This is a genomic window from Rhizobium leguminosarum, from assembly GCF_019798305.1.
GTDB lineage: Bacteria > Pseudomonadota > Alphaproteobacteria > Rhizobiales > Rhizobiaceae > Rhizobium > Rhizobium leguminosarum_U.
Genome location: NZ_JAAXDD010000025.1, coordinates 1 through 54869, shown reverse-complemented (window position 1 = coordinate 54869; position 54869 = coordinate 1). Strand labels below are relative to the sequence as shown.

Annotated in this window: 50 protein-coding genes and 5 pseudogenes (1 of these 55 running past the window's edge); 23 read left to right on the top strand and 32 right to left on the bottom strand. The window is 61.8% G+C overall.

Annotated elements, in window-relative coordinates:
• Window positions 1-1483, bottom strand: partial view of a winged helix-turn-helix domain-containing protein gene (locus tag HFO99_RS31220; RefSeq protein ID WP_222365537.1) — the 5' portion only. The gene continues 50 nt to the left of window position 1, outside the view; the window shows 1483 of its 1533 coding nt (coding positions 1-1483); its start codon is at window positions 1481-1483; its stop codon lies beyond the left edge, outside the window.
• 118 nt (window positions 1484-1601) lie between these two features.
• Between HFO99_RS31220 and HFO99_RS31215 the strand changes: the two genes are divergently transcribed.
• The gene (locus HFO99_RS31215) at window positions 1602-2048 is read left to right on the top strand and encodes a cupin domain-containing protein (RefSeq protein ID WP_222365535.1); all 447 of its coding nucleotides are present in this window, start codon (window positions 1602-1604) and stop codon (window positions 2046-2048) included.
• Between the two features lie 19 nt (window positions 2049-2067).
• Window positions 2068-2550, top strand: coding sequence for a RidA family protein (locus tag HFO99_RS31210; RefSeq protein WP_222365534.1), 483 nt, complete (start codon window positions 2068-2070; stop codon window positions 2548-2550).
• 3 nt (window positions 2551-2553) lie between these two features.
• On the opposite strand, the gene HFO99_RS31205 is transcribed toward HFO99_RS31210, so the two are convergent.
• Window positions 2554-3030 (bottom strand): RbsD/FucU family protein, encoded by a 477-nt coding sequence (locus tag HFO99_RS31205; protein ID WP_027681929.1) that lies wholly within the window; start codon window positions 3028-3030, stop codon window positions 2554-2556.
• A complete protein-coding gene (locus tag HFO99_RS31200) occupies window positions 3014-4261 on the bottom strand; it encodes an ROK family transcriptional regulator (RefSeq protein ID WP_064245162.1) in 1248 nt (415 codons plus the stop codon). The genes HFO99_RS31205 and HFO99_RS31200 overlap by 17 nt, the downstream gene beginning before the upstream one ends.
• Before the next feature lie 228 nt (window positions 4262-4489).
• On the opposite strand from HFO99_RS31200, the gene HFO99_RS31195 reads away from it, so the two are divergent.
• The 7 genes and pseudogenes from HFO99_RS31195 to HFO99_RS31165 all read left to right on the top strand — a co-directional run bounded on the left by HFO99_RS31195 (window position 4490) and on the right by HFO99_RS31165 (window position 11347).
• Window positions 4490-5509 carry a sugar ABC transporter substrate-binding protein gene (locus tag HFO99_RS31195; RefSeq protein WP_020048287.1) on the top strand — a complete coding sequence of 340 codons (1020 nt, stop codon included), beginning with the start codon at window positions 4490-4492 and terminating at the stop codon, window positions 5507-5509.
• Between the two features lie 155 nt (window positions 5510-5664).
• On the top strand, window positions 5665-6729 hold the full coding sequence (locus tag HFO99_RS31190; protein ID WP_222365533.1) for an ABC transporter permease: 1065 nt from the start codon (window positions 5665-5667) through the stop codon (window positions 6727-6729).
• A 2-nt stretch (window positions 6730-6731) separates the two neighbouring features.
• On the top strand, window positions 6732-7514 hold the full coding sequence (locus HFO99_RS31185) for an ATP-binding cassette domain-containing protein (protein ID WP_170279220.1): 783 nt from the start codon (window positions 6732-6734) through the stop codon (window positions 7512-7514).
• Complete coding sequence (locus HFO99_RS31180) at window positions 7511-8143, top strand: nucleoside triphosphate hydrolase (protein ID WP_222365532.1); 633 nt, start codon at window positions 7511-7513, stop codon at window positions 8141-8143. The genes HFO99_RS31185 and HFO99_RS31180 overlap by 4 nt, the downstream gene beginning before the upstream one ends.
• 72 nt (window positions 8144-8215) lie before the next feature.
• Complete coding sequence (gene pyrC, locus HFO99_RS31175) at window positions 8216-9262, top strand: dihydroorotase (RefSeq protein ID WP_222332370.1); 1047 nt, start codon at window positions 8216-8218, stop codon at window positions 9260-9262.
• Between the two features lie 180 nt (window positions 9263-9442).
• A pseudogene (locus HFO99_RS31170) lies at window positions 9443-10622 on the top strand (GGDEF domain-containing protein).
• A 189-nt stretch (window positions 10623-10811) separates the two neighbouring features.
• Window positions 10812-11347, top strand: a pseudogene (locus tag HFO99_RS31165) (glyoxalase superfamily protein).
• 834 nt (window positions 11348-12181) lie between these two features.
• On the opposite strand, the gene HFO99_RS31160 reads toward HFO99_RS31165, so the two are convergent.
• A complete protein-coding gene (locus HFO99_RS31160) occupies window positions 12182-12679 on the bottom strand; it encodes a DUF1772 domain-containing protein (RefSeq protein ID WP_222365531.1) in 498 nt (165 codons plus the stop codon).
• Window positions 12667-13490, bottom strand: a pseudogene (locus tag HFO99_RS31155) (NmrA family NAD(P)-binding protein). The gene HFO99_RS31160 and the pseudogene HFO99_RS31155 overlap by 13 nt, the downstream one beginning before the upstream one ends.
• Before the next feature lie 100 nt (window positions 13491-13590).
• On the opposite strand from HFO99_RS31155, the gene HFO99_RS31150 reads away from it, so the two are divergent.
• The 3 genes from HFO99_RS31150 (at window position 13591) to HFO99_RS31140 (ending at window position 15997) form a co-directional block, all read left to right on the top strand.
• Window positions 13591-14247, top strand: coding sequence for a TetR/AcrR family transcriptional regulator (locus HFO99_RS31150; protein WP_222365530.1), 657 nt, complete (start codon window positions 13591-13593; stop codon window positions 14245-14247).
• Window positions 14248-14318: 71 nt separating this feature from the next.
• Entirely contained in the window at window positions 14319-15008 is a 690-nt protein-coding gene (locus HFO99_RS31145) for an orotate phosphoribosyltransferase (protein ID WP_003545085.1), read from the top strand.
• A gap of 62 nt (window positions 15009-15070) precedes the next feature.
• On the top strand, window positions 15071-15997 hold the full coding sequence (locus HFO99_RS31140) for a carbohydrate kinase family protein (protein ID WP_222365529.1): 927 nt from the start codon (window positions 15071-15073) through the stop codon (window positions 15995-15997).
• Window positions 15998-16170: 173 nt separating this feature from the next.
• Here HFO99_RS31140 and HFO99_RS31135 read toward each other — a convergent pair whose 3' ends face one another.
• Window positions 16171-16551 carry a metalloregulator ArsR/SmtB family transcription factor gene (locus HFO99_RS31135; RefSeq protein WP_222365528.1) on the bottom strand — a complete coding sequence of 127 codons (381 nt, stop codon included), beginning with the start codon at window positions 16549-16551 and terminating at the stop codon, window positions 16171-16173.
• A 167-nt stretch (window positions 16552-16718) separates the two neighbouring features.
• Here HFO99_RS31135 and HFO99_RS33715 point away from each other — a divergent pair.
• Window positions 16719-17648 (top strand): annotated as a pseudogene (locus HFO99_RS33715) (acyl-CoA desaturase); the annotation flags it as partial.
• A 46-nt stretch (window positions 17649-17694) separates the two neighbouring features.
• On the opposite strand, the gene otsA reads toward HFO99_RS33715, so the two are convergent.
• From otsA to HFO99_RS31110, 3 genes are all read right to left on the bottom strand, one after another.
• Window positions 17695-19101: an alpha,alpha-trehalose-phosphate synthase (UDP-forming) gene (gene otsA, locus HFO99_RS31120; protein ID WP_222365524.1), complete on the bottom strand. Its 1407-nt coding sequence runs from the start codon at window positions 19099-19101 to the stop codon at window positions 17695-17697.
• A 489-nt stretch (window positions 19102-19590) separates the two neighbouring features.
• Window positions 19591-21216, bottom strand: a complete 1626-nt coding sequence (gene pgi, locus HFO99_RS31115) for a glucose-6-phosphate isomerase (RefSeq protein WP_222365522.1) — start codon at window positions 21214-21216, stop codon at window positions 19591-19593.
• 148 nt (window positions 21217-21364) lie between these two features.
• Entirely contained in the window at window positions 21365-23065 is a 1701-nt protein-coding gene (locus HFO99_RS31110; RefSeq protein ID WP_222332360.1) for a long-chain fatty acid--CoA ligase, read from the bottom strand.
• A 262-nt stretch (window positions 23066-23327) separates the two neighbouring features.
• On the opposite strand from HFO99_RS31110, the gene HFO99_RS31105 reads away from it, so the two are divergent.
• A complete protein-coding gene (locus HFO99_RS31105; RefSeq protein ID WP_017958814.1) occupies window positions 23328-23720 on the top strand; it encodes a PRC-barrel domain-containing protein in 393 nt (130 codons plus the stop codon).
• 49 nt (window positions 23721-23769) lie between these two features.
• On the opposite strand, the gene HFO99_RS31100 is transcribed toward HFO99_RS31105, so the two are convergent.
• From HFO99_RS31100 to HFO99_RS31070, 7 genes are all read right to left on the bottom strand, one after another.
• Complete coding sequence (locus HFO99_RS31100) at window positions 23770-26223, bottom strand: glycoside hydrolase family 2 protein (protein ID WP_222365520.1); 2454 nt, start codon at window positions 26221-26223, stop codon at window positions 23770-23772.
• 81 nt (window positions 26224-26304) lie between these two features.
• Complete coding sequence (locus tag HFO99_RS31095; protein WP_222365518.1) at window positions 26305-26700, bottom strand: VOC family protein; 396 nt, start codon at window positions 26698-26700, stop codon at window positions 26305-26307.
• Window positions 26701-26799: 99 nt separating this feature from the next.
• Window positions 26800-27549 carry an ABC transporter permease gene (locus HFO99_RS31090; protein WP_222332357.1) on the bottom strand — a complete coding sequence of 250 codons (750 nt, stop codon included), beginning with the start codon at window positions 27547-27549 and terminating at the stop codon, window positions 26800-26802.
• On the bottom strand, window positions 27546-28490 hold the full coding sequence (locus HFO99_RS31085; protein ID WP_222332356.1) for an ABC transporter ATP-binding protein: 945 nt from the start codon (window positions 28488-28490) through the stop codon (window positions 27546-27548). The genes HFO99_RS31090 and HFO99_RS31085 overlap by 4 nt, the downstream gene beginning before the upstream one ends.
• Window positions 28487-29653 carry an ABC transporter permease gene (locus tag HFO99_RS31080; protein WP_222365516.1) on the bottom strand — a complete coding sequence of 389 codons (1167 nt, stop codon included), beginning with the start codon at window positions 29651-29653 and terminating at the stop codon, window positions 28487-28489. Before HFO99_RS31080 ends, HFO99_RS31085 begins: the two co-directional genes overlap by 4 nt.
• An 84-nt stretch (window positions 29654-29737) precedes the next feature.
• Window positions 29738-30646: an ABC transporter substrate-binding protein gene (locus HFO99_RS31075; protein ID WP_222365514.1), complete on the bottom strand. Its 909-nt coding sequence runs from the start codon at window positions 30644-30646 to the stop codon at window positions 29738-29740.
• 286 nt (window positions 30647-30932) lie between these two features.
• Window positions 30933-31190: an acetyltransferase gene (locus HFO99_RS31070; protein ID WP_261323418.1), complete on the bottom strand. Its 258-nt coding sequence runs from the start codon at window positions 31188-31190 to the stop codon at window positions 30933-30935.
• On the opposite strand from HFO99_RS31070, the pseudogene HFO99_RS31065 reads away from it, so the two are divergent.
• A pseudogene (locus HFO99_RS31065) lies at window positions 31168-32386 on the top strand (LysR family transcriptional regulator). The gene HFO99_RS31070 and the pseudogene HFO99_RS31065 overlap by 23 nt on opposite strands.
• 28 nt (window positions 32387-32414) lie before the next feature.
• Entirely contained in the window at window positions 32415-33140 is a 726-nt protein-coding gene (locus HFO99_RS31060) for a copper homeostasis protein CutC (protein WP_222365512.1), read from the top strand.
• 204 nt (window positions 33141-33344) lie between these two features.
• On the opposite strand, the gene HFO99_RS31055 is transcribed toward HFO99_RS31060, so the two are convergent.
• The 7 genes from HFO99_RS31055 to HFO99_RS31025 form a co-directional block, all read right to left on the bottom strand.
• On the bottom strand, window positions 33345-34364 hold the full coding sequence (locus tag HFO99_RS31055; RefSeq protein ID WP_222365511.1) for a zinc-binding alcohol dehydrogenase family protein: 1020 nt from the start codon (window positions 34362-34364) through the stop codon (window positions 33345-33347).
• A gap of 63 nt (window positions 34365-34427) precedes the next feature.
• Window positions 34428-35402, bottom strand: coding sequence for an ABC transporter permease (locus tag HFO99_RS31050; RefSeq protein ID WP_064245184.1), 975 nt, complete (start codon window positions 35400-35402; stop codon window positions 34428-34430).
• Between the two features lie 26 nt (window positions 35403-35428).
• The gene (locus tag HFO99_RS31045) at window positions 35429-36982 is read right to left on the bottom strand and encodes a sugar ABC transporter ATP-binding protein (protein WP_222332351.1); all 1554 of its coding nucleotides are present in this window, start codon (window positions 36980-36982) and stop codon (window positions 35429-35431) included.
• Between the two features lie 108 nt (window positions 36983-37090).
• On the bottom strand, window positions 37091-38080 hold the full coding sequence (locus HFO99_RS31040; RefSeq protein WP_222248172.1) for an ABC transporter substrate-binding protein: 990 nt from the start codon (window positions 38078-38080) through the stop codon (window positions 37091-37093).
• 208 nt (window positions 38081-38288) lie between these two features.
• Window positions 38289-38735 carry an RbsD/FucU family protein gene (locus HFO99_RS31035; RefSeq protein ID WP_064245187.1) on the bottom strand — a complete coding sequence of 149 codons (447 nt, stop codon included), beginning with the start codon at window positions 38733-38735 and terminating at the stop codon, window positions 38289-38291.
• Window positions 38736-38744: 9 nt separating this feature from the next.
• Complete coding sequence (locus HFO99_RS31030; protein WP_222332349.1) at window positions 38745-39764, bottom strand: aldo/keto reductase; 1020 nt, start codon at window positions 39762-39764, stop codon at window positions 38745-38747.
• Window positions 39765-39907: 143 nt separating this feature from the next.
• On the bottom strand, window positions 39908-41410 hold the full coding sequence (locus tag HFO99_RS31025; protein WP_222299127.1) for a UxaA family hydrolase: 1503 nt from the start codon (window positions 41408-41410) through the stop codon (window positions 39908-39910).
• 227 nt (window positions 41411-41637) lie between these two features.
• Here HFO99_RS31025 and HFO99_RS31020 point away from each other — a divergent pair, with 227 nt between their 5' ends.
• Window positions 41638-42537, top strand: a complete 900-nt coding sequence (locus HFO99_RS31020; RefSeq protein ID WP_222332347.1) for a GntR family transcriptional regulator — start codon at window positions 41638-41640, stop codon at window positions 42535-42537.
• 65 nt (window positions 42538-42602) lie between these two features.
• Here the strand turns inward: HFO99_RS31020 and HFO99_RS31015 are convergent, their stop codons facing one another.
• The 3 genes from HFO99_RS31015 to HFO99_RS31010 all read right to left on the bottom strand — a co-directional run bounded on the left by HFO99_RS31015 (window position 42603) and on the right by HFO99_RS31010 (window position 43518).
• On the bottom strand, window positions 42603-43079 hold the full coding sequence (locus HFO99_RS31015) for a nucleoside deaminase (RefSeq protein ID WP_222299129.1): 477 nt from the start codon (window positions 43077-43079) through the stop codon (window positions 42603-42605).
• A 150-nt stretch (window positions 43080-43229) separates the two neighbouring features.
• Window positions 43230-43415, bottom strand: a complete 186-nt coding sequence (locus tag HFO99_RS33710; protein ID WP_261316281.1) for a hypothetical protein — start codon at window positions 43413-43415, stop codon at window positions 43230-43232.
• Window positions 43330-43518 carry a hypothetical protein gene (locus HFO99_RS31010; protein WP_222299130.1) on the bottom strand — a complete coding sequence of 63 codons (189 nt, stop codon included), beginning with the start codon at window positions 43516-43518 and terminating at the stop codon, window positions 43330-43332. The genes HFO99_RS33710 and HFO99_RS31010 overlap by 86 nt, the downstream gene beginning before the upstream one ends.
• 111 nt (window positions 43519-43629) lie before the next feature.
• Between HFO99_RS31010 and HFO99_RS31005 the strand changes: the two genes are divergently transcribed.
• Window positions 43630-45633, top strand: a complete 2004-nt coding sequence (locus HFO99_RS31005) for an ABC transporter ATP-binding protein/permease (RefSeq protein WP_222332344.1) — start codon at window positions 43630-43632, stop codon at window positions 45631-45633.
• Window positions 45634-45656: 23 nt separating this feature from the next.
• Here HFO99_RS31005 and HFO99_RS31000 read toward each other — a convergent pair whose 3' ends face one another.
• The gene (locus HFO99_RS31000) at window positions 45657-46115 is read right to left on the bottom strand and encodes a MarR family winged helix-turn-helix transcriptional regulator (protein WP_222332343.1); all 459 of its coding nucleotides are present in this window, start codon (window positions 46113-46115) and stop codon (window positions 45657-45659) included.
• 125 nt (window positions 46116-46240) lie between these two features.
• On the opposite strand from HFO99_RS31000, the gene HFO99_RS30995 reads away from it, so the two are divergent.
• Complete coding sequence (locus HFO99_RS30995) at window positions 46241-46633, top strand: nuclear transport factor 2 family protein (RefSeq protein ID WP_222332342.1); 393 nt, start codon at window positions 46241-46243, stop codon at window positions 46631-46633.
• A gap of 221 nt (window positions 46634-46854) precedes the next feature.
• Here the strand turns inward: HFO99_RS30995 and HFO99_RS30990 are convergent, their stop codons facing one another.
• Both HFO99_RS30990 and HFO99_RS30985 read right to left on the bottom strand, forming a co-directional pair.
• Window positions 46855-47343, bottom strand: coding sequence for an SRPBCC family protein (locus tag HFO99_RS30990; protein ID WP_222299133.1), 489 nt, complete (start codon window positions 47341-47343; stop codon window positions 46855-46857).
• A complete protein-coding gene (locus HFO99_RS30985) occupies window positions 47318-47674 on the bottom strand; it encodes an ArsR/SmtB family transcription factor (protein ID WP_222299134.1) in 357 nt (118 codons plus the stop codon). Before HFO99_RS30985 ends, HFO99_RS30990 begins: the two co-directional genes overlap by 26 nt.
• Before the next feature lie 148 nt (window positions 47675-47822).
• Here HFO99_RS30985 and HFO99_RS30980 point away from each other — a divergent pair, with 148 nt between their 5' ends.
• The 3 genes from HFO99_RS30980 to HFO99_RS30970 all read left to right on the top strand — a co-directional run bounded on the left by HFO99_RS30980 (window position 47823) and on the right by HFO99_RS30970 (window position 49368).
• Window positions 47823-48464, top strand: a complete 642-nt coding sequence (locus HFO99_RS30980) for a dihydrofolate reductase family protein (RefSeq protein ID WP_222365510.1) — start codon at window positions 47823-47825, stop codon at window positions 48462-48464.
• A gap of 69 nt (window positions 48465-48533) precedes the next feature.
• Entirely contained in the window at window positions 48534-48896 is a 363-nt protein-coding gene (locus HFO99_RS30975) for an ArsR/SmtB family transcription factor (protein ID WP_222332339.1), read from the top strand.
• Complete coding sequence (locus HFO99_RS30970) at window positions 48877-49368, top strand: SRPBCC family protein (protein WP_222365509.1); 492 nt, start codon at window positions 48877-48879, stop codon at window positions 49366-49368. Before HFO99_RS30975 ends, HFO99_RS30970 begins: the two co-directional genes overlap by 20 nt.
• A 24-nt stretch (window positions 49369-49392) precedes the next feature.
• On the opposite strand, the gene HFO99_RS30965 is transcribed toward HFO99_RS30970, so the two are convergent.
• The 3 genes from HFO99_RS30965 to HFO99_RS30955 form a co-directional block, all read right to left on the bottom strand.
• Window positions 49393-50127, bottom strand: a complete 735-nt coding sequence (locus tag HFO99_RS30965; protein WP_222365508.1) for a phosphotransferase — start codon at window positions 50125-50127, stop codon at window positions 49393-49395.
• Window positions 50128-50570: 443 nt separating this feature from the next.
• Window positions 50571-50936 (bottom strand): hypothetical protein, encoded by a 366-nt coding sequence (locus HFO99_RS30960; RefSeq protein WP_222332337.1) that lies wholly within the window; start codon window positions 50934-50936, stop codon window positions 50571-50573.
• Between the two features lie 177 nt (window positions 50937-51113).
• The gene (locus HFO99_RS30955) at window positions 51114-53072 is read right to left on the bottom strand and encodes an adenylate/guanylate cyclase domain-containing protein (protein ID WP_261323417.1); all 1959 of its coding nucleotides are present in this window, start codon (window positions 53070-53072) and stop codon (window positions 51114-51116) included.
• Window positions 53073-53775: 703 nt separating this feature from the next.
• Between HFO99_RS30955 and HFO99_RS30950 the strand changes: the two genes are divergently transcribed.
• The gene (locus HFO99_RS30950; protein ID WP_222365506.1) at window positions 53776-54621 is read left to right on the top strand and encodes a class I SAM-dependent methyltransferase; all 846 of its coding nucleotides are present in this window, start codon (window positions 53776-53778) and stop codon (window positions 54619-54621) included.
• The last annotated feature ends 248 nt before the right edge of the window (window positions 54622-54869 follow it).

Sequence of the window (54869 nt, the reverse complement as noted above, 5' to 3'; positions counted from 1 at the left end):
TGTTGCCATCCCTGAACGGACCAAGCCCATCGCAGGCGGATTCGGAAAGGTCGCTGGCAGCCGCAGCAAAGCGGCGGGCCTGTTCACGATGTCCCGCGGCCATATGGCAGCACGCCTGAATGCGCAGAAGCGCCGGCCAGTCAGGCCGCGCCTTTAGCGCCGTGCGTCCCGTTTCGAGTGCGCCCTCGACGTCGCCCGAAAAGAACAGTGCAAGCATCAGGAGGCTGAACCAAACCCCATTCTGAGGGTCATGGGGGTTGAGTTCGAGGCCGCGAGCCAGGGGTTGCCGCGCGCCGGCCGCATCCCCCGAAAAGAGACGGGCCATGCCGAAGACGAGATACCCCAAGGCGAAACTCGAACCGAGTTCGATGGACCGTTCCGCTGCGAGGATCGCCTGGTCAGCCCTGCCTGTGTAGGCCGACACAATCGCCAGCGCATAGTGCGAGTACGGGTTCCGCGCATCGAGATAGATCGCTCGAAGGGCCGCGTCCAATCCTTCCTTCCCGTCCGCGGCGGGGTTATCAGTCCAGCCGTAGCCAATGAGGCCAGCATTGACCCGCGCCCGCCAGATCTGCGCCTCTGGAAGCATGGGATCGAGCTCCGCAGCCTCGCGGAAGAATCGCCGTGCGACAAGGTGGGTGGGCTGCGTGACCTTGTGGAAATTGAATGTGCCTTGCCTTACGAGGTTCCAGGCAGTGATGTTGCCGGTGTGCGGAGCCATCGGAAGCCCATGGCGTAACAGCAACTCGGGCTCGACCGCCGCTGCGATCCGCTCGGCGATGGCGTCTTGCACTGCAAATACCTCGGCCACCTGAAGGTCGTAATGTTCGGACCAGACGGTGGCGCCTTTCACTGCGTCGGCGAGGTGCACCGATATCCGGATCTGATCGCGGGTATACCGGATAGCTCCATCCACCAGAAAATTGACGCCGAGTTCGCGCGCGATAGATTGCGGATCCCTCGAGCCATCCTTCCTTGTGAAACTCGCCCCGCGTGAGGCGATGCGGAACCATCTGAACCGAACGAGCGCCATGATCAGGTCGTCGGTGATACCGTCGGCCAGATACTGTCTTTCAGCATCACCGCCGAGATTTTCGAATGGCAGTACCGCAATCGCCGGCATCGAACTGGTCTGCGCGTGCCATTCGCTTTCGGCTGCGTCGGTCCGGCTCTCCACCGGACCGGAAAATCTGTACCCGACCCGCGGGACCGTGACGATCCATTCGCTGCCGTCTGATGCAGGGCCGAGCAGCTTGCGAAGGGCAGCAATCTGAACGGAAAGATTGCTTTCCTCGACGGCCAATCCCGGCCAAACGGCATCCATCAGGGCCGATTTGGAGACGACACCCCCCTGTGCCGAAAGCAGAACGGCAAGCAGCGAAGCACCTCGGGCGCCGATGGCGACAGGCCTATTGTCGCGAAACAGGCATCCGTTCTCGGCAATGAACTCGAAGTGACCGAAGGTAAGGTGCTGGGTGTTCATGGCCGGGAATGATACCCCGATTTCGCATCTTTTCGGATTTTTTCGGCCCCGCTTCAGGACTTGCGCCGGCTGAGCGCGTAGATTCTGCTCCAGTGCAGCGGTTGAAGTGGTGAGAGCGATGACGAACGAAGCAAAGCAACCGAAAAATCCGCCGAAAAATCCGCATGTATTAACCGCGAAAGTCGTACGCGGGAGCGGCAGCCATGTCGCCGAGCAGGGGTCTGTCTATCGCTCGGGCGTCTCGGCACAAAGCGTCGGATCAACCATGCTGTGGCTCGGGGCGATTTCGCTACCCCCAGGCAGGCGAACCAAGGCCCATCGCCATGAGGGACACGAGACGGCTCTTCTCATGACCGCAGGCCAAGAGATCGAGATCTGGTCGGGGCCGGAGCTCGATCAGTGCGAAATGGTCCACGCCGGTGACTATCTGTTCATTCCGGCCGGCGTTCCCCACGTGGCCGTCAATCGCACCACCGAAAACGCCGAGTTCCTCGGTGCCCGCAATGACCCCGCCGCCAACGAGAGCGTGGTTCTGATGCCGGAGCTCGACAACATCGTACCCTAATCACGCCGGGAGGTGCACCATGGCCATCATCGAACAACGCCTGGCCGAAATGGGTCTGGAATTGCCCGAGCCTTTGAAAGTTCGCGAGGGGCTTCATATGCCCTTCGCCTGGGTTCGGGTGCGCGGCACTCGCGCTTACATTTCGGGTCACGTCGCGTGCAACCGCGATGGGACACTGGCAGGCCCGCTTGGCAAGGTCGGAGCGGAAGTTTCGCCAGAGCAGGGTTACGCGTCAGCCCGGCTCGTTGCCCTGGCCCATCTCGCCAGTCTCAAACGTGCTGTCGGAGATCTTGATCGGGTCACGGCTTGGCTGCGCGTCTTCGCCATGGTGAATGTTGCGCCGGGTTTCAATGAGACGCCGCTGGTCACAAACGGCTATTCCGATCTGATACTGGAGCTGTACGGGCCCAACGTTGGCGCCCACGCCCGCTCGTCCATCGGCATGGCCATCCCTTTAAATGCGCCCGTAAACTGTGAAGCGGAAGTCGAAATTGACGGGTGACCGCTAGTAGACGAACGGATCCACCCCCGCCGCCGCATGGGTCCCCGGCTCTTTCGGATAGATCACGCCCTTGCGCAGGATGATGTTGGCATAGAGCCTGGGCTCGCCGGTCTGGATCACCGCATGGGCGGTCTTCACCCTTCCGTAGAAATCCTGGCCGATCAGCGGCACCACCTGCCGGTGCGGCTCGTGGCGGGCGCAGCAGTCGATCATCTCCTCGTGCACGGGGTCGAGCTTGTCGCGCTCGGCCTTGACGGTCGAGCGGAAGATCGCATCAGTCACGAAATCGTCGATCGGCAGCACGCTGAGCACGGCGTTAAGAACCGGGATGAGGTGGTGGCCGTCGAGCCGGATCAGCCGGCGGGCATGTTCGACGCCGGGATAATTGCCGTCGACGATGGCGATCTCGTCACCGTGGCCCATGGCGCGAAGCGTAAAAAGCAGCTCCGGGCTCAACAGCGGATCAAGTCCTTTCAGCATGGTCTACCTCCTTGAAGAGTACGTTCTGGTCGGTGAGGTAACGCGCAAAGATCGGCAGGCTGGCGCCGCCGATGGCGCGCGCCTGCGCGCCGACCGCGCCCTCGATGATTTCGGGCATGACGACGCCCTGCAGGTCGAGTTTGGCAGCTTCATCAATGGTGGCCTGCACCACGCGGCTGCGCACCCAATCGGGAAAGCCGCCATCGATGACGGCCGCACTGAAATCAACGATCGAGGCGGCGGCGACGATCGCCTGCGCCAGCGCCTTGGCGCTATCCTGGATCCAGGCTTCCATCGGCTCGCCGAAATCCACCCAGTCGTCGGCGGAATACCAGAGCGGCTCGGGATCGATGCCGCGCTCGCGCAGCATGTTTTCGAGCACGAAGATCGAGGCGATTTCGAGCAACTGCTTCGTCTCGCCGTTCTTGCCGCGCACCGGCAGCGGCCCGATCGCGCCCGCCGTTCCGGTGCGGCCGGAAAAGATCGCCGAATTGAGCACGATGCCGCCGCCGATGAAGGAGCCGATGAAGAAATAGACGAAATCCGGGTAGGACGGCCCGACGCCGAAGACGAGTTCGGCGCCGCAGGCGCTGGTCGCATCGTTCTGCAGGAAGACCGGATGCGAGACGCGGGCGGCGATGTCGGCCTGCAGGTCGACGTCGCGCCAGACCTCCATGGCGCCGGCCGGCGCGCCCACCTCTTCGGCCCAGTTCCAGAGCTCGAAAGGGGCGGCGATGCCGAGGCCGGCGATGCGGCCGCGCTGCTTGTCGTCGAGCCGGTCCTCAAGCTCCCCGATGCCCGAGGTGACGAAGGCGAGAATTTCATCCGGCAGCGGATAGGCATAGGTCCGGTGCAGCTGCATGCGGATGCGGCCGACGAAATCCATCAGCACCAGATCGGCGCTGCGCCGGCCTATCTTCAGGCCGAAGGAATAGACGGCATCGGGATTGATATGCATCGGGATCGACGGCTGGCCGACACGGCCGCGCACCGGCTCCCCGCGCGACAGCAGCCCTTCCTTCTCCAGCACCCGCATGATCACGGAGACGGTCTGCGCCGACAGCCCGCTGCGGCGTGCGATATCGGCCTTCGACAGTGCGCCGTAGAGACGCACCAGCGACAGCACGAGCCGTTCGTTATAGGCTCGCACCCTGACCTGGTTCGCACCTCCGGCCGGATTCAGAATTGGTGGCGGGACCGGCGTGTGTTCCGGTCCATCCAAGGACGACATGGCCGCTCCTCCCGATTGTTGGCCTATGCCCTAATTCGATGGAGCATGCCACATCGAATTAATAATTCAATTGGATTTATTTATTGACAAGCTGATTTCTTTTCGCTCTTAATTGCCGTCGTCAAGGGCACGGGACCGCTGGGAGGCATTAGCGATCCACGGCGAAGTGTCATATCTTAAGCTTCCGGCCCCGCAGGGGCGGCGCCGGCAAACTCTGGGAGGAGTTCCATGAAGAAGTCTGTTCTCGCTTTCGGCGCGCTCGCGCTTGGTGTCACCTTTTCCGCTCCTGTCATGGCGGCTGACGTTGCCGCCTGCCTGATCACCAAGACCGACACCAACCCCTTCTTCGTCAAGATGAAGGAAGGTGCGACAGCCAAGGCCAAGGAACTCGGCGTCTCGCTGAAGTCCTATGCCGGCAAGGTCGACGGTGACAGCGAAAGCCAGGTGGCCGCGATCGAAAGCTGCATTGCCGACGGCGCAAAGGGCATCCTGATTGCTGCTTCCGACACCAAGGGCATCGTGTCTTCAGTCAAGAAGGCCCGTGATGCCGGCCTGCTGGTCATCGCTCTCGACACGCCGCTCGAGCCGGCCGATGCCGCCGACGCCACCTTCGCCACCGACAACCTGCTTGCCGGCAAGCTGATCGGCCAGTGGGCCAAGGAAACGATGGGCGACAAGGCCAAGGATGCCAAGGTCGGCTTCCTCGACCTGACCCCGTCGCAGCCGACGGTCGACGTTCTGCGCGACCAGGGCTTCATGATGGGCTTCGGCATCGATCCGAAGGACCCGAACAAGATCGGCGACGAGGACGATGCTCGTGTCGTCGGTCATGACGTGACCAACGGCAATGAAGAAGGCGGCCGCAAGGCCATGGAAAACCTTCTGCAGAAGGATCCGAGCATCAACGTCATCCACACGATCAACGAGCCGGCCGCTGTCGGCGCCTATCAGGCGCTGAAGGCCGTCGGCATGGAAAAGAACGTGCTGATCGTCTCGGTCGACGGCGGTTGCCCGGGCGTGAAGTCGGTCAAGGAAGGCGTCATCGGCGCCACCTCGCAGCAATATCCGCTGATGATGGCAGCCCTTGGCGTCGAAGCGATCAAGAAGTTCGCCGACAATGGTGAAAAGCCGAAGCCGACCGAAGGCAAGTCCTTCTACGACACCGGCGTCTCGCTCGTCACCGACAAGCCGGTTTCCGGCGTCAAGTCGATCGACACCAAGGAAGGCACGGACAAGTGCTGGGGTTGAGCCCTGATTGTTGAAAGCAGACCGGCCGGGGCTTGATCCCCGGCCGTTTTCGACGGACGATGTGCCGTCGCCTCACGAACCGGCTAATCAAAGACCGGATGGATATCGGTGACGGCCCCCGCGCGAGTTCGGCGCGCGGATGCGGAGGAGGAACCATGACCGGAACACAGGAATTCGAACGTGTCCTCGACGGCAGCGACAAGAGCGTTGCCTCCTTCGAGCACGAGAATGTCTCGCTGATCAAGCGCGCGCAGCATTTTCTCCACTCGACGCCGGCCGCCGTGCCGCTGATCGTGCTGGTGCTGGCGATCATCATTTTCGGGATCACCATCGGCGGACGGTTCTTCTCGTCCTATACGCTGACGCTGATCCTGCAGCAGATCGCCATTGTCGGTATTCTCGGCGCCGCCCAGACGTTGGTCATCCTGACCGCCGGCATCGATCTTTCGATCGGCGTCATCATGGTGATCTCGGCGGTGATCATGGGCAATGTCGCCATCACCTACGGCATACCGACGCCGATCGCGGTCGCGGCCGGCATGCTTGTCGGCGGCCTTTGCGGATTGCTGAACGGCTTCCTCGTCGCCTACATGAAACTGCCGCCCTTCATCGTCACGCTCGGCACCTGGAACATCGTCATGGCGACGAATTTCATCTATTCCGCCAATGAGACGATCCGCGACACCGACGTCGACGAAAAGGCGCCGCTGCTGCATCTTTTCGCCGTGAGCTTCAAGCTCGGCAGCGCCGTGCTGACCGTCGGCGTCATCGCCATGGTGCTGCTCGTCCTGGTGCTCTGGTATGTCCTCAATCACACCGCCTGGGGCCGGCATGTCTATGCCGTCGGCGACGATCCGGAGGCAGCCAAGCTCTCCGGCATTCAGACCAAGAAGGTGCTGCTGACTGTTTACGCCATCTCGGGTGTCATTGCCGGCTTGGCCGCCTGGGTCTCGATCGGCCGCAACGGCTCGATCTCGCCGTCCTCGGCCGTCACCGATTTTAACCTCCAGGCGATCACTGCGACTGTGATCGGCGGCATCTCGCTGTTCGGCGGCCGCGGCTCCATTCTCGGCACGCTCTTCGGTGCCATGATCGTCGGCGTCGTCTCGATGGGTCTCAACATGCTCGGCGCCGACCCGCAATGGAAAGTCCTTTTGACAGGCGTGCTGATCATTGCCGCCGTCGCCATCGATCAGTGGATCAGAAAGGTTTCGGTGTAATCATGGCTCGCGAACCCCTTCTCACCGCCCGCGGTCTCGTCAAGCGTTATGGCCGCGTGACCGCGCTCGACAATGCCGATTTCGACCTCTATCCGGGTGAAATCCTCGCCGTCATCGGCGATAACGGCGCCGGCAAATCCTCGCTGATCAAGGCGATATCGGGCGCCGTCACCCCTGACGAGGGGGTGATCACGCTGGAAGGCCAGCAGGTGCAGTTCCGCTCGCCGATGGAGGCGCGTGACGCCGGCATCGAGACCGTCTATCAGAATCTCGCGTTGTCGCCGGCGCTGTCGATCGCCGACAACATGTTCCTCGGCCGCGAGATCCGCAAACCCGGCGTGCTCGGTTCGATGTTCCGCATGCTCGACCGGCCGGCCATGGAAAAGCTGGCGCGCAACAAGCTGTCCGAACTCGGCCTGATGACCATCCAGAACATCAACCAGGCGGTGGAAACGCTCTCCGGCGGTCAGCGCCAGGGTGTTGCGGTCGCCCGCGCCGCCGCCTTCGGCTCGAAGGTCATCATCATGGACGAACCGACGGCGGCCCTTGGCGTCAAGGAAAGCCGCCGCGTGCTGGAGCTGATCCTCGATGTGCGGGCCCGCGGCCTGCCGATCGTGCTGATCTCCCACAACATGCCGCATGTCTTCGAGGTGGCCGACCGGATCCACATCCACCGCCTCGGCCGGCGGCTGACGGTGATCGATCCGAAGGAATACACCATGTCCGACGCCGTCGCCTTCATGACCGGCGCCAAGGCGGTGCCGACGGAGCCCGTCGCCGCATGAATGCACGCATCGATGAAATCGCCGGCGAGGTGCTTGACCGCGCCGGCCATTCCAAGCGTTTCCTGGTCGCCATTGCCGGACCGCCGGGTGCCGGCAAATCGACCATGGCCGGCAATCTGGCGGAAGCGCTGAAGGCCAGGGGCGAAAGTGCCGTAGTCCTGCCGATGGATGGCTTCCACATGGACAACGCCATCCTGATCGAACGCGGCCTTCTGGCGCGCAAGGGGATCCCCGAAACCTTCGATGTCCGCGGTTTCCTCGATATCATCCGCGCCGTCAGGCTGGCCGATCAGGAGGTCCTGGTGCCGGTCTTCGACCGCTCGCGTGAACTTGCCATTGCCTCGGCTCGCCCCGTTTCCCCCGATCACCGCTTCATCATCGTCGAGGGCAATTATCTGCTCTTTTCGCTGGGAAAATGGGCCGAACTCGAAGGCATCTTCGACTTTTCGATCATGCTGGCGCCGCCGATCGAGGTGCTCGAAGAGCGGCTCTGGGCGCGCTGGCGCGGTTACAACCTCACCGAGGAGGCCGCCAACGCCAAGGTCTACGGCAACGACTTGCCGAACGGCCGGCTGATCCTCGAAAACCGCCGCCCGGCCGATGTGACGCTGGAGATCGCGCTGGCGTGATGTCGCGGCGATTGTTTTCATGTAAAAGATAGTGCTATCGAGGCCGCAGACGCATCGCTTCGGAGGCCTGCCATGCAATCGATCACCATCCGCCGTCCTGATGACTGGCACCTGCATCTGCGCGACGGCGCCATGTTGGAAGGCGTGATCGCCGATACGAGCCGCACCTTCGCCCGCGCCATCATCATGCCCAATCTCGTGCCGCCGGTTGTCACGTCAGCTGACGCCAAGGCCTATCGCGAGCGCATCCTCAAGGCCCTGCCGGAAGGCCATCGCTTCCAGCCGCTGATGACGCTTTATCTCACCGAACATACCAGCCCCAATGACGTCGAGGAGGGGAGGAACAGCGGCCTCATCACCGCCGTCAAGCTTTACCCCGCCGGCGCCACGACCAATTCGCATGGCGGAGTGCGCGACATGGAAAAGGCGATGCCGGTGCTGGAGCGCATGGCAAAGATCGGCCTGCCGCTCTGCGTCCATGGCGAGGTGACGACGCCTGACGTCGATATCTTCGACCGCGAGGCCGTCTTCATCGAGACCGTGCTCGATCCGCTGCGGCAGCGCCTGCCGGACCTGAAGGTGACGATGGAGCATGTGACGACATCCGATGGCGTCGATTACATCAAGGCGGCCAACGGCAATCTGGCCGGCTCGATCACCACCCACCATCTGATCATCAACCGCAATGCCATCCTCGTCGGCGGCATCCGCCCGCATTATTACTGCCTGCCCGTCGCCAAGCGCGAAAACCACCGGCTGGCTCTGCGTGCGGCGGCCGTCAGCGGTGACGCCCGCTTCTTCCTCGGCACGGATTCCGCCCCGCATGTCGATCCGCTGAAGGAATGCGCCTGCGGCTGCGCCGGCATCTACACCTCGGTCAATACGATGAGCTGCCTCGCCCATGTCTTCGAACAGGAGGGCGCCCTGGAGCGGCTCGAAGCCTTCGTGTCGCTGAACGGACCGGCTTGGTACGGGCTGCAGCCGAACGAAGACCGCATCACCCTGTCGCGGCAGGCCGACCCGATCATCTTTCCCGCCAAGATAGAAACCGGCGCAGGCCCGGTGACGGTGTTCGATCCGATGTTTCCCCTGCACTGGCAGGTGGTCCAGCAAGCGTAAGCTCGCAGAATTCAATTTTAAATAGATTTTTTGTCCTAAATCCCGGCGTAACGTTAAACGCGTAACATTTGTATTGTGCAATGCATCATTTGTTAACGGATGCATAAGACATTCCTCAGCACCGACCCCATGAGCTGCCGAGATCATCCGGCGCGGCTGCAGTCGCGGAGGCTGAAAAGCATGATGCTTGACTATAACTCCCTCTTGCTGGCGCTCGGCGTTTCGGCGGCCTGCCTCGCGGTGACGCTGATGGGCAGCTGGCTTGTCCGCCGGGCGGAAACCGTGCTGCTCACCGCCACCGTAGGCCTGGTCCTCGTCGTCAGCGGCATTTTCGTTTATAGCGCCTATGTGACGACACCTGAGAAATGGTTTGGCGTCGGCAACTTCGTGCTGTTTCATACCGGTTTCGCCACCATATGGGGTGCGGGCAGACAGTTCCTCACTGGCCACCTGTCCATCCGAGCCATTGCGATCCGCGCGCTTGCGGCGATGATCTTTTCCGTGGTGCCGATGTTATCGGGATATGACGGCCTGGCTTTCATCGCCGACAACCTCGCCATCGCTTTGCTCTCTCTTTGCCACCGCCCGGCAATACTGGCTCGCCCGGGCGGAAGCGCCGGCGCCGCTCCTCGGCATCACAGCGCTTTATACGTTGACGGCGATCTCTTTCGTGCTTTGCGCCGCCGTGCTGATATCAGACGGCAAGCTGGTGCTGGGCCACGCCCCCAGCAACTGGGCCGAAGATCTGAGCCTTGCCGTCTGCATCGCCGGCATGACCGGGATCGGCGCGCTGTCGCTGGCGCTGCATCAATGGCGGCTCGCTGCCCGCCATCGTCTCGATGCGATCACCGATCCGCTGACCGGCCTGCTCAACCGCCGCGCCCTCTTCGATCAATATGGCACGCGCCCGATGGGAATGACCACCGCCGTCATCGTCTTCGATATCGACCATTTCAAATCCGTCAACGATCGCTTCGGCCATGCCGCCGGCGACCGCGTGCTCAATATCTTCGCCGGCGAACTTTCGGCCCATTGCCGCGTCGGCGACACCGCTGCCCGGCTCGGCGGCGAGGAATTCGTACTGGTGCTGAAGGAGATCATGCCCGGCCGGGCGGAACTGACGGCCGAGCGCATCCGCCGGGCGTTCGAGGCGCGCGAGATCCATATCGACGACGAGGTGCTGACATGCACGGTCAGCATCGGCGTCGCCCCCGGCCGTTCGAAGAGCTTGGATTTCGACGCAATGCTGAGTGCCGCCGACAAGGCTCTCTACGTCGCGAAGCGCGCCGGCCGCAACCGGGTCGAACTTGCTAGTTACCTCACGGCGGTTCCCGTCGAGGCAACGCGCACCGCGTCTTGATTCCTGACCGACCCTCTCATATTATCGCCTCGGCCGGATGCGGCCAGCCGCCCCGCGACGCTTCTGCGTTATGGTGAATGCATCCAGACAACATCCTTCACATCCCTTGCCGTTTGGCGATCGATGGCGAACGGGTCAGCAGACGCGGGCACTGATCTTCCTGTTTGCCGCCAACGGAAGGATGACATCATGCGCGATTTTCGCGATGCCAAGCTCATGGCAAAGACATTGCGGCAGGCCTTGCCGACCGCGATATTTCGCTGACCCACAGCGAGACGCTCGAAATCGTCGCCCGGCAGTTCGGGCTCGATCAATGGAATATCCTCTCGGCGAAGATAGAAGAGGCGGGCACCTCCCGCTCCGCGATCGGCATCGAGCCACCAATGCCGATCTTCCGCATCTTCTCGGTCGAAAAGGCAATGGAATTCTATTGCGGCTTCCTCGGCTTCCATCTCGATTGGGAGCACCGCTTCGGCGAAAACTTCCCGCTCTATTGCCAGGTCTCGCGCGACGGCATGGCGTTGCATCTGAGCGAACATTCCGGCGACGCCAGCCCCGGCGCCAAGGCCTTCGTCCGCGTCGCCAATGTGCGGGCCTATCACGCCGAACTCTCAGGCAAGGACTACCGCTACATGAAGCCCGGCGTCGAGGAAGCGCCGTGGGGACTGGAGATGACAGTCACCGACCCCTTCAGCAACCGCATCGCCTTTTGCGAACAGACGTAGACCTATGGGATGACTGGGGTCACCGCTTGGCTCCCTCTTCTCCCCAGCGGGGAGAAGGTGGCCCGAAGGGTCGGATGAGGGGGCCGCGCGGCACATCTTATATGTTGCCCTTCGCTTACGCTCAGAGCATTCGCGGCTTTGCCGCTCACCCCTCAACCGCCTGCCGGCACCGACCGGGGTCGAGCCCTGGGTCTCGACCTGTCCTTCGGACCCCCGCGGGGAGAAGAGGCGTGTAGCAGCATCGTGCCGTTTCTTCTTAGCCAGAGCAAGATGTTTCGAGCGAAGTTGCTAGCTGCTTCTCCAGCTGTCCGGTCTAGAAGGCGGCCAGCCACGGCACTCTCCAACGTACCTCATCCTGAGGTGCGCAGCCCGCAGGGCGAAGCCTCGAAGGACACGCCGCAACGCTGCTTCTTGCATAGATCCGGCGCCGGAACGCCCGCCTCGTCCTTCGAGGCCCCTTGCGGGGCACCTCAGGATGAGGCTCTCTTGAATGCCGGCGCCCCGGGGCGGTTGGCGTGGGACGGTGCCATGAGGTCGCGGGGCATGCCTGCCGAGAGGAACAAAATGAAATACCTTCCAGCCTTCGTTCTAACGCTTCTGTCGATTGTCTTCGGATGGTTATTCTATGAAAGGTACTGGAAGTTCCGAGATTGCATATCGCAGGCCCTATCCAGTTGCCTCACTCCCGACGGTGACAACCTGACGCAAGGCGGTTCTCTGTGGGCGGGTTTGGCAGGCTTGTTCTTGCTGCTCGCGGTGATCTCCGCCTGGCGCGCTTTCCGGAGCCGGGATGCTGCCAAATAAGCTGGAGCGGCCAGCTCTTCCGCTTGCTTCTCAACTGATCATCAACGCCCGCACGAAGGCCACCGAGGCAAGCAGCGAGGCGATGGTCCGCACATGGTTCCACCACGTCCAGTCCCTGAGATAGGTGGTCCAGAGCTGAACCGCTTCCGTCCCGTTGCCGCCGACCTTTGCCAGCGCATCGTTCATCGGCACGTTGAAGATGATGGTCGAGAGGAAGGAGGCGAAAATGTAGAGGGCTGCACCCGCCAGCATCAGAAAGGATGCCCCGCCGCGCCAGTCGATCAGGGCGAGCACGGCGATGACGAGGCAGAGGATCGCCGTCGGCACGAAGAGGCCCATGAAGGGCGAGCGGACGATCGTCAAATTGATCGAGTTCATCGCCGCAATGCCTTGCTCCGCCGGGATGCGCGAGACGGCGGTCATGATGAAGGTCGAGAAGGCGAAGAAGATGCCGGCGACGAGGCCGCTGCCGATCGCCGCCGCCACGAGGGAGAGGGTAAGAAAGATCTGCATGGTCAGGCGCTCCATATTCCGGTTGCCGCGGTCCGGCGGGCATATTCGCTGAAATCGGTGGCGGGACGGCCGAGAATTTCGGCAACGCCGCCCATCACGTTGGAATTGCGGCCATCGAGTACCTGGCCGAAGAGCTCCTCCAGAAGTTCGATCAGGCCCTGCGGCAGGCCGGCCGCCGCAAGTCCGCCGGTGAAATCCGCCATCGACACCTGCTCATATTCGATCACCCGCCCAGTGGCCGCGGCGATCTCGGCGACCGCCTGGCGGAATGTCAGCGCCCGCGGGCCGGTCAGTTCGTAAGTCTTGTTGCGGTGGCGCGGATCGGTCAAGACGGCGACCGTCGCATCGGCGATGTCGTCGGCATCGATGAAAGGTTCGCTGATCTCGCCCGCCGGCAATTGCAGACGGCCAGCGAGGATTTGCTCCAGGAAGGCACCCTCGCTGAAATTCTGGCAGAACCAGGAGGCGCGCAGGATGGTGGTGTTTATGCCGGACGCTTTCAGCGCCGCTTCGCTCCGCTGCGCGCCCTCTTCGCCCCGGCCGGAGAGCAGCACGATATGCTCAGACTGCATTCCACGGCGACCTTGGCGAGCGCTTCGATCGCTTCCGCTGCCCAGGCGACGACAAGGTCCGGCTGGAAGGCGACATAGGCGCGGGATGCGCCCTCAAGCGCGCCGCGCCAGCTCGACCTGTCTTCCCAGTCGAAGGGCCGTGCGCTGGAGCGCGATGCCGCGCGAACGGTGAGGCCGCGCTCTTCCAGGCGCTTGATGATGCGGCCGCCGGTCTTTCCCGATCCACCGACGAGGACGATTTCGGAAGTCTGCATGTCAAAAATCCTTCCAACTTTGAAAACAAGAGAAACTCTCTTATTTGCAAAATGAGATAATCTCTCTTATTCTGTTTGTCAACGTGGAAACGGAGAGAGCATGTCGGAACAGCCGGTCGCAACGCGCAGACGCCAGCAGGAGTCGACCGGCCAGCTGCGCCGCATTCCCAGCCAGCAGCGCAGCCGCGAGCGCTTCGAAAAGATCCTCACTGTGGCCGCCGAGCTGATCGAAAGCCATGGCAGCGACGGCTTGAAGATGAGCGAGATCGTCGAGAAAGCCGGTCTCTCCTTTGGCGCCCTTTACCAATATTTCCCCGACAAGACCTCGATCATCCGCACATTGGCTGAGCGCTTCAACGAAGAGGGCAGGCGGTGCGTCGAAGAGGAACTGGCGAAGGTGACTGACGCTGCGGCCCTGCAGGGAGCGCTCGCCACTATCGTCGACGAATATTACGCCTTCTTCCGCCGCGAGCCTGTCATGCGCGACATCTGGCATGCGACCCATACCGACAAGCTGCTGCAACAGGTCGATGCCGAGGACATGGAATTTCATGCCCAGGCATTTCTCGCCGTGCTTATTCGTCTATGGCCGGATCGCGACCGCAAGGAGCTGCTCGCGATCGCCCGGCTGACGATGCAGCTGCTTGCCGCCGCCGTGCGTTATGCCGTTTCGCTGGATGCGGAGGAGGGCGCTCAGGCAATTGCTTTGTTCAAGAAGATGCAGACCGTTGATATCGGCCGCCTGCAGCAGCAATAGCCCGCCTTTCGTCTGGAAACGGCAGGCTCTTGCTGCTATTCCCGCAAGGATCCAAGCCGAAGGAGAGCCGCATGATCCAGACCACGTTTCCCGACCGCGCCGTGATGGCCGAATTGCTGGCCAAGATGCTTTGGGAGATCAAGGCGGTGCATTTCAATGCCGCCCAGCCCTATAAACTCTCTTCCGGCATGGCGAGCCCTGTTTATATCGATTGCCGCAAGCTGCTCTCCTTCCCGCGCATTCGTTCGACGGTGATGGATTTCGCCGCCAGCACCCTGCTGCGCGATGCCGGCTTCGAGCAGTTCGATTGCATCGCCGGCGGCGAGACCGCCGGCATTCCCTTCGCCGCCCTGCTGGCCGATCGTCTCGGCCTGCCGATGATCTATGTCCGCAAGCAGCCGAAGGGCCATGGCCGCAATGCCCAGATCGAAGGCAATATGCCGGAAGGGTCGCGCGTGCTGGTCATTGAGGACCTGACGACGGCAGGCGGCAGCATGTTCAAGTTCATCGATGCCATCCGTGCCGCCGGCGGTATCGTCGATCACGGCATCGCGCTGTTCTTCTACGGTATCTTCGGCGAACAGCGCTTTGCCGACGGCAAGGTCAGGCTGCATCACATCGCCACCTGGCGGAATGTTCTGGCGGTCGCCAAAGCCCAGAAGCTTTTCGACGACAAGACGCTGTCGGAGGTCGAGGCCTTCCTCGATGCGCCGCTCGCTTGGTCGGGAAGGAATGGCGGGGTTAGTGAGCTTTCGCTCTAACCAGTTGACAAAAGCTCGCTTAATCGGTTGATGAACGCGGAAGTCCTGTTGGGAGGAATACGATGATTTTGTGTTGCGGCGAAGCCTTGATCGACATGCTGCCGAGAGATACCACCCTCGGCGAAAAGGGCTTTGCGCCCTATGCCGGCGGCGCGATCTTCAACACCGCAATCGCGCTCGGTCGCCTCGGCATCCCCACGGCCTTCTTCACCGGCATTGCCGATGACATGATGGGCGAAATTCTGCTCGAGACGCTGAAGGCGAGCAATGTCGATTACAGCCCATGCGCCATCACGCCGCGTCCCTCGACCATCGCCTTCGTCAAGCTGGTCAACGGCCAGGCGACCTATGCCTTCTACGACGAGGGCACGGCCGGCCGGATGATCACCACGGCCGACCTGCCGGATCTCGGCGATGATTGCGAAGCGCTGCATTTCGGCGCGATCAGCCTGATCCCCAGCCCCTGCGGCGAAACCTACGAAGCCCTGCTCGACCGCGAAGCCGCAAGCCGCGTCATCTCGCTCGATCCGAATATTCGCCCGGGTTTCATCAAGGACAAGCCGTCGCATATGGCCCGCATCAAGCGCATGGCCGCGAAGGCCGACATCGTCAAATTCTCCGACGAGGATCTCGAATGGTTCGGCCTGCAGGGCGACCATGATGCGCTCGCCACTCACTGGCTGAACCACGGCGCCAAGCTCGTCGTCATCACCAAGGGCGCGGAAGGCGCTTCCGGTTATACCAAGGAACGCAAGGTAACGGTGCCGAGTGAGCGCGTCACCGTCGTCGACACGGTCGGCGCCGGCGATACCTTCGATGCCGGCATCCTGGCATCGCTGAAGATGGATAATCTGCTGACCAAACGCCAAGTCGCCTCGCTGGATGAGCAGGCGCTGCGCAACGCCCTGACCCTCGGCGCCAAAGCCGCCGCCGTCACCGTCTCCCGCGCCGGCGCCAATCCACCCTGGGCGCGCGAGATTGGGCTTTAAGGCTCGAGCAAGCCTCCGCCCCTCATCCGCCTGCCGGCACCTTCTCCCCGTAAAACACGGGGCGAAGGGGATGTGCCGCGCCCTCTCCGTTCCCCTTGACGTCACGTATGGCACGTCCCCTCTCCCCGTTCTTCACGGGGAGAGGGTTAGGGTGAGGGGCAAATCTCGAACGCTTATTTCGCGGGCTTCGCCGGCACCAATCCGCCCCGGGTGCGCGCCTGGCTTTCCTTCTTGATCGGCCGACCGACCGGGCAGACCTCCTGCACGAAGCCGTTGAGCGTGTTGACGAGATTGTTTTCGATCAGGGAATAGTGGACGAACTGGCCCTGTTTCTCTCGTCCGATCAGACCCGCAGCTTCGAGGATGGAAAGATGCTGCGAAACGGCTGGCTTGGACATGCTGAAGCGGTCAGCGATTTCGCCAGCGGTCAGACCCGATGCCGAGAGATAGGCGAGGATCTTCCGGCGCGGCGCGCTGGAAAGCGCGTGGAATACCCGCTGGGCGGCGCTGACGGAGCGGCCTTCTACGGCGTCATCGAAAGTCTCTCCGTCCAAGTCCGGTCTCCGTGCCAGCGGCATCATCGCATCGATCCGTTAATCAATTAAGCAATTAATGCATTGCTTAATTGCTAGCTCGTGCAAAGTAATTAGGTAATTTCCTAAATAATGAATTGGTAGGCGATGTTCAAGTAGAGAATGCGCCCGATGGGAAGGAGTTTGTCATGAGCAGTATTTCCACTGGACGAATGATCGACAATGGGAGCGATCCGGTGAAGGGCAGAGTGGTCTGGATGCCCGCAAAGTCGATCTGGATCATCGCCATGACGTTGATTGCCGTCATCGGTGGCCCACTGACCTTCACCTGGAGCGCCTTTATCGTCTTTATCCTCCTGACCGCCATCACGATCTGCCTTGGTCATTCGGTCGGTATGCACCGGCTGCTGATCCATCGCTCATTCAGCACTCATATCTGGATCGAGCACTTTCTCGTCTATCTCGGTACGCTGGTCGGCATGGCCGGCCCCTTCGGTATGATCTACGCGCACGACATTCGCGACTGGGCGCAACGGCAGCGAGACTGCCATGACCTCTATGACCATCGGCGGCCTTTCTTCATCGATGCCTTCTGGCAGATGCATTGCATCGTGGCGCTGGACCATCCGCCGCGTTTCGTCCTCGAAGAGCGCGAGCGGCGCGACCGCTTCTATCGTTTCTTGGAGGCGACATGGATGGCGCAGCAGATTCCCTTGGGACTCGCGCTCTTTGCGCTCGGCGGACTGCCATGGGTGGTTTGGGGTATTGCCGTGCGGGTATCGGTGTCGCTGACCGGACACTGGCTGGTCGGTCATTTCGCGCATCGGAGCGGCCATCAGAGCTGGAGTGTCGATGACGTCGCGGTACAGGGCTATAACCTGCCACGTTTCGGGCTGGTGACCTTTGGCGAGAGCTTCCATGGCAACCATCACGCCTTTCCGGATTCGGCGCGGCTCGGCATCGAGCCGGGGCAGCTGGATCTCGGTTGGTATTTCATCCGGCTGCTGGCAAGGCTCGGTCTGGCTTCGGCGATCAAGCTCCCACACACGATCGTGCAAAGGCGAGGGTTGAGACGCGCCAACGCAGCTGAAACGGCGGGTGACGGTCATCCGCCGCATCTTCCCTCGGATCCGAAGGACGGGTCGATACCGATCGATCAGGAGACTATCCAGGGTCACGCTCCGAGCGAAGTTCGGGAGCAGGCACCAGATCCCCCAAGAAGTTTTTGCACCAAAGTGAGACGTCGTGAGACAGCAGATGCTCCATCATCATGCTCCAGCGGTCGCGGCGCTCCTCCAGCGACATGGAAAGGCCCCGGGCGATGGCATTGGCAGTGCCTTCGACATCGTAAGGATTGACCAGCAGCGCGCCCTTTAACTCTCGAGCCGCACCGGCGAAGCGCGACAGCACCAATACGCCCGGGCGATCGGGATCCTGGGCGGCGACATATTCCTTGGCGACGAGATTCATACCGTCGCGCAATGGCGTGACCAGCCCGATCGTCGCCAGCCGGTAGAGGCCGGCGAGCACGTTGCGGCTGATCGATCGGTTGACATAACGGATAGGCACCCAGTCGACCGTTCCGATGGCACCGTTCACGCGGCCGGCTTGTTCGGCAACCATCTTCTGCATATGCTCGTATTCCGGAACTTCCGATCGCGATTTCGGCGTGACCTGCAGATAGGTGACCTTGTTCTGGTAGCCAGGATTGCTGGTGAGGAAGCGTTCGAACGCTTCCAGCCGCTGAATGATGCCCTTTGAATAATCGAGGCGGTCGACCCCGATGATCATGTCCCGGCCTTCAATGCTGCGCCGGGTCTTCTGCACCATGATATTGTTTGCGGCTCTCTCGGCGAATTCGGCGAAACCGGCAGTTTCGATTCCGATCGGATAGGCGCCGGCCTTGAATATCCGCCCATGGGAATCGAACAATCCATTTCCGAGGTCGTCGCCAATTCCCTCCCTTTTGAGATAACCGGCAAAGTTCTGGAGGTCGTAGTCGGTCTGGAAGCCGACGAGATCGTAATGCGAGAGCCCGCGCATGATTTCCTCATGGACGGGCATCGTGACGAGAATGTCGGCCGGCGGCCAGGGGATGTGCAGGAAAAAGCCGATCCGGTTTTTCAGCCCCATCTGGCGCAGTTCGGCCGCCAGCGGGATGAGGTGGTAATCATGAACCCAGATGATGTCGTCCGGCTCGATCATCGGCGCCAACCTGTGTGCGAAGAAGCGGTTGACGCGGAAATAGCCGGCCATTTCCTTACGGCCATATTCGGCGAGGTCCAGTCGATAATGGCAGATGGGCCAGAGAACACGGTTTGCAAAACCGCGATAATATTCCTCGACGTCGGTGTCGGTGAGATCGGTCAGCGCATAGGTGATGTTGCCTTTCTGCAGTTGTGACAGCGGGCCAGGCTCCCTGTCCCCGCTCGATTCTCCCGACCATCCCATCCAGATGCCGCCACGCTCCTGCAGGGCTGCCTGCAGCGCAACGGCCAGACCGCCGGCAGCGGCGCTCCCATCTTTGGCGGGCATGGGAACACGATTTGAAACGACGACAAGACGGCTCATGAGCTTCCTTTAAAGGAGATGAGACATGAAAACGCTGCGTGACGAGCGTCTTGAGACATCTCCTGAACTTGGGCAGGGACCATGCAGTGAAGGCGCCGACATCGACGAGCCGACCCGGACGCGAGCGGCCCAAGGGGAACAACGAACGGAGCATCTTCTGCACAGATTTTGCTTGAATCTAGGGCGATTCCCTCGAATTGAAAGAATTCATTCTACAATTTTTGATTAGAAGAACGTTCAATCCGGTTTCGCTTAACGAAGCCCATCGTGCGGGTGCATCAGGCCCGCTGATATTAGTTCATCATTTGCGGCGCAATGACGATATTGGCGGCAGTCAGCACTGGGCGCGCTGCCGGCACTTCTCCCCGTTCTGACGGGGAGAAGGGAATATGCCGTGACCTCTCCGTTCCTCACTCGCCTCTCGCAGGGCACGTCCCCTCTCCCCGTCAGAACGGGGAGAGGGCTAGGGTGAAGGGCAATCTCGAGCGCTTACTTCGCAAGCTTCGCCAGTGCCGCAACCAGGCCCTGCGTCGAGGAGTCATGCGATGCTGCACTTTTCTTGCCTTCGACGACCGGCAGCAGGCCCGTCGCCAGTTCCTTGCCGAGCTCGACGCCCCACTGGTCGAAGGAGTTGATGCGGAAGAGCACGCCTTCGACGAAGACGCGGTGTTCGTAAAGCGCGATCAGCCGGCCGAGCGCATAAGGGGTCAGCTTGTCATAGACGAAGGTGATCGACGGACGGTTGCCATTGAAGACGCGGTGCGGCGCGATGAAATCGGCCTTTTTGTCGTCCATGCCTTTGTCGGTCAGCTGCTTCTTGGCTTCTGCGAAGGTGCGTCCCTTCATCAGCGCTTCCGACTGGGCGAGAACGTTGGAGATCAAGAGCTGGTGCTGGTGGCGCAGCTCCGGCTCGAAGGCGTTGGCGGCGATCATGAACTCGGCCGGGATGATGCTCGTGCCCTGATGGATGAGCTGGTAGAAGGCGTGCTGGCCGTTGGTGCCGGGCTCGCCCCAGACGACAGGGCCGGAATTGCCTTCGACCGGCGTGCCGTCGATGGTGACGCCCTTGCCGTTCGACTCCATGTCCAGCTGTTGCAGATAGGCCGGGAAGCGCGACAGGCGCTGGTCGTAGGGCAGGATGGCGCGCGTGGGGTAGCCGAGCACATTGCGATGGTAGAAGCCGATCAGGCCGAGCAGCATCGGCAGGTTTTCGGTAACCGGTGCCTTACGGAAATGATTGTCGACGGCGTGGGCGCCGTCGAGGAACTTGCCGAAATTCTCCGGCCCGACGGCGATCATCAGCGGCAGGCCGATCGCCGACCAGATCGAATAGCGGCCGCCGACCCAGTCCCAGAAGCCGAAGACGCGGGCGCTGTCGATGCCGAAGGCGGCAACCTTGTCGAGCGCCGTCGAGACGGCGGCGAAATGGTGCTGCACGGCCGCTTCGCCAAGCGCCTTGGCGATGAAATTGCGCGCCGTCTGCGCATTGGTCATCGTCTCGATGGTGGTGAAGGTCTTCGAGGCAACGATGAATAGCGTCGTTTCCGGCTGCACCAGCTTCAGGATGTCGGCGATGTGGGCGCCGTCGATGTTGGAGACGAAATGGGCGCGCGGACCGTCATGGAAGGGAGCAAGCGCCAGCGTCGCCATCACAGGCCCGAGGTCCGAGCCGCCGATGCCGATATTGACGACATCGGTGATCGCCTTGCCGGTCGCGCCCTTCAGCGCGCCGGAGCGAACGCCGTCGGCAAACTTGCCCATGGCGGCAAGCACGGAATTGACGTCGGGCATGACGTCCTTGCCGTCGACCAGCACCGGCGTGTTGGAGCGGTTGCGCAGCGCGGTGTGCAGAACGGCGCGATCCTCGGTGAAGTTGATCGCCTTGCCGGAGAACATTTCCTCGCGCTTCTTCTCGACGCCGCCGTCTTCGGCGAGCTTCACCAAGAGCTTGAGGATGTCGTCATTCACCGCCGTCTTGGAAAAATCCATCAGCAGGTCGTCGAGCGAAACGGAAAAGCGCGAAAAGCGCTGCGAATCGGCGGCGAAGGCGGCACGGATATCGGTTGCCTTGGTGGCATCAGCGGTGCTTTTCAGCTGTTCGACGATGGCGTTCATGGGAAGCTCCTTTGGAGGCGGAAAGGTTGCGGAAACTATTCGCTTTCTCACCCGCAAATCAAGTTCAGCCACCTGCCGAAATAGAAAAAAGCCACCCGGCAAGCGGATGGCCGATTCAGGAAGGCTCTTATTCGTCAAATCGTCAAATTCAGCCGCGCAAGTCCTTGCGCATAATCTTGCCGACCGGCGACTTCGGCAGCTCGGTGCGGAATTCGATGAAGCGCGGGCGTTTGTAGTTGGTGAGGTTGGCGATGCAATGGGCCTTCACCTCGGCTTCCGTCAGGTTCGGATCCTTCCTGACCACGAAGAGCTTCACCGCCTCGCCCGAATGTCCGTCCGGCACGCCGATGGCCGCGGCTTCGAGGATGCCGGCATGCATGGCGGCGACTTCCTCTATCTCGTTCGGATAGACATTGAAGCCCGAGACCAGGATCATGTCCTTCTTGCGGTCGACGATCTTGGTGTAGCCGCGTTCGTCCATGAAACCCATGTCGCCCGTGCGGAAGTAGCCGTCGTCGGTCATCGCCCGCGCCGTCTCTTCCGGCTTCTGCCAATAGCCGGCCATCACCTGCGGCCCGCGGATGCAGATCTCGCCGACGTCGCCGAGCGGCAGCGAATTGCCTGCTTCGTCGCGGATGTCGAGGTCGGTGGAGGGAAGCGGCAGGCCGATCGTGCCGGTGAACTCAGGCGAATCGAAGCGGTTGGCAGTGGCAACAGGCGATGTCTCGGAAAGGCCGTAGCCTTCCGTCACTGCCGTGCCCGTCATCTTCAGCCAGCGTTCGGCGACCGGGCGCTGGACGGCCATGCCGCCACCCAGCGACATGATCAGCGAGGAGAAGTCGAGCTTGGCAAAATCGGCATTGTTCATCAGCGCATTGAACAGCGTGTTGAGGCCGGGGAAGATATGCACCTTCGATTTTTCGAATTCCTTGACGAGACCGGGAATGTCGCGCGGATTGGCGATCAGGATATTGTGGGCGCCAAGCGACATGCCCATCAGCGAATTCACCGTCAGCGCAAAGATGTGGTAGAGCGGCAGGGCGCAGAGGAAATTCAGCACCTCCGGCTCTTTCTTGCGCTCGAAGGCCGATCGAAGCCAGAGCGACAGCTGCAGCTTGTTGGCGAGCAGGTTTTCATGCGTCAGCACCGCGCCCTTGGCAACGCCCGTCGTGCCGCCGGTATATTGCAGGAAGGCGACATCGCTGCCCGTCAGCGTGACCGGCTGGAGCTTTTTTCCCGCACCTTCACGCAGCACCTGGCCGAAGCTCCTGTGCTGAGGGATCGACCAGGAGGGAACGAGCTTCTTCACCTTGCGCACGACGAAATTGACGATCAGCCCCTTCGGCCCCAGCATTTCCCCGAGCGAGGTGACGACGACATGGCGCAGATCGGTCTTGTTGAGGACCTGCTCCACGGTACGGGCGAAATTCTCCAGCACGAAGATCGCCTTGGCGCCGGAATCCCGCAACTGGTGTTCGAGTTCGCGCGGCGTATAGAGCGGGTTGACGTTCACGACGACGAGGCCGGCGCGCAGGATGGCGTAGGTCGCGATCGGGTTCTGCAGCACGTTCGGCATCATCACGGCGACGCGGTCGCCCTTCTGAAGGCCGGTGCTTTGCAGCCAGGCGGCAACCTTGCGCGTCTGGCTCTCCAGCTCGCGGTAGCGCATCGCCTTGCCCATGCTGGAAAAGGCGGTCCGGTCGGCGTAACGGGCGCAGGATTTTTCGAGCAGTTCTGTAAGCGAGGCATATTCCAGCGGCGGAATCTCTGCCGGAACGATATCGGGATAGGCGGCAAGCCAGGGCTTGTCGGGCTTCGCTCCGTTCGGATGGACGGAAATGCTGTTCATCGTATCCTCTCTCCCTTGCGGCCGCCGCGCCGGCCGCGCCGGTAATCGGCTGGCCCACAATTGACTGGAAGAGTCCTCCATCTTCCAGTCCAGCAGCTTATGCCATTGCCTGAACGGTTCAAGCCGAATGAAGCTATACTAACCTTGACGTAAACGTCAACATTTGCCCATCGCGGGATCATGGGAAGGATGGGAACTTTGAGTCCGCCATGACGTTCATCTTGCATACCCATCATGAGGAAACACCAAAAGGAGGTGCACAATGTTGAACGAGGATACTGACGCCACCCGCCGTGACCCGAATGTCAAGGACACGCATTCGCTGATCGCCAGCGACCGCGTCGAGGGCACTCGCGTCTATGGTCCGGATGGCAGGCATATCGGCTCGATCGAACGCCTGATCATCGGAAAGCGCGACGGCCGCGTCGCCTATGCCGTGCTGAGCTTCGGCGGCTTCCTGGGCATCGGTCACGATCACTACCCGCTTCCCTGGGAAAAGCTGAACTACGACACCCAGCTGGACGGCTATCGCATCGACCTGACCAAGGAGCAGATCGAAGGCGCCCCGAGCTATTCGGACGATGACGACACCTGGTACAACGACAATGGCCGCCGGGTCTATGATTACTACGGCGTGCCGCCCTACTGGATGTAACGTCGTCCGATAGGCCGAGCTGGAAGGGCCCCGCGGATGCGGGGCCTTTTTAGTGTTTGGCGACGAGATCGTTGGCCGAGCGCAATACGGTGCCGACGACAATGTCGTCTGCCCTGATCGCCTTTGCCGTCTTGACCACAAACACATGGCTCTCGCCCGGCAGCAGCGTCACCAGCATCGTGTCGACGGCGGCATCCGGATCCAGCCGGTCGGCCATCAGGCAAAGATCCTTGAGGAAATTTTGCGCCGTCACCTCGATCTGATACCCGCCGTCGATCCCGACGACATCGACCGTCAGCCGCGGTGCTGGTAAGGCAAGCTCGATATCCTCGACGAAATAGTGGTAGGCGCGCCTGTCCAGCATCTCAACGACGATGACTTCGTCATTCGGTACTTCGGGCATGACGATATCCTCGGGCAGCGGAAATTCCTTTGCCTCGAAGCGGTCGCACAGCAGGCGCCAGAATTCGAATTCGGCAAGCACGGTGCCGTCGAGCTTCATGCGTTTGCCGCTGATCTTCGCCCGCCAGAACAGCGTTCGTTCATCGACCGCAACCGCCGCAAGTCCGCCGCCGCGCGGCTGTATCGTCAGCAGGCGCGGATCATAGGCGGCCTTCAGCGCATACCAGAGCGGCTTGCGGCGCCCGGCCGAATCGAGTGCCGCCCACGAGGTGACCGGCCAGCAATCGTTGAACTGCCAGACCACCGCGCCCTTGCAGATTTCCCGATGCGAGCGCATGTGCTCGACGCCGAAGCGGATGGCGCGCGCCTGGTTGAGCTGGGTGGCGAAGTGCCAGTCGTCCATCGACTTGGGCTCCTGCAGATGGCCGGACAGGCCGCGGATCAGCTTGTCATTGCCCTCTGTCGCCTTCTGATGGTGGAAGACGCCGTTCGATTGCGGTGTCAGCGGCGCGTCGTGCACGCTCTCTTCGATCGTCGCCCAGACGGCCGGCGCCTGCCAGCCGAATTCGGAGCAGAAGCGCGGGATATAGTTGCGGTAGACCTCGTAGCCGACATCGTTCCACACGTCCCAGATATGTTTGCAGCCATGTGCGTCGGCATTGGGTTCGATTTCCATCGAGCCGGAATAGGGACTGCCGGGATAATAGGGCCGGTCCGGATCGAGTTCGGCTGAGAGTTTCGGCAGCAGGTCGAGATAATAACCGAGCCCCCAGCTTTCGCCCGCCTTGATGATCGGCCGCCAGCCCCATTCGTCGAAGCCCCAGATGTTCTCGTTATTGCCGTTCCAAAGGACGAGCGAAGCATGCGGCATCAGCCGCACGACATTGTCGCGCACCTCCGCCTCGACCTCGTTTCTGAGCGGCTCTTCTTCCGGATAGGCGGCGCAGGCAAAGAGGAAATCCTGCCAGACCAGCATGCCGGCGCGGTCGCAGGCCTGATAGAACTCGTCGGTCTCGAAGATGCCGCCGCCCCAGACGCGCAGCATGTGGATATTGGCGGCTTTCGCCTCCTCGATCCGCGCGGCATAACGCTCGGCCGTCACTCGCGGGGGAAAACAATCGTCAGGAATCCAGTTTGCCCCGCAGATGAAGAGCGGCACGTCATTGATGACGAAGGTGAAGGCCGAGCCGTGCTCGTCGGCTGCGGTATCGAGCCGCAGCGAGCGGAAACCGAGTTCGCGCTCGTGAGCGTCGAGCAGATCGTCGCTGGCGTCGTCGGTCAGCCTCAGCGTCATTGGATAGAGCGGCTGCGCGCCAAGATGGTGCGGCCACCAGAGCTGCGGCGAGGGGAGGGAAAGTTCGAGGGAAACCGCTTCTTCGTCAGGTCCAATCGCCACTGTCTTGGTCACGCCGCCGATTTCGGCAACGAGCCTCAACGGCGTCTTGTCGCCCTGCCGCGCCAGCCGGGCATGCACCTTCACCCGCCCGTCGCCGCCGTCAAGTGTTGCCGACACCCTGGTTTCGGCAAGCCGCGCCCGGTCCCAGCTTTCCAGCCGGACCGGCTTCCAGAGGCCTGCTGTCACCAGCGTCGGCCCCCAGTCCCAGCCGAAATTGCAGGCCATCTTGCGCATCAGATTGCCCGGACCCGGATAGTTGTTGGGACGGTAGCCGTAATGTTTTTCCATCTCCGCGCCATAGGCGTAGGCGGAGCGGAAGATGACCGTGAGTTCGTTGGCGCCGGATTTCAGCAATCCCGAAGCATCGAAACGATAGGTGCGGTGCATGTTGAAGGTACGGCCGATCTCTTCGCCGTTGAGTGATATCACCGCAACCGTATCGAGCCCGTCGAAGACCAGTTCCTGCACCCTGGCATCGTCAAGCATCGCCTCGAAGCTGCAGCGATAGGTCCAGTCGGTCTTGCCGATCCAGTCGTTGGTGATCTCGTTGACGTCGATATAGGGATCGGGGATCAGCCGGTTGGCGAGAAGGTCGAGATGCACGCAGCCCGGCACCGTCGCGGGGATTGCAGCCGGCAGGCCGGGCCTCACTGTATCGTTACAGGAGAGCGTCCAGCCGGAATTGAGCGCAGTCTTTTCGATCATGGCGGGCTCCTGTCATGATGCCGCTTGAAGCTATGGGATTATCTGTGATTGGAACGTATCGGTGGTTCGGCGTCAGATGCCTCAGAGAAACCGGCCGTGGCGCTGCATCACCTCGATCTTGTAGCCATCGGGATCGCTGATGAAGAATAACAGGCCAAAGAGCTTGCCGTCGCGGTTGAGCTCTACCAGTTCACCGGGCTTCAGCCCGAGCTTTGACAGCCGCTCGCGCTCGACCGCCACCTCTTCGACGGAGACGGCGAGATGGCCATAGGCATTGCCGGGATCGTATGGCGCGGTCCGGCCCTTGTTGACGGTCAGTTCCAGCTCGAAGCCGGTCTCGGCATTGCTCATATAGATCAGCGTGAAGGTTTCGAAATCGACGCGGTCGGCGACCGAAAGACCGAATGCCCTCTCGTAGAATTCAACGGAGTGCGCCTCATCGAGAACGCGGATCATGGAGTGGATCATCTTCGCCAAGTCTGCCTCCCATTCCACTACAGCGCCGCGCGTCTTTTTAGACGCGCAAAGGACGCTGTAGCACTTTGAATTGCTGCGGCAGTCTTGGTACCCGTCCTTTTACGCCGCGCGCAAGCCGATTCTTCGCGTAATCGCCGCTTCGACCAGACCCATGGCGTCATAGATCAGCACCGCCATCAGGCCGACGATCAGGCCGCCCTGCAGGATGAAGGCGGTATTGTCGGAGATCAGCCCGGCGATGATGACCTCGCCGAGACCCTTGGCGGCCACCGTCGAGCCGATTGTCGCCGTGCCGATATTGATCACGGTCGCGACCTTCAGCCCCTCGAGGATCAGCGGCAGGGCAAGCGGCAGCTCGACGCGAAACAGCCGCTGCGTACCGTTCATGCCCATGCCGTCGGCAGCATCGAGAACCTGCGGCGAAACCTGCTTCAGCCCGGCGACGGTGTTTTCGAAGATCGGCAGCAGGCCGTAGAGAAAGAGCGCGATCAGCGTCGGCATGGCGCCGAAACCGGTCGCCGGAACCGCGAGCGCCAGTACTGCGACCGGCGGAAAAGTCTGCCCGGCATTGGCGATGGCGCGCGACAGCGGCAGAAAATCGGCCCCGCTTTCCCGCGTCACGAAGATGCCGCCGATAACCGCAAGCACGGCGCTGCAGACGATCGAGCCGATTACCAGCTGCAGATGGCCGGCGGTCAGCGAAGCAAGGCTGTTTTGCGTATAGACGGCGGGCGCATTGTTGCTGGTCAGCGGCACCAGCATGAAGGAAAGCCACTCCGTCCTGAACAGTAGGATGAGCAGCAAAGCCAGCGCCGCCAGGCGGAAGAGATTGGCGACGACGAGCTTCATGCCTTGCGGCCGAGTTCGAGAAGCCGCGTCATCGAGATCGATCCCACAGGCGCCTTTTGCGCATCCTGCACCGCCGCCTCGTCGACCCCCTGCCAGATCATTTCAGCCAGCGCGTCGCGGAGACTGAGCGACTGCGGCAGGGCATAGGCAAGACCGGTCTTGGCCGGCTCCATGCTTTCCTTCAGCGGCAGCAGCGACATCAGCTTCAGCGCCCGGTCGGAGGTGCCGGTCAATTGCTGCACGAAGGGATCGGCGGGTTCGGTGAGGATCTTTTCCGGCGTCGAGCATTGCAGCAGTCTGCCCTCGCTCATCACCGCGATCTGGTTGCCGAGGTGGAAGGCCTCGTCCATGTCGTGGGTGACGAGAATGACCGTCGTGCCGAACTGCTTCTGGATCGCCAAGAGGTCGTCCTGCGCCTTGCCGCGGATGACCGGATCGAGCGCGCCGAACGGCTCGTCCATCAACAGCAGTTCCGGTTCGGCCGCCAGCGCCCGGGCGACGCCGACGCGCTGCTGCTGGCCGCCGGAGAGCTGGTGTGGATATTTATCGGCGAAGCTTGCCGGATCGAGGTTGAAGAGCCCAAGCAATTCCTCGACCCGTTTGGCGATGCGGGCGGAATCCCAATCGAGAAGCTGCGGCACGGTGGCGATATTCTGCGCCACGGTGCGGTGCGGAAAGAGGCCGTGTCCCTGGATCGCATAGCCGATCTTGCGGCGAAGCTCGGTCACCTCAACGTCCATCACATTCTGCCCGCCGACTGAGATTTCTCCCTCGGTGATCGGCACCAGCCGGTTGATCATCCGCATCAGCGTCGATTTGCCGGAGCCCGATGTGCCGACGATGACGGTAATCTCGCCTTTCTCGACATTCATCGAGACGTTGTCGACGACAGTGGCGACGCCATAGCGCTTGGTGACGTTCCTGATCTCGATCATGGTCATGCGGCAGATCCCCGGATGCTTTCGATGACCGCATCGAGGATGACGGCCGATGAGAAGGCGAAGAAGACGGTCGGTACGGCACCGAGCAGGACGAGGTCCATAGCCGTCTGGCCGAGCCCCTGGAAGATGAAGATGCCGAAGCCGCCGCCGCCGATCAGTGCGGCGATCGTCACCATGCCGATCGCCTGCACCAGCACGATGCGGATGCCGGTGAGGATGACGGGAAAGGCGAGCGGCATGTCGATGCCGGCCAGGATCTGTAAGCGTGTCAGCCCCATGCCGGCCGCAGCATCCCGCACCGAGGGATCGACGCCCTGCAGGCCGACGACGGTGTTGGCGACGATCGGCAGCAGCGAGTAGAGCACCAGCGCAATCAAGGCAGGTGCCGTGCCGATGCCGCGAATGCCGATCGCGGCGGCGAGCGGCACATGGGTGGCGAGATAGCCGAGCGGCAGCATCAACAGGCCGAAGAGCGCCAGACTCGGGATTGTCTGGATGAGGCTCAACCCCTGCAGCACGATAGCGCGTAGCTTCGGTACCCAGAAGCAGAGGATGCCGAGCGGCAGGCCGAGAACAATGGCGATGGCAAGCGAGCCGAACGCCAACAGCAGATGCGAGATCGCCTCCGTCTCGAACTGCGGAGCCCGCGTCGAGAATTCCTTCATGATCGAAAGGCTGTCGAGCAGGCCGGAGGAGAGCGAGATGAAGAGCAGCGCCGTATAGGCGGCAAGGGCTGCGATCCGCATCCAGGGCGCCAGACGGATCTTCACCAGCGCATCGGATATGACGAGGCCGATCACCGAAAACAGCACCCAGAAGCCGCCGCCGGGCGTCATCCGCGCCACCGTGCTGCCGGGCGGCGTTGCCGCCGCCGAGACGAGGCCGATCGCAACGATCAGCGCCGCAAGGCAGAGTGTGGCGACGGCAAGCCGCGCGATCGCATGGCGTAGGAACAGCGTGGCGAAGGCGGTGAGAAGGAGAAGCACGGTCAGGATGATGACGGAAGGCTGGGGAAGAAGCTGCATCAGCAGCATCGGCTTGCCGGCGGCGATGCGGTTCGCCTTCACATAGATGAAGGGCATCAGTGCTGTCGCCGCGATGCCGCCGGCCACCAGAACCACGCCGAGCCGGTCCAGCCTGCGCACCGCTAAGGTTTCTTCCATCAAATCAACCCTGTCTGGCCAACATCAGCCCAACCCTATCAGCAAAGGGAGGCTCCGCCCGCAATCGGGCGGAGCGAGCGATGACTACTTCAGGAAGCCCTTTTCCTTGAGATAGGCTTCGGCGACCGACTTTGCCGGCTCGCCATCGACCTGGATCTTGGCGTTGAGCTTGCGCAATTCGTCGGCGGTCAGGCTCTTGAAGATCGGCGAGAGCACTTCCTCGATCTTCGGATTGGCCTTCAGCACCTCTTCTCGGATGATCGGCGTCGGGGCATAGACCTGCTGCACGTTCTTGTCGTCTTCGAGAACGGTGAGTTCGGCCGCTTCGATGGCGCCGTCGGTGCCGTAGACCATGGCGGTGTTGACGCCGTTCGTCTGGTCGGCGGCCGCCTTGATCGTTGCCGCCGTGTCGCCGCCGGAAAGAACGACCATCTGGTCGGGCTTCAACTGGAAGCCGTAGGTCGTCTGGAAGGCGGGAAGCGCGCCGGCCGAATTGACGAATTCGGCGGAGGCGGCAAGCTTGGCAGTACCGCCCCCGGCAACCCATTTGCCGAAGTCCGTCAGGCTCTTCAGCTTGTTCGGGCCGGCGACGTCGCTGCGCACGGCGAGCGCCCAGGTGTTGTTGGCAGGCGAGGGCGTCAGCCAGACGATCTTGTTGGCATCGTAATCGAGCTTCTTCGCCAGCTCATAGCCCTGGTCGATGTTCTTCCAAGCGGCGTCATCGGCCTTGTTGAAGAAGAAGCCGGCATTGCCGGTATATTCGGGATAGATGTCGATTTCGCCGGCGGTGATCGCCTTGCGCACGACCGGTGTCGCGCCAAGCGCGATGCGGTCCTGCGTCTTGATGCCGTTCGCTTCGAGAGCGAGCGCAATGACGTTGCCGAGCAGCGTGCCTTCCGTGTCGATCTTCGACGAGACGACGACGTCTGCAGCATGGGCCGCACCCGCTGCAAAGGCGGAGAGCGAAACGGCAAGTGCGAGTTTCTTCAGCATGGAAAGTCCCCTTTTTCAAAAACCGTTGACCTACAGCGCCGCACGTCTTTCAGACGTGCAAAGGACGTTGTAGCACTTTGAATTGCTGCATAATTTTATCTCAAATCGATACCGATTTAAGGAATTATGCAGTGGCCCAAGCCCCGCCGGGAGGCTTGCGCATAGGAAATCCGCCGGCGAAGGCGACCAAGTCGCCATCATGCCGGAATTGCGTGCGTGATGGAAATAGCGTGCATGCCCGAAAAATCGATGCAAGCCCCCTCCAGTATTTGCGGTCGCTGCACGATTATGGCGGCGAATGCACCTCCGCGCGCGGAAACGCATTCCCTTTTTCAAGGCCGGCGCGATTTGTTTTTGTCCCCTTGCGTGTTTCCACGATATTCCCAGGCTCTGTTGCAGATTCCCGCCGCCCGGATTTTTCTATGATCGAACGATAGCCCGCCTCTTCGGAGGCAGGGATATCTTTTTTCCTGAACACATCATATCTTCCGGTTTTTCCAGCGCTTTCCGGAGGTGGCCGTTTGCATCTTGGTGCCTTGTTCATCGCAAGCCATGTCCTGACCTCCGGTTCGGTCCGCGAGACCGCGCGGCGGTTCCAGCTGTCGCCCTCCACCGTCTCGACGGCAATTCATAATCTCGAGACCGAACTGGCGATGAAGCTGACCGAACGCGCCTCCGGCGAGCTGGCGACGCTGATTGCGAGCGGCAGGGTGCTGGAAGGCCTGAAGCCGATCATGGCTGTGATCGCCGAGCTCGGCCAATGGGCCGGTCACGACCCCGCGGCCGGGATCGACGAGGCCTGGCCGTCCCGCATTCCCGTCAAGATCGTCACGATGGAGCGTTTTCTCGAAGTTGCCGACCAGGGTAGCATCAACCGGGCCGCCCGCCGTCTTCGCCTCGGTCAGCCGCAGCTTTCGCTTCAGCTTGCCAATCTTGAGAAATTTTTAGGCCATCGCCTGTTCGAGCGGCAGGCGCAGGGCTCGGTGCTGACGGAGGAGGGCAGGCGCGCCTACCAGATCTTCATGGCGATCAGCCAGGCGTGGAACGATCTCAAATCGTCGGCCGACGAGCGTTATCGGCGCACCGCCCGGTCGCTGCGCATCGGCTCAATCATTCCGACCGGATCGGAAAGCTGGGTGGCACGCTGTCTGGGATTGCTGGTCTCCGGATGGAATGCGCGCCGCAACAACAATGCGATCTCGCTGGTGTCGATGACCGCCGACGATCTGCGCGAGGCGCTGAAGAACGGCCGCATCGATGTCGCAATCCTGGATTCGGTCTTCGGCCTCGAAAACTTCCGCCATCGCGAATTGCTGCAGACCGATATGGTAGTGATCGCGCCGCCGGATAGTACCGAGACCAGTGTCAGCGATCTCGTCGCCGGCCACCCGATCTGCATGCCGAGCCCGCGCACCGGCCTCGGCCATGCAGCCATGGCCTTCAGCTATGAACGCGCGCCCAACCGGCGGCCGGCGCGGCCAGGATATCACCGCGGCAGATTCGCTGCCTGTCATCGTCGATCTCGTCGCCAATCACGGTTACGTCTCTTTCCTCGGCCGGGTCAGCGCCATGCCGATCGCCGACAAGGTGCGCATCGTCGATCTCGACGAGCATCTGCCGATGTCCTATCACGTCGCCTTCAACCATCGCAAAGCCGCCGCCGATGCCTGCACTGTCATCATCGAAGCGGCGGCGAGAATTACCTCTGAAGCGGTCGTGCGAACCGCAGCCGTGGCTTAAGCCACGGCGGAGCTAGGGAGACCGCAACATGACGATCTTGCTTGAGGTATGCGTGGACAGCGCTGAGGGTCTCGCCGCCGCGATCGAAGGTGGGGCCGGGCGCATCGAGCTCTGCTCGGCGCTGGAACTCGGCGGCTTGACGCCGCTGCCGAGCCTGATGCGGATCGCCGCCCGGGCACCCATTCCGGTTTACGCGATGATCCGCCCGCACGCTGGGCCCTTCATCTTCGACGGGGCAGACGAGGAGGCGATGATGATCGATATCGATGCCGTGCGCACATCGGGCCTTGCCGGCGTCGTCATCGGCGCCAACCGGCCGGACAGTACGCTCGACATGCCATTGATCCACCGTTTGAAGGTGCATGCCGCGGGCCTCGGCGCGACGCTGCATCGCGCTTTCGATCTCGTGCCGGATGCCGACCAGGCGCTGGAGCAGGCGGTCGAGCTCGGCTGTGAACGCATCCTGACCTCCGGCTGTGCGCTGAAGGCGGTAGACGGTCTCGAAACGCTGAAGCGCATTTCGGCAAAGGCGGCCGGCCGTATCGTCATCATGCCCGGCAGCGGCATCCGCCCCGTCAATGTCGGCGAGATCCTGCAGGCGACCGGCGCCCGCGAGGTCCACGGTTCCTGCAGTTCACCGGTCGAAAGCGCCGATCCACGCGCCGTCGCCTTCGGCTTCGAGGCGAAAAGCACAAACAAGACTGATGTCGCCGTCGTCAGGCAGATGCGCAGGGCGATTGAGGCGGGAGTTTAGCGACCGCGGCTTGCCCCTCATCCGGCTGCCGCCACCTTCTCCCCGCTCGCGGGGCGAAGGGGATATGCCGCGACCTCTCTGTCCCCCGCCCAGCTCTCGCAGGGCACGTCCCCTCGCCCCGTTTTACGGGGAGAGGGTTAGGGTGAGGGGCAGCCGCCGGCGCGAAGCGCACGGAAATCACGTCGCGCTTTCGCTGGAAACGCCCTAACCACCAATACTGATCACCGCCTTGATCAGCCCATTCTTCTCATGCGCCCAGCGCGCGAGATCGCGCGGTGCATCGGCAAGCGTCGTGCGGTGGGTGATGAGCTTGTCCACCGGCACCAGACCTTTGGCGATCGAATCCGCCACATGCTCGAAATCGACGCGGGTGGCGTTGCGGCTGCCGATCACCGTCATCTCGCGCTTGTGGAATTCGGGATCGGAGAAGCGGATATCGTCCTTGACGACGCTGACCAGCACCAGCGCGCCGCCATGGGCGACGAAGGAGAAGGCCTTTTCCATCGAAGGGCCGTAACCCGTCGCGTCGAAGACAACGTCGAAACCGTCGCCATCGGTCTTTTCCCGCACAATCTCCGCTGTCGCCTCGTTGGCAACGATGCCGGAGGTGAAGCCGAAGCGCTCGGATGCCATCTGCAGCCGCTCCGCGCTGGTATCGAGCAGTGTTACCTCATGGCCTGCAATGCGCGAGAAGATCGCTGCCCCAAGCCCGATCGGCCCGGCGCCGATGACGAGCGCCCGCGCTCCGGGGCCGGTCATCGAACGGCGCACCGCATGCGCGCCGATTGCCAGAAATTCGGTCGTCGCCGCCGCCTCGAGGCTTAGGCCCTTGGCGGCATAGAGGTTCTCGGCCGGAACGGAAATCTCCTCGCAAAAGGCGCCGTCGGTATGGACGCCGAGCACCTTGATATTGGTGCAGCAATTCGGCTTGCCCTGGCGGCAGGCGATACATTGCCCGCAGGAGAGATAGGGATTGACGATGACGGGCGTGCCGGCTGCGATAGTCACCCCGTCGCCCGCTTCCAGCACCGTTGCCGAGATCTCATGCCCCATAACCCGGGGATATTCGAGGAAGGGATGTTTGCCCTCGAAGATGTGGTAGTCGGTGCCGCAAATGCCGACATGGCTGACGGCAAGCCGCACCCAGCCGGCGGCGGGAGCCGCTGGCGAAGGACGCTCGACGATATCGAGCACGCCGGGCTCCCGGCAAAGAACTGCTTTCATGACGGATCTCGCATTCCTGGAATCGAAGAAGCCGGCTTGTTCAGGCCGGCTGTCTCTTGTCGCTCAATTGCTCCGGCGGCGGCGCAGCTGGTCGAAGAACACGATCACGATGATCAGCAGACCTGTGATGATGCGCTGCCAGAAGGAGTTGACGTTCAGAAGGTTCGCGCCGTTGTTGATGGTGGCGAGAATGAAAGCGCCGATCAGCGGGCCGTGCACCGAGCCGACAGCGCCGAACAGGCTGGTGCCGCCGATGACGGAGGAGGCGATCGCCTGCAGTTCCCAGCCGTCGGCCTGCGTCGCATTGCCGATCGCGATGCGCGAGGCGAGCAGCACGCCGACGAAGGCGGCGAAGGAGGCAGACAGGATATAGGCAAGATAGATCATACCCTTGACGTTGACGCCGGAAAGGCGCGCCGCCTCGGCGTTCGAACCGACCGCAAAGAGATAGCGGCCCCAGCGGCTCAGATGCAGGAAGATGAAGGACGGGACCGCCACCAGGATGACCATCCAGAACAGGCTTGGAATACTGAGCAGATCGGCGCGGGCGAAATTGCTGAAACCCTCATTGGTGATGCTGATCGTAGAGCCGTTGGTGATCAGCAGGCCGATGCCGCGCAGCGAGGTCAGCGTTGCCAGCGTGATGATGAACGGCGGCAGGCCCATATGCACGATGCCGAAGCCATGGAAGCTGCCGATCGCCACGCCCATGAGCAGCGTCAGCGCGATCGCAGCCCAGAGCGGCACGCCCGCCTGCAGCAGCCAGGCGATAATGACGGTGCAGAAGCCGACGATGGCGCCGACCGAAAGGTCGATGCCGGCGGTGATGATGACGAAGGTCTGGCCAAGCGAGAGGATTGCCGTCATCGCACCCTGACGCAGCAGGTTGGAGATGTTGAGCGGCGTCCAGAAGCTGACGGTAAAGATGCCGAGCAAGACCCAGAGGAAGAGCAGCAGGCCGATCAGCGTCAGGCCGAACAGGATGTTCATTTTCCGGCGCGGCGGCGGCGCGACGATTTCGGTGGGTGTGGCAGTCATGAATTTCTCCCTCTTATTCTTTTGGCTCAGACGCCGATCGCTTCGCTGAGCACTTCTTCATGCGTCGCCGCGTGGAAATCATGGCTTGCGACTATTTTGCCGGCGCGGAAGACGTGCAGCCGGTCGGCCAGTTCGTAGACCTCGGGCAGATAGGAGGAGATCAGGATGATGCCGGCGCCCTCCTTCAGAAGCTTGGCGAACAGCCGGTAGATTTCCGCCTTGGTGCCGACATCGACGCCGACGGTCGGCTCGTCGAAGATGAAAAGCCTCGCGCCGTGGCTCAGCCACTTGCCAATGACGATCTTCTGCTGGTTGCCGCCCGACATGCTGGAAGCCGGAACGCGCCGGCTCGGCGTCTTGATGCTGAGATTGCGGATCTGCTGGTCGGCATTGGCCGATTCGCGCGTGTGATTGATCACCGGCCCGTGGCTCAGCCGCCCGAACACCGGCAGGTTGATGTTGAGGCCGATCGACAGGTTGAGGCAAAGTCCCTGGTCGCGCCGGCTTTCCGGCGCCAGCGCAATGCCAAGCTCCATCGCCGTGCGTTCGTTGCGGATATCGACAGGCTTGCCCATCCATTGGATATCGCCTGATGTCGTTGGCTGGCGGCCGTAGAGCCCGAGCGCGAATTCGCTGCGCCCGGCGCCGATCAGGCCATAGAGCCCGACGATCTGTCCGGATTTGACGCTGAGCGACACATCTTCGAAGCCCGGGCCAGAGAGGCCGTTGACGGAAAGGATCGTCTCTCCAATCGCAATCTTTTCCTTGTGGTAGATCTGTTCGATCGAGCGGTTGATCATCAGCGAGATCAGTTCGGCGTCGTTGGTCTCGCCGATCAGGCGCGTGCCGACATGCGTGCCGTCGCGCAGTACCGAGACACGGTCGGCAAGCTCGAACACTTCCTCCATGCGGTGGCTGATATAGACGATGGTGACGCCTTCGCCCTGCAGGCGGCGGATGAGCTTGAAGAGCTGCGCCGATTCCTGGCGCGTCAGATAGGCTGTGGGTTCGTCGAAGATCAGGAACTGCGTGCCGCGCATCGCCGCGCGCGCCGTCGCCACCAGCTGCTGCTGACCGATCGTCAGCGAGCTCAGCAGTGCCGCCGCAGGCAGGCCGAAGCCGAGATCGTCGAGCACGGCCTGCGCCATCTTCTCCATCTGCTTCTTGCGCATCAGGCCGAAGCGGTTGACCTCGTCGCCGAGGAAGAGATTGGCGGCGACCGTCAGGTGCCGGCAGAGCACGACCTCCTGGTGGACGGCGTTAATGCCGCGGGCGATCGCCTCGTTCGGCGTCGACAGCGCCACCGGCTGGCCGCACCACAGCACTTCGCCTGCGGTGCGGGTGATGACGCCTGTCAGCAATTTGATGAGGGTGGATTTGCCGGCGCCGTTTTCCCCGACGATGGCGTGGATTTCCCCGGCGAGGAAGGTCAGCGTCGCTGGCTTCAGCGCCTGCACGTGACCGTAATTCTTCTGCAAGCCCTTGAGTTCGAGGATAGGCGATCCGGCGGGAATTCGATTGGCTTCTTTCAGCGTCGCGCTGTCATCATGGCGATGACTGACCTCTTCCAGTCCGATCATGGGACCTCTCCTCCTTATGTCGCGTCTGCTCTCCATCCAGCGCAAAACATAGCACGGATGGAAAAGGCCGCGCCGGTTTTTGAAGCCGGCGCGGCCTGTCTGTCTTCGTTACTTGATCTTCGGGTTCAGCAGCGCGTCGATCTTCGGATCGGCCATATTCGCCTTGGTGACGAGGTTTGCGCCGGTGTCGACATTCTGTTCGACCTTCTCGCCCTTGGAGACGGCAAGCGCGGTCTTCACGCCGTCATAGCCCATGCGGTAGGGGTCCTGAACGACGAGGCCGGCAATCGCGCCGTCCTTGAGGAAGCCGACCGTCTTGTCGTCGCTGTCGAAGCCGATGACCTTGATCTTGTCGCCGAGCTTGTTTTCAGCGATCGCCTGGCCGACGCCCTGCGCCATGATCAGGTTCGAGGCGAAGATGCCGACGAGGTTCGGGTTTGCCGTGATCAGGTCGGTCATCATGTTGAGGCCGGTCGTTGCCTGGCCATCACCATACTTGTCGGCAATGACCTTCAGGCCCGGATATTTGGTCTTCACCTGATCCAGGAAGCCTTCGCGGCGCTGTTCCAGCGAGCCGACGCCCGGAAGATTGGTAAGGATGACGACTTCGCCCTCTTCCTTGCCTGTCATTCCCTTGATGGCGGCAGCCAGACCATCGGCTGCGATGCGACCGCCCTGGACGTTGTCGGTCGTCAGGAACGACTTGAACGCCTTGGAGTCGGCGCCGGAGTCGATGCCGATGATCGGAACCGACTTGGCCGCTTCATCGATCGGCTTGCCGAGCGCCTTGAATTCGGTCGGCGAAATGACGATGGCGGCAGGCTTGCCGGCGACGGCGTTCTCCAGAATGCTGATCTGGCCGTTGATGTCGGATTCGGCCTGTGCGCCGAGTTCCGGCACCTTGACGCCGAGATCCTTGCCGGCCTTGCGGGCGCCGGCCAGAACGATCTGCCAATAGAACGACGTCGTATCCTTGACGATGATCGGGATCGTCACGTCGGCGGCAAACGACGGTGCCGGCATCGCCGTGGCGATGACGGCGGCACCTGCAAGCGCGGTAAAGGCGCGGCGGGACAGAAGGGATTTCACGATACTCATAAGGGTTCTCCTCTCAGGGTGCGTTCTCCTCCAAATAAATCGGCCGCTGAACGCAGGCGGACGATTTTTATCGATAAAAAACATTTGCCGACTGAAGCTAGCCGAGGCGCAATCAAATTGCAAGAGCGCCAAACCGGCTTTTTTTCTCTGGTAAACTCCCGCCAAGCAACTGATTTTATTCCAATACCGCGATACCCTAAAATAGGGATCAGGCTTGATCGACCTCGTGCGGATGGACGACGCCCTTTTTCAAAATTAGGTTGCCGTACAGCCGGAATTCCGTCGTCGCGACGATATAGGTGGCCTTGCGGGCCATCGCGTAGAAAGCAAAGCGTTCGACCGGCACGATGCGGAAATCGCCGGCTCGGCGCGTCACGATCTCCTGGAACTCGGCGCAGACCTCGGGCATCGCATCGGGATCGCCGACCACCTCCATCCGCCATGCCGCTTCCGGCACGAAGGTGTCGAGCGGCATGTGGGTCAGGATGGCCTCGGCCATCGCGGTGGCGCTGACGCCGTCGGCGCGAATGACCGGCGGACCCATCGAGCCCGAGGGAAAATTGGCGTCTGATATGACGATGTCGTCGCCATGTCCCATGGTCTTCAACGCATGGAGCAGGTCGGGGCCAAGCAGCGGATGAATACCTTTGAGCATAATGTCTCCTCAGACTCGGACGGCTTCGGCGCCGAGCGGCGGCGCGACCAGCGTATAGGGTTCGAATTCGGCATAGATCTCGTCGGCAAGCCGCGGCTCGACGATCTCCATGTTGCGCGTCAGGCTAGACGGCTTCGCCGTGCCGATCAGCACCGACGCGACGATCGCCTCGCGCAGCGGAAACTGCAGGGCGGGCGCTGCGAGCGGCACGCCGTGGCGTTTGGCGATCGCCTCCATCGCGCCGACCTTGGCAAGTACGTCGTCATCAGCCGGCATATAGTCGAAATGCGAACCCGGCACCGGGCCGGTGGCGAGGATGCCGGAGTTGAAGACGCCGCCGACGACGAGCGACGTCCCCTTCTCTCGGCAGAGCGGCAGCAGTTCGGCGACGGCAGAGCGGTCGAGCAGCGTGTAGCGGCCGGCCATCAGGATGCAATCGAGATCGGAATGGCGCATGACGTCGAGGCAGACCGGTACTTCGTTGACGCCGAGGCCGAAGGCGGAGATCGCGCCAGACGACTTGAGTTCCTCCAGCGCCTTCACGCCGGAATCGAGAAACTGCTTCTGGTGGATCGCATTCTTCGCCGCGCCATGCGTATAGACGCCGAGGTCGTGCACATAGAGAATATCGATGCGGTTGAGGCCGAGGCGCGCATAGCTGAACTCGACCGAGCGCATGATGCCATCATAGGAATAGTCGTAATCGGCATCGAAGGAGAGAGGATTGACATAGCTGTAGTCGGGCACGGTGCCGGTCGGCACCGGCCGAAGCAGCCGGCCGACCTTGGTGGAAAGCACGTAGCTGCCATCCGGCTGGTCGCGCAGGAAATCGCCGACCCGCCGCTCGGCAAGGCCGAGCCCATACCAGGGCGCCACGTCGAAATAGCGGATGCCGCTGTCCCAGGCCGCCTGCAGCGTGTCCATTGCCTGCTCGCGCGGGCAGTCGCGGTAGAGACCGCCGAGAGCGGCCGCACCGAAACTGATTTCGGTCACCTCCAGCTTGGTCTTGCCGATCCGTCTCGTCTTCATCATTCCTCCTCACGAAGAAGCTGAACTATCTGGAGCAATCCCAGGAAAAGTGTGAAGCGGTTTTCCGTCCGGGATTGCGTACTTCAAATCAATCCCAGGAAAAGTGTGAAGCGGTTTTCCCAGGGATTGCTTAAAAACAAAGATTACAGCGTTGCACCGAGATGCCACGGCACGAATTCATTGTCGCCGTAGCCGAAGATCTCGCTCTTGGTCTTCTTGCCCGAGGCGGTATCGACGATCAGATCGAAGATCTCGCGGCCCTTGCCGCTGATCGTCGCGTCACCCGTGGCGATCGTGCCGCAATCGATGTCCATATCCTCTTCCATCGAGGCATAGAGCGCTGAATTGCTGGAAAGCTTCAGCGACGGCGCCGGCCGACAGCCGAAGCAGCTGCCGCGGCCAGTGGTAAAGGCAATCATGTTTGCCCCGCCCGCCACTTGGCCGGTCGCCGAGACCGGGTCGTAGCCGGGCGTGTCCATGAAGACGAGGCCGGGGGCCGTGACCCGCTCGGCATAACCATAGACCGCAGTCAGCGGCGAGCGCCCACCCTTGGCAACCGCGCCGAGCGACTTTTCGAGGATGGTCGTCAGCCCGCCGCGCTTGTTGCCGGGCGAAGGGTTGTTGTCGAGCGAGGCGCCGTGGAGCGCGACGTAATCCTCCCACCAGGCGATCTTCTCGTCGAGCTTCTTTGCCACCGCGTCGCTGACGGCGCGGCTGCGCAGCAGATGTTCCGCACCATAGATTTCCGAGGTCTCCGACAGGATCGCCGTACCGCCGGCGGCCGCCAGCAGATCGGCCGCGACACCCAGCGCCGGATTGGCGGTGATGCCGGAAAAGCCGTCAGAGCCGCCGCATTGCAGGCCGATGATGATCTCGCCGATCGACATCGGCACGCGTTTTTCCTTGCCGACATCGGCGGCGATTTCGCGGAGCATGCCCATGGCGCGCTCGACCGCGCGGCGCGAGCCGCCGGCATCCTGGATGTTGAAATGCCGCTTCGAAGCGCCCGCACCACTCTGGCCATAGAGCGTCAGCTGGTTGACCTCGCAGCCGAGGCCGATCATCAGCACGCCGCCGAAATTCACATGTCTTGTGTAGCCGGCGAGCGTCCGGTGCAGCACGTTCATGCCGTCACCGGTCGAGCTCATGCCGCAGCCCTGGTCGTGCACGATCGGCACAAAACCGTCGATGCCTTCGTAATGCGGCAGGATCGTCCGGTTCGCCTCGTCGGCGATGGCCCGACAGACCGTGGTGGAACAGTTCACGCTGGCGATGATGCCGATATAGTTGCGTGTCGCCGCCCGTCCGTCGGCGCGACGATAGCCCATGAAGGTCCGCCCAACGTCGTCGACCGTCGCCGCTTCCGGCGCCGAATTGGCGGTCGCCGCCAGCCGGTCGTTTTCGAAATGCAGGTTGTGGCTGTGCACATGGTCGCCGGCCTTGACCTCCGCCGTGGTGCGGCCGATCGCCTGTCCGTATTTCACAACGGGTGACCCAAGCGGAATATCCGCTATCGCCACCTTGTGGCCCGGGTCGATCTTTTCACGGGTCTGAATGCCGGCAACCGTCGAACCCGACGCAATTGCCGCCGTTGCGACCGCGACATTGTCGCCGGCCGAAAGGATGATCCAAGGCAGTTTGTCCAAGTCTCTATCTCCCTGGGAAACGCTCGCTGCATCGGCGAAAGCGCATTGATTTTGTTTTTTATCTACAATAAACATTTTCAAGTCAACGGGAATATTGATCCTGTGGACGAGGGAGGCAATGAGCCGCAGGCGACCGGAATCAAGCTAAAGGTCGTTTGAACAAGCCCCGGTCTGTTCTGCCCTGCTTTGAAGCGGGCGACGGTCACGAGGGCGGAAAGCGGGGTCTGGTGGCAAGGCAGAATACGGTTTTCAAGGAAGCCTACAACAGGTATGCCGCAGCGCTGCGCAGGGATACTGCACTGCCGTCGGAACCGGAGATCGCCGCCCAACTCGGCGTCAGCCGCTCGACGGCGCGGGCCATCCTGACGCGGCTCAGCGAAGAAGGCATCATCCGCTGGAACAAGCGCCAGAAGATCGTGCTGCGCCAACCCACAGACCATGACCTCTTTCCCTCCGAAGAAACCGATTCCTTGCATGATATCATCGAGCGCAGCTTCATGCAGCGCATACTTGCCGATGATGCCGCCCCCGGCATGCAGATCAACGAGCTGGAGCTTGCCCGCGAGATCGGCACCGGCACAACAAGCGTGCGCGAATTCCTGATCCGCTTCTCCCGCTTCGGCCTCATCGAGAAACGGCCGAACAGCCACTGGACGCTGAAAGGCTTCACTCGCGAATTCGCCCTCGAACTTGCCGATGTGCGCGAGATGTTCGAACTGCATTCCGCCGCCGAATTCGGCCGGCTGCCCAGGGATAATCAGAGCTGGGCCGATCTTGCCGCCATCCGCGACGAACATCACGCCATGCTTGATGACATCAACCAGCGCTTCAAGGATTTCTCCGTCCTCGACGAGCGCTTCCATTTGCTGATCCACCGCGCCTCGAAAAACCGCTTCATCGCCGATTTCTACGATGCCATCGCCATCGTCTTCCACTATCACTACCAGTGGAACAAGACCGCCGCCCGCGCGCGCAACGAGCGCGCCATCCACGAACATCTGGATTATATTGCAGCGCTGGAATCCGGCGATCAGGCGGCGATCGAAATCGCCTGCCGCGCGCATCTGCACTCCGCCCGCCAGACCCTGCTGCAATCCCTGCCGCAAATCGCCACTGAAACTGTCTGAGCGGAAGAGAGCAACTCCGGGCACCGTTTCGGTGGGCCCGCCGGCGGCAGTTCGGACGAAAGAGCCTATGCCTTGCCCAGATGCTTCGGCCAGAATTCCTGATGGACTTCGGCGGCTTCGTCTTCGAGGTTGGGGTCCGGGCCAACCACAGTCACGATGCGTGCGCCGGTTTGCAACACCGCCCGGCTCGGCACGTTCAATCCGATCCCAGCGATTTCGCCAAGCCGCGTTTCGGAGCACGCGAACACCATGCGCCCGATGCCCGACCAGTAAATCGCCCCGGAGCACATCGCGCACGGCTCCGTGCTGGTGTAGAGCGTGCAGTCAGCCAGAAAAGCAGTGTCGTAATGTTGTGCCGCCAGTTTGACCAGGTTCATCTCGGCGTGGTTCGTCATATCGTGGCCGGTGAAGACGCTGTTTTCGGCGCGCAGAATGACTTCGCCGTCCTGCACCAGCACTGAGCCAAACGGTTCGTCGCCGTTTTCCACCGCGGATTTCGACAGTGCAATTGCCTCGCGCAAAAACGGCTCGTGGTTTTCCATCAGGATTCTCCCAGACGCTGGACGGGGATGATCTTGTCTTGAATCGAGGGAATTTCAAAGGGGCTGCGGTCTTCCCTTTGATAGGGTTTCCATATTCTCAAACGGGTGCGGAATGGTCTAAACCCAGGCACCGCTTCCGGCTTTCTGCCGTTAATAGCTGCACGGACGATCATTGCCGAAACCACCTTGGCAAGCTGGTCTGAGAGAAAGGTCGGCGCTTCCGTAACCAATCGAGCCCGTTTGCATCGAGTCATTTGAGGCCGTAGTGCAGGATGACGACATCGCGACCACGATGATGGCTGTCAAGGCTGCCAATAGTTTGCGAGTTTGAAGCATCTAACCACCCCCAATTGCCCAAAAATCCCCAGTACAATTCAGGGTAAATAGGGCCGATGTTGCGTCCGATAATGTCCTTGTTGATCAAATTACCGTTATTCATTGAACACCCATTTCCAGATTCGACTACCTGATCTTTTCGACAAGTCCTCTGATGACCGCGTTCGACGCCGGCAGCATGAAACATTTCGGTATGTAAGCCGTTATCGCTGACATGGCCGACGCTAAACTCAATCCGACATCGGTCGACGGTACCGAACCGCACGGTGCCGATAAGACACGCCAGGAGACGGCATCGGCTGTCGAGGTCGGGGCGCCGCCGAATGTCATTGAACCCGATCCGGAGTTGACGCCTGAGGAGGCCGAGGAGGCGCGCAGGCGGTATCTGCTCAAGCGTTTCTGGATCAGCGCGCGCCGCTACTGGGGCAGCAGTGGCGACAAGTTCGCTTGGCCCCTCTCAATCGGGCTGCTGGCGATGATCTGCATGAATGTCGGCTTCCAGTATGGGATCAATCGCTGGAACCGCGGGATATTCGACGCCATAGAGCGGCATGATGCCGGCACTGTCTATTACCTCAGCGGGGTCTTCGTGCCGCTCGTGCTCGGAAGCGTCATACTGGTCACCGCACAAGTCTATGTTCGCATGATGATCCAGCGCCGCTGGCGTTCCTGGCTCGCGACTGCAGTCATCGCGCGCTGGCTTGCAAACGGCCGATATTATCAGCTGAACCTCATCGGCGGCGATCACAAGAACCCCGAGGCGCGCATCTCGGAGGATCTGAGGATTGCCACCGAATCCCCCGTCGATTTCATCGCCGGTGTCATCGCTGCATTTCTCTCGGCCTCGACCTTCATCGTGGTGCTGTGGACGATTGGCGGAGCCCTGACCTTGCCGATCGGCGGGTGGACCGTCACCATCCCCGGCTTTCTCGTCGTCACCGCGGTCCTCTACGCCGTGATCACCTCAAGCGTGATCGCGGTGATCGGCCGCCATTTCGTGCAGGTCTCTGAGGTCAAGAACCAGGTAGAGGCCGAATTTCGCTACACCCTGACGCATGTGCGGGAAAACGGCGAGAGCATCGCGCTTCTCGGCGGCGAGGAGGAGGAACGCAACGACCTCGACAAGACCTTTGGCAATGTGCTGAAGCAATGGGCGCTGCTGGCCCGCCAGCACATGCGCACGACATTTGTGTCGCACGGTTCGATGCTGATTGCGCCCGTCGTGCCGGTCCTGCTTTGCGCGCCGAAATTTCTCGAAGGCAGCATGACGCTGGGAGAGGTCATGCAGGCGGCCTCGGCCTTCGCCATCGTCCAGACCGCCTTCGGATGGCTGGTCGATAACTATCCGCGTCTTGCCGATTGGAACGCCTGCGCGCGGCGCGTCGCTTCGCTGATGATGTCGCTCGATGGGCTGGAGCGTGCCGAACAGAGCGACTCGCTCGGGCGCATCAAGCATGGTGAAACCGAAGGCGAGGCGATGCTCAGCCTCAACGATCTCTCCGTGTCGCTTGACGACGGCACCGCCGTGGTCACGGAAACCCGGGTCGAGATCGAACCCGGAGAGCGGGTGCTCGTCGCCGGTGAATCCGGATCGGGCAAGAGCACGCTGGTGCGGGCCATATCAGGTCTCTGGCCGTGGGGCGGCGGCAGCGTCGATTTCCGCGCCGACAGACGATTGTTTATGTTGCCGCAACGGCCCTATATTCCTTCGGGGACGCTTGGCCGTGCCGTCGCCTATCCCGGCGCCGCTGATAGCTGGGCGCTGGATGAGATCAAGGCGGCCCTCGACAAGGTGGGACTGGATTATCTGAAGGACAGGATCGAGGAAGAGGCGCCCTGGGACCAGACCTTGTCGGGCGGCGAAAAGCAGCGGCTCGCCTTTGCGCGTCTCCTGCTGCATCAACCCGATATCATCGTGCTGGATGAAGCAACCTCGGCACTCGATGAGAAGAGCCAGGACAAGATGATGCAGATGGTGATCGATGAATTGCCCGAGGTCACCATTATCAGCGTCGCGCATCGCGCCGAGCTGGAAGCCTTCCATAGCCGCAAGATCACGCTGGAGCGGCGCCGGGGGGGCGCAAAGCTGGTCAGCGACATCGACCTTATCAACCGCAAGAGAAAACCGAATCTGCTGTCACGCGTTCTGGAGAACCGCCGCGCCCCACCGAAAGGCAGCACGACGAGTAATGCGCCACAGCCTCAGAACGGAAAATGAAGTCGGCTTGGTCACAAAACGCATCAATCGCGTAACGAAGACTCTGCGCTCGCAATCTGATCCAGATTTTCGATCAGCCGCTTGAGCAGATTGGCAAGTTGTCCCGCTTCCGCATCCGTGAAGCCGGTCAATGCCTCACGATTGCCCAGGAACAAGGCTGTGATTGCCTCAGGCATGCGTTCCTGCGCGGTTTTCGTCAGCACGATGCGGCTGCTGCGACCGTCAGCCGGGTCGGGTGTGCGCTCAATCAGGCCATCCCTCTGCATGCGTGCGAGCGTCTGCGCCATCGGCGGCTGCTCGACCCTGGCAAAGCGGGCGAGGTCGCGCTGGGTGCTGGCCTTGCCATTTTGCAGCGCCACCAGGACAGGCAACTGGCCGACACCGAAGCCGAGCGGCTTAAGGCGTGACTCGCTGAGGCGGACAAACCCCCGCGCCGCAAGACTGATGAGATGCCCCGGCGTTGAAAGCACGTCTTCCTTCATTCCGTTCCCCTTGCCTGCGCTTGACCGCGAGATATATATGTACGTATGTATCTTGATGTGCGGCGTGAGACAATGTCAATTCGATGCCGCCCAGCGAATGGTTCAATCTCCATTGAGGAAACGACATGTCTAGAAATGATGTCGAAACGATCAAGCGCATCTATGCCAGCTTCAACGCCAGAGACATTGACGCTGTCCTTGACGTCCTTTCCGATGATGTCGCCTGGGCTAACGGCATGGAGGGCGGCCACATCAATGGCCGTGAGGCCGTGCGCGACTATTGGACACGCCAGTGGGCTGTCATTAGTCCCCACGTCGAGCCGGTCGCATTTGAAGAAACGCCAGACGGCGCTGTCGCTGTCGAGGTAATCCAGTCGGTCTTTGACCTCGATGGCCGGCCACTGGAAAGTCAAAGTCATGGCCTGAAGGACAAGACCGTGACGCATATCTTCCGCATGCAAGGCGACAAGATCGTCCGCTTCGATATCCGGGATGCCGTCGGCAGTGGAGCGGTCTGATCCTCATCGAGGGCGACCATAACGCCGGGTACGATCGGACGGCGTCATTTCGAGGAAATTGCCGAGGTGGTGAACGTGCCCGGTAAACCGGACCTCGCCAAGGCCAATGAGATCATGCTCCGCCACGGGCTGGTCCCGGTCTGATATTTCAGCTAGCAACTCGATCTGCACGCCGCCTCGCCATCGCCAACTGGCGTGAGCGGCACCGAGCCACCAAGGGCTCAGCCGTCCAGCCAGGCGGCGAGTCCATCCAGCGTCTGCAGCCCGTATTCCACCGCGCCGAAGCCGATGACCACCTGACGCCGCTTGGCGCTGGGGTGGAGCTGGCGCATGGTCAGCACCGTCTTGCCGTCGGTCTGCTCATCGAAGGTCACCGTGGCGCGGAAACGGTCGGGGTCGTCGGGGTCGGGCGTGCCATAGTCCATCACGATCCGCTCGTTCGGCACGATCTCCAGAAAGCGCATGAGGTTCGGGAAGCGCTGCTGCTTGCCCTCGAACACACCCACCATGTCGAACCGCCAGACCCCGCCCTCGCGGATATCGGCTTCGTGGGTCTCGATGCTGAGGCCGGCCGGGCCGTACCATTCGCCAAGCGCCTTGGGGTCCATCCAGGCGGCAAAGACCTTGTCGCGTGGGTGGTTGAGCAGCTTCACCAGCACGATTTCGCGGTCGAGCGACCATGTCTCAAATAGGTTTGCCATGTCCTTCATCATCCTCTTCGGTTTTGTCCAGGTAGACTTCGAGCCGATCCAGCCGCTCGGTCCAGCGCCGGCGCTCCGATATCATCCAGTCCGCCGCCTCGTCGAAACGCGCCTGCACCAGCCGGCACCAGCGGCTGCGCCCGCGCTTCTCGCTGGCGATCAGCCCGCAATCTTCCAGCACCCTGAGATGCTGGGCGAAGGAGGGCAGCGCCATGTCGAAAGGTTCGGCGAGCGCGCTGACCGGCAACTCGCCCTCGACCAGCCGCGACACCACAGCACGGCGGGTCGGGTCGCTGAGAGCGTGAAAGGCGAGATCGAGGGGGGTCGAATGGTAAGGCATATCAATCCGTAAATTGGTCGGGGGCGGCGGTCAAGGATAAAAAGGTACTTGCCTTAGTATCCGGCTGGAAATATGAAGGTAGTCGCCTTAGTGTTTAATCCCGAATGCAGGGGCCGCCGTGGCGCAACACCTTTCAAGGAGGACTCCAATGGTCGTTCGTGTCGATCTCATGATCTCGCTCGATGGTTTCGCGACAACGACGGACCAGACGCCCGAAACCCCGTTCGGCGAGGACTGGCCGCGTCTCGTCGGCGCCTATGCGGCAACGCGAACCTTCCGTGAGCGCGTGCTCAAGGATACGACGGGAGGGGGGATCACAGGTGTCGACGACGAATATGCGAAGGAATATTTCGAGAATGTGGGCGCCGAGATCATGGGTGCCGGCATGTTCGGTCTCCACAACTTTCCCGACGATCCGAACTGGCGCGGCTGGTGGGGCGACGAGCCACCGTTCGGGTGTCCGGTCTTCGTTCTCACCCAAAAGCCACGGCCCTCCATCGCGATGGCCGGCGGGACGACTTTTCACTTCCTCAATACCACCCCTGACGACGCGCTCCAGCAGGCCGTGAGGGTCGCAAACGGTAGGGATGTGAGGATAGGCGGTGGCCCCTCGGTCGTTCGCGGCTATGTCAAAGCAGGCCTTGTCGACCGCCTTCATGTTGCCATCACGCCGATTTTGCTCGGGCACGGCATCCGCCTGTGGGACGACCTGCGCGGCCTGGAAGCCGGCTGCAAGGTCAAGGCGGAAACGTCATCGAGCGGCACCATCCACCTCACTTTCCAACGCTAGCCGCTAGCCTGAGGCCGATCTCGCGGCACTGTTGCATGACGCCGATCCGTGTGCTAGACACTGAACCATATGGTTCAGTTTTCGACAGCCCGCCTTGACGCCTCCTTTGCCGCGCTCTCGGACGCCACGCGACGCGGCGTTCTGGAGCAGCTCGGCAGTGCGGATGCTTCGATCACGGAGCTTGCAGAGACATTCCACATGACCCTCACGGGTATGAAGAAGCACGTCAGTCTCCTGGAGCAGGCGGGGCTGGTGACGACGGAGAAGGTCGGGCGTGTGCGGACCTGCAGGCTGGGCTCACGCGGGCTCGAGGAAGAGGCGGCCTGGATCGAAGCGCGCCGCCAGATCTGGAACGCACGCTTCGACGCGCTTGATGACGTCATTGAGGCACTAAAACGGAAGGAGAAAGTCGATGGGCGACAGAGCGAGTAACGGCCGCACGGCGGTCGAACGGAGATCCGAGCTTGAACTCGTGGTGACGCGCACCTTCAACGGCCCGGTTCGCCTCGTATTCGACGCGTGGACCAAGCCCGAATTGTTCAAGCTGTGGTGGGCGCCGAAGTCGATGGGCGTGCCCATACTTTCCTGCGAGATGGATGTTCGCACCGGGGGCAGCTATCGCATCGCGTTCGGACACGATGCCTCGGACGCCATGGCCTTCTTCGGCAAGTATCTCGACGTGTCGCCGCCATCGCGCCTCGTCTGGACCAATGACGAAGGTGGGGACGGCGCCGTTACCACGGTGACCTTCGAGGAAGAGGACGGCACGACGCTGCTGGTCCTGCAGGAACTCTATCCCTCGAAGGAAGCGCTCGACCAATCGTTCGTCGGCATGGAAGACGCGATGCCCGAGCAGTTCGAGCAGTTGGATGAACTTCTCATCACGCTCAGCGCGAGCGTGTGACAGCCCGCCTTCAACTCAAACTGCCTAGACCGCTCGAACTTCGGCAAGCCGCTTGACTGCGTAATCGTCTGGCCAGCAGACGGCAGCTTCCCATGCGGCTGCCGCTTGCGCGGCGATGTCATGCGCGCCGTCGTCGAGGCCGGCAGCATTGTCGGGCAGCACCAGGTCGAGGTCGGGGACGTCGACATGCGACTCATCCCAGTCGATCAACGCGACCCGATCTGCGGTCATGCGGACGTTGGCAGGGCTGTTGGGGTTGCCGTGGACAACACAGGTCCGACGCCCGATGAGCCGCGCCCACGCTGCCCGACATCGAATAACGCCCTCAGGCGGCATCGCGGCAAGGTTGATCCTCGTTCCGGTCTCAGTATGCAGGAGGTCGGTCGACGATCGCCAGCCCGGCCGCTGCGGCCAGCCCTGCGTCAGCCGATGCAGCTCGCGCAGCGTGTCGGCGACGCGACGCCAGTCGGACTCCGTCTCGGGCGGTCCGCCCTCCATGTATTTCATCACCACCAGACCGTCCACGAAAAGCCGGCCGTCAGTCGTCGGGATCGGAACTGGAACGGTCATGCCTTCACGGTCGAGATATTTGAGCAGCTCGGCTTCCCATGCGAGATCAGCGTCGCTCCTGGAGCCGAGACGAGCGACCGCGATCTGCCCGTGGAGGCGAACGCTCCACACGTCGTTGGCAACTCCACCCGTGAGCCGTTCGATGCGAACCGCATCTTCACCCCATTGCCCGAGTGCTTCCCATCCCATTGGCGATACCCTTGGAGGCCATGATTAAATTGACGGAAGAAATAGAAAAAGTTTACGACGCCACAAAGGCCGTTGGCGGTGAAGCTGCCGTTGGTAGCAACTGCTCGACGACCGCGACCTGATGCCGCGCCGACCTGCACGAACTGGCAGGCGCCCACTTCTCCTCCTTCATTCCTGTGCTTGTCACAGGAATCCAGCCACGGCGCGTCCGCGCCGTGAGTGACTTTCCTGCAAAGAGAAAACTCTCCCGCGCCCAAGGACTTGGGCGCACTGGATTCCTGTGACAAGCACAGGAATGAGGGAGGTTGAGGCGGCGCTTTCGCCAAACTTTCTGCCTTAGCGGCGGATCGGGCAGGGGTGGGCGTCCGGCCGGCGTTGGGTGCAAGTGTGTAGTGATCTCGCGGGCAGCGGGGCTGGCGACCGCTCCCGGCCCTAAGCGGACCTCACTTGTAATCGGGAAAGACTACCCGCTTGTCGTCAGGCGTCTCCGCCCATGCTCGATAGGCCTCGTATCTCACAGCACCGGACGCGATTCCCTTGATCATGCGACGGCACACCTCGGCAATAGCCTTCGCTGCGCGCATTCCGCTATCCCGTTCGACCTCTGCCCGTGCTCGATCGGTCATCGCCGCCAACCCGTTCTCAGCACATCCCTGGATAATTCGCGAATGGGTCGACGGCTGTTCACGAATGACAGAAGCGTAGTATTCGAAAGTTTCTCTGTTCCATGCACCGCCATCAGCCCGGACCAAAGACGGGATCGCGAGGGTAGCGATGAGAGCAGCAATCATCTGAATTCGGTTCGGCATGGCACTCCGCCTAAGGTTGCACCGCTGAGAAAAGCAGTTTCTGACTGTGAGCGCAACCTTTCACGCGGGCCGCAATGACTGCTATTGGCGCAAAGCCGTCGTTGGTAGCAACTGCTCGACGACCGCAACCTGATGCCGCCGCCCTGCGCCAACCGGAAGGCGCCCACTTCCCTTCCTTCATTCCTGCGTCCTCGGGCTCCCCCCAACCAGTTCCCATAAATCGACTTTCTCGGCGCGCCCTTTGACCTGCACCAGGCCAAGCGGGCGAAGTTCGAAGCGGGTGCCGACAGCATCGTGGATGGCGGCGCTGACCAGGATCGAGGTGTTGAATTCCTTGTTCAGCCCTTCCAGCCGCGAGGCGACGTTGATCGTATCGCCCATGGCCGTATACTGCTGCCTGGAAATCGCGCCGAAGCTGCCGACGACCGCCGGGCCGGTGTGCAAACCAAATCGCGTGACGAGCGCGGGACGGCCATTCTGACCGTTGACTTCATTCAGCTCGTCGACCGCCGTTTTCATGGCAAGCGCGCAGCGGCAGCCGTTTTCGGCATGGCTGGCATCTGGAACTGGGGCGTTCCACATGACGAAAATGGAATCGCCGAGATACTGCACGACAGTGCCGCCATGGCGCTCGGCGATGGTGTTCAAGAGTTCGAAATAGGCCGACAGTGTATCCACGACGTCTTCGGGCGAATGCTGCTCGGAGATGGTGGTGAAATCTCTGATGTCGGTGAAGAGCACGGTCACATCCTGCCGCTGCGCCTTGGCGACCGCTCGCCCTTCGGGATTAACGATCCGCCTGACGACTTCACGCGGAACATAGAGGGCAAACTGGCTGATGGCATGGCGGCTTGCCGCCAGCGCGCTTGCCAGCGTGTTGATCTCCGATATCCAGGAGTGGGAGACACCTTTCTCGCCGACCTCGAGATCGCCGATCCTGCGTGCCTCGTCCGCCAGCCGATAGAGAGAGCGGCTGACCATGCGCGACAGCAGCACCGATGCCGCGACACCCGCGAACACGAAGGCGCTGGCAATCAGGAGATTGTGCAGGAGCAGCCGATTGGCCTCAGCCACCAGATCTTCCAGAGGCACGACGATTGCGGCGACGCTTCCCTTGAACAGACCGGACACGCCGACGGGGGCGATCTGCAGAATCTGGCGTTCGCCATCGAGATCGATCCGCGCCACGCCGCCATTGGCAAAGGCGGGATCGCGCCTGAGCCTCGCCACCGTTTCCAGGCTCGTGTCGTAACTGTCTGTCGTCGTATCGACGGCAACGGCGCCATCGGCATTTTTCGACCATATGCCGAGAAGCCTGTTCATGGTCGCCGGGTCGGAATGGGCGATCAGATCATCGGCATCGTCGATGATGTAGGCGCGCGCCCGCGGCGAAATCTGCTGCGCGTCCAGCAGGCGACTGATGGTCTGCAGGTGAATGTTGATGCCGACAACCACCTGACCATTGTCCCGCATGGGTGCTGCGATCGTCAGCGTCGGAACCTTGAGCGTACCGGTGACATAGGGCCCGACAGACACCGGCACACCGTCCTGAACGACGGATTGATACCACGGGCGTTGCCTGGGATCGAAGGATGCATAGTCGAAGTCCCGCTCGCCGATCGGTCTTGCCTGGCTGTCGAGAAACCGCAGCGTCGAGATGACATCAGCACCTTGTCTCCCGGCGATCGTCCTGATCGCGAAAGCCGTACGGTCGGGTGCCGCCAGCGTCTGGCGAACATCCCGCCTTTCTGTGTTGATGACCTGTAGGTAGGAACCGTCGGGGTAGCCGGTGTAAATGCTCGTCGCGTTGGGGACGTTGCGCAGGATCTCCAGGAAGAATTGCTGTTTTGCCGCGATATCCTGCAGCGGCGGGGAGGCGAGCAGCGGCAGGGTCGATGCGAGCGCCACGGCCTCGGTGCCGCCCTGCAGCGTATTGCGGTATCCCTCGATCAGCCGCAGGCTCATCTCGCGCATCTGCTGCACGCCGGCGCTGACTGCAGCATTGCTTCCCTGCCTGAACGCCAACCAGATGATCGGCGTCGACGTGCAAAGCAGCGATGCGACGACGAGGACGCCGAGGTGCAGTCTCAGGGGTTTGGACCAGAGCACGAGATATCCCTCGAAATGCGGACACATTTCAGCAGCCGTGCAGGAATGAGCGTCCCCAACGATGGCAGCTAACTGCTTTTTGGGGATTTACACAAGGCAGTCATGCGGGTGGTGAGGCGCTGTTGAGTTCCTTGGCTACGGCTGCTGTAGATGTTTGCTTGTGGCAGATATCATTGAAAACTCGATGGGATTGTCCGCTCATCCGTAAGCCGAAGCAGCGGGATACATGGTTGAACCGTTGTCGGTGTGCCTCAGTACGTCGGGGACGAGTTTGGCGAGACTGGCAACCCCACCCTCCGTCATCCCAGGCCTTGAGCCTGGGATCCATGCCCGCCGCCAGTGGAGGCGAGAGTGTGGATCCGCGGGTCAAGCCCGAGGAGGACGGAGCGTGGGGCGGGCGGAGGGAGACACTCACGGCGCAGACGCCCGCGTCAGGGACACCATCCACCGACGAAACCAAACAAGGCCCCGGGCCGAAGTGACTTGATGAGGGAGGTTGAGCCGGCGCTCCGGCCAAACTTTCTGCCTGCGACTGTCCGGCCGGCGTTGGGGGCAAGCGTGCGCTGATCTCACAAGCAGCGGCGGCGTTCGCATCTTCCCGGCCCAAACCTGCCGCCGGATTGCAGCAATCGTGGCATTTGCCGCGCAATGGCGCTTATTTCCATTGAATCCCGACATGAGTGGCCCATAGTGTGGGCTCTGTCGGTTGGCGCATGGGGGGAGGCGGGGCATGTCAGCAAATCTCGACGATATCCGTAACCAGCAACGAGAGACCTGGGACAAGTTTTCGGCCGGCTGGAAGAAATGGGACAGCCTGGTTCTCGGTTGGCTCGCGCCATTTGGCGACGCCATGCTTCGGTCCGCCAATCTCTCCAGCGGCTTCAGCGTGCTCGACATAGCCGCCGGCACTGGCGAACCCGGCCTGACGGCGGCCGCCGCAATCCCCGACGGTCAGGTTGTCGTCACCGATCTCTCGGAAAATATGCTGAATGCCGCCGCCGAAAATGCCGCCAGGCGTGGCCTCAAAAACTTCAAAACTCAATTATGCGATGCGGGCGCGTTGCCTTTTGCCGATGCCAGTTTCGACGCCGTCCTCTGCCGGTTCGGGTTCATGTTCTTCCCGGAAGTCGCTGCCGCCGCCAGGGAGATGGCGCGCGTGGCAAAGCCCGGTGCACGCGTCTGCGCCGCAGTCTGGAGCACGCCTGCCAAAAATCCATGGGCGACCACGGTCATGGGCACGATTGCCCGCCACGTAGAAATGCCCCCGCCTCCGCCCGGTTCTCCGGGCCTGTTCCGCTGCTCGGCGGAAGGCATGATGGCCGAGACCTTCAAAGAGGCGGGCCTTGTCGATGTCGCCGAGGAAGAAGTGTCGGCGATGATGGTGCACGATGCCCCTGAGCGCTACTGGGACTTCATGACAGAGATCGCCGCGCCTGTGGTCGCCGGACTGTCCAGGGCCGATGCGGCGACACGGGAGAGGATCCGTGGCGAGGTGCTGGAACTGGCGCTACAATCCGTCAGCGGTGGAAAGGTTCGCCTTCGCTCAACGGCAACTGTGATCACAGGCACGCGGTAGGCTGCTGCAGAATTCCTTGAGCCAGAATCGTGGCGCCTTGTCGCGCGCCGCCGAGCCTAAAGAATGTCGCGCAAAACTGTGGAGCGGATTTGCGATAACGATATGCCTAAAAACAAAGACCTAGAGCGGGATTGTTTTAGTCGGAATCGGAACAGGGATTCCGTTTGTGGTGCAAATCAGATTCACCATTCTGGCCGGTGCAGGAGGCTGGTCTGGATGGCGAAACCTTTTTCGGATGATCTTCGGGA

Coding starts and splice junctions, on each gene's coding strand:
- HFO99_RS31210 (WP_222365534.1), top strand. CDS start 2,068: ATGGCCATCATCGAACAACGCCTGGCCGAAATGGGTCTGGAATTGCCC.
- HFO99_RS31160 (WP_222365531.1), bottom strand. CDS start 12,679: ATGGAGCGCCTGACCATGCAGATCTTTCTTACCCTCTCCCTCGTGGCG.
- HFO99_RS31055 (WP_222365511.1), bottom strand. CDS start 34,364: ATGAAAGCAGTTCTTTGCCGGGAGCCCGGCGTGCTCGATATCGTCGAG.
- HFO99_RS31030 (WP_222332349.1), bottom strand. CDS start 39,764: ATGAAGACGAGACGGATCGGCAAGACCAAGCTGGAGGTGACCGAAATC.
- HFO99_RS31090 (WP_222332357.1), bottom strand. CDS start 27,549: ATGAAGCTCGTCGTCGCCAATCTCTTCCGCCTGGCGGCGCTGGCTTTG.
- otsA (WP_222365524.1), bottom strand. CDS start 19,101: ATGAGCCGTCTTGTCGTCGTTTCAAATCGTGTTCCCATGCCCGCCAAA.
- HFO99_RS31005 (WP_222332344.1), top strand. CDS start 43,630: ATGGCCGACGCTAAACTCAATCCGACATCGGTCGACGGTACCGAACCG.
- HFO99_RS30965 (WP_222365508.1), bottom strand. CDS start 50,127: ATGGGATGGGAAGCACTCGGGCAATGGGGTGAAGATGCGGTTCGCATC.
- HFO99_RS33710 (WP_261316281.1), bottom strand. CDS start 43,415: ATGCTTCAAACTCGCAAACTATTGGCAGCCTTGACAGCCATCATCGTG.
- HFO99_RS31060 (WP_222365512.1), top strand. CDS start 32,415: ATGACGATCTTGCTTGAGGTATGCGTGGACAGCGCTGAGGGTCTCGCC.
- HFO99_RS31145 (WP_003545085.1), top strand. CDS start 14,319: ATGATCCAGACCACGTTTCCCGACCGCGCCGTGATGGCCGAATTGCTG.
- HFO99_RS31050 (WP_064245184.1), bottom strand. CDS start 35,402: ATGACTGCCACACCCACCGAAATCGTCGCGCCGCCGCCGCGCCGGAAA.
- HFO99_RS31110 (WP_222332360.1), bottom strand. CDS start 23,065: ATGAACAGCATTTCCGTCCATCCGAACGGAGCGAAGCCCGACAAGCCC.
- HFO99_RS31100 (WP_222365520.1), bottom strand. CDS start 26,223: ATGATCGAAAAGACTGCGCTCAATTCCGGCTGGACGCTCTCCTGTAAC.
- HFO99_RS30980 (WP_222365510.1), top strand. CDS start 47,823: ATGGTCGTTCGTGTCGATCTCATGATCTCGCTCGATGGTTTCGCGACA.
- HFO99_RS30990 (WP_222299133.1), bottom strand. CDS start 47,343: ATGAAGGACATGGCAAACCTATTTGAGACATGGTCGCTCGACCGCGAA.
- HFO99_RS31200 (WP_064245162.1), bottom strand. CDS start 4,261: ATGTCGTCCTTGGATGGACCGGAACACACGCCGGTCCCGCCACCAATT.
- HFO99_RS30975 (WP_222332339.1), top strand. CDS start 48,534: ATGGTTCAGTTTTCGACAGCCCGCCTTGACGCCTCCTTTGCCGCGCTC.
- HFO99_RS31185 (WP_170279220.1), top strand. CDS start 6,732: ATGGCTCGCGAACCCCTTCTCACCGCCCGCGGTCTCGTCAAGCGTTAT.
- HFO99_RS31070 (WP_261323418.1), bottom strand. CDS start 31,190: ATGAACAAGGCACCAAGATGCAAACGGCCACCTCCGGAAAGCGCTGGA.
- HFO99_RS31085 (WP_222332356.1), bottom strand. CDS start 28,490: ATGACCATGATCGAGATCAGGAACGTCACCAAGCGCTATGGCGTCGCC.
- HFO99_RS31190 (WP_222365533.1), top strand. CDS start 5,665: ATGACCGGAACACAGGAATTCGAACGTGTCCTCGACGGCAGCGACAAG.
- HFO99_RS30970 (WP_222365509.1), top strand. CDS start 48,877: ATGGGCGACAGAGCGAGTAACGGCCGCACGGCGGTCGAACGGAGATCC.
- HFO99_RS31150 (WP_222365530.1), top strand. CDS start 13,591: ATGTCGGAACAGCCGGTCGCAACGCGCAGACGCCAGCAGGAGTCGACC.
- HFO99_RS30950 (WP_222365506.1), top strand. CDS start 53,776: ATGTCAGCAAATCTCGACGATATCCGTAACCAGCAACGAGAGACCTGG.
- HFO99_RS31045 (WP_222332351.1), bottom strand. CDS start 36,982: ATGATCGGACTGGAAGAGGTCAGTCATCGCCATGATGACAGCGCGACG.
- pyrC (WP_222332370.1), top strand. CDS start 8,216: ATGCAATCGATCACCATCCGCCGTCCTGATGACTGGCACCTGCATCTG.
- HFO99_RS31140 (WP_222365529.1), top strand. CDS start 15,071: ATGATTTTGTGTTGCGGCGAAGCCTTGATCGACATGCTGCCGAGAGAT.
- HFO99_RS30955 (WP_261323417.1), bottom strand. CDS start 53,072: ATGTGTCCGCATTTCGAGGGATATCTCGTGCTCTGGTCCAAACCCCTG.
- HFO99_RS31075 (WP_222365514.1), bottom strand. CDS start 30,646: ATGCTGAAGAAACTCGCACTTGCCGTTTCGCTCTCCGCCTTTGCAGCG.
- HFO99_RS31080 (WP_222365516.1), bottom strand. CDS start 29,653: ATGGAAGAAACCTTAGCGGTGCGCAGGCTGGACCGGCTCGGCGTGGTT.
- HFO99_RS30995 (WP_222332342.1), top strand. CDS start 46,241: ATGTCTAGAAATGATGTCGAAACGATCAAGCGCATCTATGCCAGCTTC.
- HFO99_RS31035 (WP_064245187.1), bottom strand. CDS start 38,735: ATGCTCAAAGGTATTCATCCGCTGCTTGGCCCCGACCTGCTCCATGCG.
- HFO99_RS31105 (WP_017958814.1), top strand. CDS start 23,328: ATGTTGAACGAGGATACTGACGCCACCCGCCGTGACCCGAATGTCAAG.
- HFO99_RS31205 (WP_027681929.1), bottom strand. CDS start 3,030: ATGCTGAAAGGACTTGATCCGCTGTTGAGCCCGGAGCTGCTTTTTACG.
- pgi (WP_222365522.1), bottom strand. CDS start 21,216: ATGAACGCCATCGTCGAACAGCTGAAAAGCACCGCTGATGCCACCAAG.
- HFO99_RS31180 (WP_222365532.1), top strand. CDS start 7,511: ATGAATGCACGCATCGATGAAATCGCCGGCGAGGTGCTTGACCGCGCC.
- HFO99_RS30960 (WP_222332337.1), bottom strand. CDS start 50,936: ATGCCGAACCGAATTCAGATGATTGCTGCTCTCATCGCTACCCTCGCG.
- HFO99_RS31195 (WP_020048287.1), top strand. CDS start 4,490: ATGAAGAAGTCTGTTCTCGCTTTCGGCGCGCTCGCGCTTGGTGTCACC.
- HFO99_RS31015 (WP_222299129.1), bottom strand. CDS start 43,079: ATGGAAAACCACGAGCCGTTTTTGCGCGAGGCAATTGCACTGTCGAAA.
- HFO99_RS31010 (WP_222299130.1), bottom strand. CDS start 43,518: ATGAATAACGGTAATTTGATCAACAAGGACATTATCGGACGCAACATC.
- HFO99_RS31215 (WP_222365535.1), top strand. CDS start 1,602: ATGACGAACGAAGCAAAGCAACCGAAAAATCCGCCGAAAAATCCGCAT.
- HFO99_RS31040 (WP_222248172.1), bottom strand. CDS start 38,080: ATGAGTATCGTGAAATCCCTTCTGTCCCGCCGCGCCTTTACCGCGCTT.
- HFO99_RS30985 (WP_222299134.1), bottom strand. CDS start 47,674: ATGCCTTACCATTCGACCCCCCTCGATCTCGCCTTTCACGCTCTCAGC.
- HFO99_RS31000 (WP_222332343.1), bottom strand. CDS start 46,115: ATGAAGGAAGACGTGCTTTCAACGCCGGGGCATCTCATCAGTCTTGCG.